The following is a 57,671-nucleotide window of genomic DNA, read 5'->3' as shown; positions in this document are numbered from 1 at the left end:
TTTAGCGTTCAATTAGATACGCGCATCAAGCCAGGCAATAGCCGTCGCAATGGCCTCGTGCTGTGCCGGCTCGTTGAAGGTCTCGTGGAACTGGCCTTCGAACTCGATCAGCTGCTTGTCGGTGGACGAGATGCCGTTGTACCAGTCGCGCGAGAAGAACGGCGGCACAATCTCATCCTGGCCGCCCATCATGACCAGGGTCGGCTCAACAAAGTCGACGGAGTTGGTGCCGTTGTAGGTGGCGGCAAAAGCCATCTGCTGAGCCATGCCGAGCGAGAGCTTGGAGTTGTTGTACGGATCAGTTTCGTACTCATCACGCACTGCCTGCGAAGAAGAGGTCTTCGAACCCAGCGGGTTGCCAAGCTGAATCAAGTCGCTGCCGGGTAGTGATGGCACGCGCATCTCGGTGCGGTTCGGCACTTCCTTGAGCATGCGAGTGTTGAATGTGGTCATGTCCTGGAATGGCAGGCGCTGGTAAATCGTCGGCTGCGCCTCGCGCTGGACATCGGTCATGGCCTCTGGGGTGATGGTTTCGCCCTCGTCCGTGCCACCGTAGGGGTTGAAAAGAGCGCCACCACCGTTGGCGACAATGCCATCGACACTGCCCGGGTACTTGATGCCGTGGAAGTCCACGGCAAGGCCGCCCATGGAGTGGCCGAGCAGGAAGGTCTTCGTGCTCGGGTTCTCCGCCTTGGCCTTTTCGACGAGCATGTGCAGGTCATCGACAAGCGAGTGGAAATCATCAATATGGCCACGGGCAACTGGGGTTCCTTCGACCTGGCCCGAGTGGCCGTGCCCACGGTGGTCAATGCGGTAAACGTTGTAGCCGGCGTTCAGCAGCTTGCCGGTTACCCACTCGTAGCGACCCAGGTGTTCTGCAGCGCCATGCACGACGACGACAGTGGCTTTGGCATTCGGGATGGTGTTGGACTTCCAGTAAATCTGGGTGCCCTTGCCATCCTGTGAGGTCATGTAGCCGTCGGTGACCGTAACGTGGCGTCCGTCAACCGTAGTGGTTGGTGCCGGGGTGGTGGGCAGCTCGACCATTGCAGTGGACTGCGGGTCGGGAGTTGGTTCCAGCGGGTTCTTGATGAAGTCCGTTGGGGCTGCTGATGCTGCCGGGGTGGCCAGGGCCAAAGTCAGGGCGGTGGTCACACTCGCAGTGAAAATTGATGCGCGACGCATGATTGCTCTTTTCTGTTTTCAATCGAGGAGTGGATGATAGTTATAATAATTTTATTATAACAAACAAGCCCTGAATTTATAATAAAAATAGCCCGGAAAACCGAATAGGTTTTCCGGGCTATTTTTCGGCTCTTACGAGGACTTATTCAGGCTTCGGTGCCTCCTCAGCATCCGTATCCTCGACCCAACCATAGGTGCGCTCAACGGCACGGTTCCACTGGTGGAACAGGCGATCGCGCTCTTCGGCCTCCATCTTCGGACGCCACTTCTTGTCAATCGTGATGTGAGCCTTGACCTCATCCAGGTTCGACCAGAAGCCAATGCCAAGGCCCGCAGCGTATGCCGCACCAAGGGCCGTGGTTTCAATGTTGTTCGGGCGTGTGACAGCGACATTCAGGATGTCGGACTGGAACTGCATGAGGAACTCGTTCATGGTCATGCCACCATCAACGCTCAGCGTTGTGATGTCCGTGTCGGATTCTGCGACCATGGCGTCGAGGACCTCGCGGGTCTGGTACGCAGCAGCCTCCAGCACAGCACGGGCAATGTGGTTTCGGTTGACGAAACGGGTCAAACCGACGATGACGCCACGAGCGTCCGGCTGCCAACGAGGAGCAAAAAGACCGGAGAAGGCCGGCACGATGTACACGCCGCCGTTATCCTTGACGCTCTTTGCCTTGTTCTCAATGGATGCCGCATTCGGAATCATCTGCAGCTCGTCACGCAGCCACTGAACAAGTGCGCCGCCCATGGAGACGGAGCCCTCGAGCGCGTAGACCGGCTTCTCTCCCTCGACCTGGTAGCAGACGGTGGAGATGAGTCCGTGGTCAGACCACTTCGGCTTCTCACCAGTATTCATTAGCATGAACAGCCCAGTGCCGTAGGTGTTCTTGGTGTCGCCCTCGCCGAAGCAGCCCTGGCCGAACATGGCGGCCTGCTGGTCGCCGAGGATGCCAGTAATCGGTCGCTCCGCAAGAGAACCGCGGGCGCGGATACGGCCGAAGTCGCCTACCGACGGTCGGATGTCAGGCAGCATCGACATCGGAATGCCAATTTCACGGCAAATGTCCTCATCCCACTCGAGGGTCTTGAGGTCCATCAGGAGAGTACGGGAGGCGTTGGTGACGTCGGTTGCGTGAACTGCGTCTTCGCCGTTGTCGCCCTCTGCACCACCGGTGAGATTCCACAGCAGCCAAGTATCGATGGTGCCGAAGAGTAGATCGCCAGCCTCAGCCTTTTCGCGAGCTCCCTCGACGTTGTCGAGAATCCAGCGCACCTTCGGGCCAGCTGGGTAGGAGTTGATACGTAGGCCCGTGGTCTCACGCCAGCGGTCAGCGCCTTCATCCCCCATGAGTTCCTTGCAGATCTCATTCGTGCGGGTGTCCTGCCAGACGATGGCATTGTAGACCGGTTCACCAGTGTTCTTGTCCCAGACGACAGTGGTTTCACGCTGGTTGGTGATACCGATGGCATCAATATCCTGGGAAGCAATGTCGACATCGGCGAGAGCTTCGCTGACTACTCGACGAGTGTTGGTCCAAATCTCCTGAGCGTCGTGCTCGACCCAGCCCTCTTCCGGGAAAATCTGCTTGTGTTCCATCTGTGCAACAGTGACGATTTCTGCGTCATGGTTGAAGATGATGCAGCGGGTGGAAGTAGTTCCCTGGTCAATGGCGAGGACGTATTTGCTGTGCGTCATGGGGGATACTCCTAGCGAAATTGTGTGTAAATGTGAGTGTTCAGGCTTGCGATATTTTATTGTGCGATATCTCTCATATTCCCGTTATCCGATGGCAAAGGCAAGAGCGCCTGCAGCCACGGCTGCCAGCATCGGTGCGACAATCGGAACCCATGCATAGGCCCAGTTCGCATCGCCCTTGCCCTTAATCGGGAGCACGAAAGCGTAGGCCAAACGCGGGCCGAGGTCACGAACAGGGTTGATGGCGTATCCGGTCGGGGAACCAAGGGAAAGACCAATCGACACAATGATGAACGAGACACCGAAGTAGGTCAGCGGGCCAAGTTCGCCGCCGGCTGGGCCGAACAGGATGAATGCGAGCAGAACGAAGGTCGCGATGAACTCGGTGACGGCATTCCAAAAGTTATTTGGGTGAACCGGCGCGGTGAAGAAGTTGCCGCCAGTTTCGGCATTCGCATTGGTTGGGTTGCCGTTTTCGTCGACACCATTGGCGTCGAACAGCTGCTTAAAAGCGGCCCATGCCAGGATTGCACCTACGAATGCGCCCAACAGCTGACCTGCGACATAGTAAGGGACCAGGCTCCAGGCCAGGCTGCCCTTGATTGCTAGGGCAACGGTTACCGCTGGGTTCAAGTGGCCACCGGATACGTCGGCAATCGATGCGCCAGCGAAAACTGCCATACCCCAACCGAAGGCGATGCCCATCCAGCCAGCGTTTGCTGCGCGAGTAGTCCGGAGGTTGATAGAGGCACAGACTCCGTTACCGAGCAGAATTAGAATGGCGGTTCCGAAAAACTCCCAGAGGAATGCCTGGGATCCTGTGATTGTCTCCATGAGATGTGAAACTCTCTGTGCGTCGTGACCGGGAAAGGCCACGAGGAATCGTGCAACGTAAACTTTTAGGTATAAGAAATGCCGGCGAGAACTGATTCTTTTCGCCGGCACTTTTATTTCGAGCCCATTAGCCCCTTGAAGTGCAAAGCCGTTTTCCCAAGAGGGAAAGCTATTTCGTTGTGGCTACAGCGCTGGTGGCCATTCAAGAGCTAACTCGTATGGCCACCTAGGGGAGGGTGGGAAATGAACTAGCGGTCGAGGCTGACGTCGACATCCGCGCGAGTCTCCACTGCGTGAGCAGCAATCTCGTTAGCGGCCTTGTCGGTCAGTTCATGCTCAGCTGCCAGGGTTGCTTCGACGCGTTCGATGAAGACCTTGATTTCCTTCTCCATCGTCTCCTTGTCCCAACCCAGAGCTGGGGCAACCAGTTCCGCGGTGGCCCGGGCACTGTCGACGCCACGGTGTGCGTACTCCATGGAGACACGCAGGCGGCGCTCCAGAATATCGTCGAGGTGCATTGCGCCCTCGTGGGTCACTGCGTAGAGGACCTCAGCGCGCATGTACTGCTCAGCGGCCTCCAGCGGCTCGAGCAGGGACTTGTCCTCGGCTGCCGGAGCCAGAACCTCGTAGATGAGGGAGCCGTAGCGGTTGAGCAGGTGCTCGACCTGCTTTTCGGTGATACCGAACTGCTTGGCCAGCTCTGCCTTCTGGTTGTTCAGTGCGTGGTAACCATCAGCACCGAGTAGCGGGACATCAGCGGTGACGGACTCCGGTACCTTACGTGGGACATCCTGGACTGCAGCGTCAATGGTATCGGCACCGATGACGCGGTAGGTGGTGTACTTACCGCCTGCGACGGAGACCATGCCCGGAGCAACGTGGGCAACAGCGTGGTTACGGGAGAGGTTGGTGGTGGAGTCGGAGTCGCCTTCCACCAGTGGACGCAGACCCGAGTAGACACCGACGATGTCGTCGTAAGTAATCGGACGACGAACCTTGGCGTTGACGTGATCGAGGATGTAGTCGATGTCAGCGCGGGTAGCTGCCGGGTTTGCCAGGTTCATGGTCCAGTCGGTGTCGGTGGTACCGATAATCCAGTACTCACCCCACGGGATAACGAACAGGACGGACTTCTCAGTCACGAAGGTCATTGCCACCGAGCCCTCAAGAGCGGACTTCGGAATAACAATGTGGACACCCTTGGAGGTGTGGACGCGGAACTTGCCGGTGACGCCAGCCAGCTTCTCAATCTCATCGGACCAAATGCCGGTGGCGTTGACGAAAACGTTGCCGCGGATAGTGGTGGTCGCGCCAGTGTCGGTGTCAAGGAGCTTCGCGCCGACGATGCGCTCGCCTTCCTTCACGAAGTCGACAACCTGGGTGGAGGTGCGGACGTCAGCGCCGAAGTGAGCAGCGGTGCGCAGGACAGTCATGGTGTGACGGGCATCGTCAACCAGAGTGTCGTAGTAGCGAACGCCGCCGACCACGGCATCTTCCTTCAGGCCCGGAGCCTGCTTCAGGGTTCCCTTGCGGGAGTAGTGCTTCTGCATCGGAACCTGCTTGGCGCCACCCATGACGTCGTAAAGGAAGAAGCCCGATGCCATGAACGGACGCTCCCATACGCGGTGAGTCAGAGGGAAGACGAAGCGCAGTGGCTTAACCAGGTGCGGTGCCAGATGCGACATGGACAGTTCGCGCTCGCGCAGGGATTCAGCTACCAGGCGGAAGTCCAACATCTGCAGGTAGCGCAGACCGCCGTGGAACATCTTTGAGGAGCGGCTAGAGGTGCCGCCTGCGAAGTCACGAGTTTCAATGACCGCAGTCTTCAAACCACGGGTTGCGGCATCGAGCGCAGCGCCAGCGCCTACAGAACCGCCGCCGATAATGACGACGTCGTATTGCTCGGTACCGAATTTCTCCCAGGTCTTTTCATGCTGTTCCTTGTTCAGAACTGCAGATGGGGCGAGAGATGAAGAGGACGACATTTTCCAATCCTTCCCGGTGGGGGCGTTGATTTTTTCGTCGAAGAGAATTTCTCGGCTCACGGCTCAGGTTACCAAAACTCGGCTTACTTGTGAGCGCCAACCTACGGTTACGTAGATATAAATAATGGGGCAAAAAGTCACGAAAATCGCGCCAGTAATGTTGTCCGATTTTCCGCAGGTAGATGGCTATGTTAATAGAGGTTTTCCACTTTTAGACTGAAAGTCGGCTGGCAATGAACCCCCCATAATGGGGGTATCAAAGATGGCTGATGGGTGGGCAATGGGTGCACGGCGGGCGTGTGGCGTATTTGAGAGGCGATGACTGGAACTGCGCTCGCATTTACACATGAATATGAGCCTGTAACGACATTTATTCATGGGTCTCAGATACCAGTACATATCGCCCCGCTAAGGGGTGCGAAAGATTGTAGAGTAAAGGCCATGTTCAAGGATCCTGTGTACTTAACGATTATCGGATTGGCGCGCACCGTCTTCTTTGCCCAAGGTTTGAAGTTCACCGTTAAGGGCTGGGAAAACGTGCCGAAAGACTCTGGCGCCGTTCTCGTTACTAACCACACCGGATACATGGACTTCACCTATGTCGGTCTTCCATTCCGCAAGCACCGCCGTTTTGTCCGTTTTATGGCGAAGAAAGAAGTGTTCGACCACTCGGTCGCCGGACCAATCATGCGTGCTTGTAAGCACATTCCGGTCGACCGCACTGACGGCTCCAAGTCTTTCGAAGAGGCCTGCGCGAAGCTGGAAAACGACGAGTTGGTAGGTATCTTCCCGGAGTCGACTATCTCGCGCAGTTTCGAGGTCAAGAATTTGAAGTCCGGCGCAGTGCGTATGGCGCAGCGCACCGGCAAGCCCATCATCCCCGTGCTGATTGTGGGATCCCAGCGCGTGTGGACGAAGGGGCACCCCAAGCATCTCGGCCGCAGCAATACTCCGATTCACATTACGGTTTTGCCACCGTGGACACCGGAGGGGGATCCGGCAGAAGCCACCGAGAAGCTGCACGAAATCATGGATCAGGGCGTTCGTCAGCTCTGGGACGAGTACGCAGCTGAAGAAGGTCCCCTGCCGAAGGGCGCCTACTGGGTGCCGGCTCGTCTTGGCGGTGGCGCACCGACTTTCGAAGAGGCACAGGCAGAGGACCTGAAAGTCGAAGAAGAGCGCCAGCGTATCCGTCATTTGCGCGGTGACCTGGCTGCATTCAAGGAAAAGCTAGCCGAGTCGGCGCGTGAATTCGGCGATCAGACCAGGCAGCAGTTCCTCGATGCCTCGCACACGATGAGCGCGGAGTCTGCTCGTCGAAGGGAACAGACGACCGCGCTGTTGGCGCAGTTCCGTCAGTCTGTGGAACAGATGGCTGATGATGTCGTCGCCGGCGCCAAGGAGAGCAAGGAGTCCGTGCGTACTGCCACGGATTCGATGCGCGTGACGTTCCGCGAAGCGTACGTGCAGCTCGAGAAGGCCTCCGCCTCTGGTGTTGAACAGACGCAGCAGACCGTTTACCGTCTTATCGGCCAGTCGATGATGATTCGCGACAAGCTTCCACAGCGCTTGAACAAGCTCATCACCGCTCAGCCGGAGACGTTTATCTTCGATTACCCCGCATCGCTTGCCGACGACGCGGGCACAATTAGCGAAGAAACTATCAAGGCCTTGCAGCAGCTCGGTGATGTCGGAGCCACAATCGTTGTTCTGCACGAGTCGGGAGATAAGCCGAATCTATCGGCTTTGGAATCGGTTGACCTGCAGGTCGTGGAACTTCCGGAGGGCGCCAGCAAGCTGGACGTCACAAATGCGGTGGTTAGCACGCTGCGCAAGCAGGCTCGCAAGGAAGAAACCGCGATTCTTTTCGCCGGTCGCTCGAACTTTGAGGAAGCTACACAGCGTGTCGGCATGCCGGTAGTTATGGCCGATGCGGACTGGGCCTTGCTGAAGAACGCGGACTGGGTAATTGACACTGTCGAGCATGGGGGAGTAGCTGCAACGCTGCAGCTGTTGCACGATCGGTTCTGCGATGACGGTGAAGATGACAACAGTGAGGACGGCAAGTAGTTCGAAGTGACCGAGAGACTACATCCACTACTCGTAGCTTCGGATATTGACGGGACGTTCATCGACTCGCGGGAGCGGGTAACTCCCCGCCTGCGACAGGCCGTCACGCGAATGCTACGCCGCGGCACCCCGTTGGTGCTGGCCACGGGAAGGCCGGCCCGGTGGTTGCAGCCAGTGCTCGAGCAGCTGCCGGTTCAGCCGTTGTGCGTGTGCGCCAATGGCGCCGTGATTTACGACTCCGGCCGTGATGAAGTAGTTGCCGCCAACACACTGAAGCCAGAGACGCTGCGATACGTCGTTAAGCATGCGCGCGAAGCGACGCGATCCATCGGTGGAATCGGCATTGCGGCAGAGCGCGCTGGGACATCGGCGAATGATGCCATCGATGAGCTTTTTGTGGTGGCACCGTCCTATGACCATGCGTGGGAATCGGATGAGCACGGTGAGCTTGCTGAAGAGGCCGTGTTGTCAGAACCCGCGACGAAACTCTTGCTGCGAAACTCAGATGTGAACAGTGCCCAGCTATATGAACTGGTCGCCCCCGCAATTGACGCGAGCCTGGCGCACGTGACCTACTCCATGCCGGACGGGCTTTTGGAGGTGTCCGCGCCGGGCGTGACTAAGCGCGCCGGGCTTGAATACGTATCTGAACTGGTCGGAGCGACCGCGAAAGATGTGGTCTGCTTCGGTGACATGCCGAACGATATCGAGATGCTGTCGTGGGCGGGCACGGGTGTGGCCATGGGCAATGCGGCTGACAACGTCAAGGAGATTGCAGACGAAATCACCGCCACCAATGATGATGACGGTGTTGCTCGTGTGCTGGAGCGCTGGTTCTAGCTAGCCTCGAGGTTTTTCCCCGCGCCAGCTGGCTGACCAGTGCTCGACAGCGTCTGCTTCGGGTTTACTGCAGCGTTTACTTCAGCTCGGTCTTGACTTCGCCGGTGGTGCGGTCGAAGGTGATTGAACCGTTCTGGAACTCAGCGCGCTCGATGTTTCCATCGACCACCTGGGTCTTCGTCGGAGCGCCCAGCTTGCCGACCTCGAAGCCTTGGCGGGCCCACTCATCAGCAATCTTGCCCCAGATAGCGTGAGCGCCGGTGGTGTCGGAGTCGGTGATTACGCCGTTGGAAAACTTCACGTAGCGCAGGGCATCGGCCTGGCCAGCATTGTTCGCCACGGTAGAACCGCTCTGGATACCGGACATTGCGTAGCCGAGAACCGAGCCCATTTCCTCGGAAACTTGGCGCCATTCGGCAGCCAGGTCGTTCTGCTCATTGATAGTGATGATCTGGTCAATCAGAACCGGCAGGTCAGCAATCGACGGTCCGTTTTCAATCGAGCGTCCAACCGCACCCAGAATGGCATCGGCGGTCTGCCCCAGACCCGGTGCGCCGAGCATGCCCAGCGCCGAGGCCAGCATCGAACGTGCACCCGAGACTGTCTCCAGAGCCTGTGCCTTCTGCTGCTCGTCGGATGCGCTCGGCGAGGAGGAGTTGCTCTGCTCGCTTGCCGACGGTGCGGAGGAGTCAGCCGTAGCAGTGTCACTGGTGTTCGTGGCGTCGGTTGGCTCCGAGGTATTCGAAGTACCCGAGGTGGTCGAGTCGGAGCTCGACGTTGTCGACGAAGTAGTGCTCGATGCGCTCGAGGACTTCTCGGAGGACGAGGTGGCGGACGTGCCCGTGGATGCCGAAGTGGTCGAAGTGGTCGAGGTAGTAGAGCTAGTCGATCCCGACTCGGTTGACTCGGTCGATTCGGTCGACTGCGAATCTGCGTCTTCGGCGGTCTTATCGCCCTTTTCATCCTGCGGAACGAGGAGGTCAATCAAGCCATCTGGGCCCTCATTGTCAATCTTTCCGCTGGTCAGACTGTTGTACTTCTTTTCGGCAATCGAGCGGATCTTGCCCATCTGGGCGTAGCCAGCATCACCTGGGCAGGTGGTGTTACCAACATCGCGGTGCGCGAAGATGGTCGGCAGAGTGACCTGCTTGCCGTATCCATACTTGGAGTAGCTGGTGCCACCCGAAGTCATCTGGATCTGGCCGGTCGGCTTGACGCCGGCGACCTTCAGACGCCAACCAATCATGTTGCCCACCGAGTTCAGTGCAGCCTCACTGGGAGCAACCGATGTGTAGTTACCCATCATGGAGATGCCGAAAGTACCGGTGTTGAAGCCACCTGCGTGAGCGCCCTGGACATTCTTATCCAGGCCACCGTAGCGGCCCTCGAAGATGTTGCCGTACTTGTCGACCAGGGCGTTGTATCCGATGTCGCACCAGCCCAGAGTCTGTGCGTGGTACTGGTAAATACCGCGGACGATACCAGCGGACTGGCTCTCGGTGTAGTTGTTTGAGCCAGCGGTGTGGTGCACGGTGGCACCGACAAGCTTGCTGTCGTAGTCCGCGCCCTTACAGCGGTTATTCTCGTTGGCACCCCAGCCGGCACGGGTAATGACCTTCGGCATGCCCGTGACATTCTTGGCGTCCACAATTGGGTCGATGCCGGATGCGGCAGCCTGGCCGTCAATAAGCACTGCGTCGACCTGGTCGATTGGCAGTTCATCGGCGACTGGCTCGATATCCGTCCACTTCACTGGGAGGTTCGGCGAGTCCAGACCTGCAGCGTCGTTAGCGCTCGGAGCGGTCGGGTCATCGAGTGCGTCCTCAGGAGCTGCATCCGGAGTCTGCTGGTAGTCGGAAGCGGCATCGTCAACGGCCTTGGCGACATCCTTGGCTGCATCCGTAGCGGATTCCTTTGCATCCTCCACAGCCTTCTTGGCGCCCTCAGCATTAATCTCGTCGAGGTTGAGCTTGGACAGATCCAACTTCTCGGCGCCCTTGATGTCCTTCAGATCCACGCCGGAACCCGGGCCGAAGATGTTGAGCCCGTGGGTGGAAACCTGAACACGCTTGGTTGGCTCGATGTAGATGAGCTCCGTTCCGTTCAGGCCGTTGCCATTGCCTTCAGCGGGGTAGTCTGGGTCGACGCTGAACCAGTCGGACCAGGAGCCATCGGCGCGCTCGGCGCGGACGAAGCTGGCGATATCAGGGTCACCGGCCCACGTCAGCGCAAACTGGGAAAACTCGGTATCGGAGGTAATTTCCTTGACGACACCGCGGTTGGGATGAGCCTCGTCGGCAAGCGACTGCGTTGCGATTGCCGCGTCTTCGACGAGGACAGAGGCGCTGTCTGCAAGCGACTTGCTCTGGACAACCGCGTCGATGGGGCTGGTGCCGTTTTCCTCGATGAGGTCATAAGCGGCACCTGCGCCGACAACGGCAACGGGTGTCAGGGCAAGGGTCGCCACGGCAGCGAGTACCAAGGATTGCTTGGCACCTGCGCGGCGATTGATGCGGCGGCGACTAAACACGGTAATAACTCCTGGGTGATTGCGAAGATCTGGTGCTACACCACAAATGTGATGTGGTTATGCCTGTTGTGGATAAGCGGGAGACTTAGTTCTGAGGTGCGAACCAGGCCTGCGTAGCTTCGGCAGGGTTGGCTGGCAGGGAATCAGTTAGAAACTCACCGAGAACCTCGCCTGGTGTGGGCGTTTCCACGTTTCCGAGGGAACCGCCGTTGTCGCCCGACTCGCCGGTGCCCGGAATCGACGGAATGCTGGCGGCCTCTCCGTCCTGGTTGTTCGGATCCGTCGAGCGGCCGGCGATACCCGCTCCGCCGGCGCCATCAAACTTGGCTTTGGCTGCAGCGCGGATGGCATCCATCTGCTGGTAGCCGAAGGTGCCCGGGCATGAGGTGTAGCCGGTGTCGCGGTGGCCGAAGATGGCCGGGAGGTTCACGGTCTGGCCGGAGCTGTAGCGTGCCTTCGAGTAGCCGGCGCTGGTCAGTGCGGCGGTGGACATCGGATCGACGCCACCGACCTTCATGCGCCAGCCGACCATCTCGCCGAGTGCAGTGACGGCCGCATCCGGAATCTCCAGCTGGTCGTGATTGCCCATCACCGAAATACCGAAGGTGCCGTTGTTGAAGCCACCTGCGTGCGCGCCTTCGATGTTCTTGTCCAGGCCGCCGTAGCGCCCCTCGTAGATGTTGCCGTACTTATCGACCAACGCGTTGTAGCCAACATCGCCCCAGCCCAGCGTCTTTGCGTGGTAGGCGTAAATGCCTCGGACAATGGCTGGTCCCTGCGACTCTGAGTAGTTATTGGAACCCGCGGTGTGGTGGATGCACGTGCCCTTGAAAGTGCTGTAGGAGCTCGAACCGCTGCGGATGGACTCATCTGCGCCCCATGCTGCACGGCTGATTACATTTGGCGCACCGGAAATCGACGACTCGTACGCAACTGGCTGAATAACCTCGCCGACCTGCTCTACGCCGTCGATGAAAACTGCCTGGACGGCGTTGAGGGACAACGCGGCCGTAGCGCTGACGAGATCCTGCAGGGCACCGCCGATGGTTGCGGGGTCAAGGTTGTCGATACCAATGATGTTGCGGGGATCCAGGCCTTCGAGGAGGTTCAGGCCGACAGTCGACACCTGCACGCGACGGGTGGGCTCAACGAACAGCAGCTCGGTGCCGGACTGCCCGGAGTTATTCATCGGACCGTGTGAATCAGCGTGGAACCACGGGCCAAAGCTGCCGTCTTCGCGCTCGGCGCGAACGTAGAGCTGCAGATTGTCATCGCCCGGCCAGGTCAGGGCGAACTGGGAGAACGGTTCGTCGCGGGTGATGTCCTTTACGAATCCGCGAAGCGGGTGCAGGGCATCGGTAATGGCATGCGTGCCGACGGCTGCGTCGTCAATCATCATCGTGACAGCGTCAACCAGCGGCGATGTCGAAATCTTGGCTGCGATGGGGCCTACGCCTGGGCTTCCAACCAGGGTAGGGGCCTGGCGAATACCCCATGTTGCTAGCGGAGCTGCGGCAGTAGTTGCTGCCAGTCCATAGAGGAAGGTGCGACGGCCCATCGACGGGGCATTGATGCGACGGCGAGTTGGCACGGTAAAAGCTCCAAAAAAATGGGGTACAGGGTTATCGACCCGAGGTCTACCCGGGGTCGAAGGGAAGGAAAGTTGCAAAGCAACAGAAAATTCTGAGGAGGATGTTACCAGTGTGACTAAAAAAATCTAGTGAGACATCTGTGTTTCCTCGTTAATTTTGGGAAAATTATCAAATAATGTGACCAAACGAACGTTGGGCTGGGCTCACGTGGACGTCGTAAAGCCCGCGTGTACACCCGCAAACCGGATGGAAATGCAATAGGTTTTAAGGCGTGAGTAGCGAAAAGAACACCACTGCCAATGAATTTGCTCCGAAGTCCCTACAGGACATCAAGGACAACACCTACGACCTCATCGTGGTCGGTTCGGGTTTCTTCGGTTTGACCGTTGCTGAGCGGACCGCCACTGAGCTGGGTAAGCGCGTGCTCGTTGTCGAACGCCGCAACCACATCGGCGGCAACGCCTACTCGGAGGCAGAGCCGGAGACTGGCATCGAGGTGCACAAGTACGGTGCGCACCTGTTCCATACCTCTAATAAGAGGGTGTGGGACTACGTCAACCAGTTCACTGACTTCACCGACTACCAGCACCGCGTGTTCGCTATGTACAAGGGCACCGCATACCAGTTCCCGATGGGGCTGGGGCTGATCAACCAGTTCTTCGGCAAGTACTACAGCCCGGACGAGGCTCGTCAGCTGATTAAGGACCAGACCGATGGCCTGGATCCACGTGACGCGAAGAACCTTGAGGAAAAGGCCATCTCCCTGATTGGTCGCCCGCTGTACGAGGCATTTGTCAAGCACTACACCGCCAAGCAGTGGCAGACCGACCCGAAGAACCTGCCGGCTGGCAACATCACCCGCCTGCCAGTTCGCTACACCTTTAATAACCGCTACTTCAACGACACCTACGAAGGTCTGCCTGTCGACGGCTACACCGCCTGGCTGGAAAACATGGTGACCTCCGACAAGATTGACGTCGTTGTCGATGCCGACTGGTTCGAGGTGCGCGACGAACTGCGCGCTGTATCCCCGGACGCCCCGGTCGTCTACACCGGCCCGCTGGACCGCTACTTCGACTACGCAGAGGGCAAGCTGGGTTGGCGCACGCTGGACTTCGAGATGGAGGTTGTCAACACCGGCGATTTCCAGGGCACTCCAGTGATGAACTACAACGACGCGGATGTGCCGTACACCCGTATCCACGAGTTCCGCCACTTCCACCCGGAGCGCGATTACGTCAAGGACAAGACAGTAATTGTTAAGGAATACTCCCGCTTCGCCGACGATGACGACGAGGTGTACTACCCGATCAACACCCCGGAAGACCGCGAGATGCTGGAGGCCTACCGCAAGCTCGCTGCAGCAGAAGCGCAGGAGAACAAGGTTCTCTTCGGTGGTCGTCTGGGCACCTACCAGTACCTGGATATGCACATGGCAATCGGTTCCGCACTGTCGATGTTCGACAACAAGATTGCGCCGTTCTTCAACGACGGCGAAGCAATCGAGCAGGAGCGCGGGCACTAATTTGCCGCTTGCGGCTCCCGCGCTAGTATTGCGCGAGTGTCGCGTGAGAAAAGCCAAACCGAAGTTCCCCACCAGGGGGCTGGGCGGGTTCCCCAGCAGGGGCCATTGCTGCAGCGTGTGAACAAGTTTCTCACCCTGCCAGTGGCACCTGTCATTCTGGTTCTTATCGGTTCTCTTGGTACCCAGGCTGCAGCCGTGCTGGTCACTGGCATGCTTTCCACGGTCGGCGCGCCGGGCATATCGGGCCTGCGCATGACCGCCGCCGCCATCATTATGGTGGTTCTGTTCCGACCAAAACTGTCCGGAATGACCCGCGTTCGCGCCATCAACATCGTGGTCTACGGCATCGCCATGGGCATGATGAGCATGATGATTTACGCCGCCATCGCGCGCCTCCCGCAGGGCGTCGCCGTCACCATCGACTTCCTCGGCCCCTGCGTCGTGTCCTTCCTGGGGCTGAAAATGTGGCGCTCCCGCCTATGGGCCATCGTCGCTTTCATCGGCGTTGCCCTGATTGCCCAGCCCTCCAATGACCTTGACATTATCGGCATTGGTTACGCCGCAATCGGTGCAATCTTCTTCGGCGCTTACACGCTCTTCTCCGCCCGAATGGGCAGCACCGAGGGCGGCGGCATGCCCGACCTGGCGCTGTCAGTGGTCGTCGCAGCAATCGTGCTCGCGCCGTTTTCTGTTTCCGCCGCACCGCTTGTCGACGGTTCGATGTGGGTCACCATCGTTGTTTCTGGGTTCATTGGTGCTGTTATTCCCTACATGATGGACACCATCGCTGCGGGGATTGTCTCAGCGGCGGTCGTCGGCACGCTCTTCGCGCTGGACCCGGTCATCGGTGCAATCCTGGGCTGGGCGTTTTCCGGTGACCGAGTGACTTGGTCCATGGCGCTGGGCATCGTGCTAATCGCGGCGGCTGGCGCGATTATTACCTGGCGCGGGGCGCGGGAGTCGCGCGAGCTGCGGGGGCTTGCGCAGTAAAAATGCGGATACCAGAACCCGCCGAAAAGTGGGGTCTCGACGTGTTCTGCTGGAAAACGACAGTGAATGCGGGTAAGTTTGTCGAAGATTTACTGTTTCTTAAGGTAATTCCCTGAAGCGGAAACACGCCTGATAGTTCCCACCGGCCGTGGGGAATCGCACATTGTGAGGAGAATGCACACGTGAAAATCACCTCTACTTTCCGTGGTTGGCGCCGAAAGGTTGCAGCCGTTGCGTCCGTAGTAGCTGTGGCTGCGTCTGCATTGACCATGGCGCCGGCCGCGAGCGCGGCGGGTGACCGAGGCTCGCTGCGCCCGGGTTGTGAGTGGGATTCGTACCAGTACTTCACCCAGAAGTGCCAGGTTTATTCGCCGGCCATGGACCGTAATATTCCGGTTCAGATTGTGGCCTCTGCCAATGGTGGTAACAAGGCTCTCTACCTGCTAGATGGTCTGCGTAGCCCGGCTGATGCCTCTGACTGGGTGGAGCACGGTAACGCCCCACGTACTTTTGAAGGATCCAACGTCAACCTGGTTATTCCAGGTGGTGGCGGCGGTAGCTTCTACACCGACTGGAAGCGTCCGTCGGTTAGTGTGCACGGTCCGTTTGTAAACATGTGGGAGACTTTCCTGACTCAGGAATTGCCGGTTTACCTTGAGCGTGAGTTCGGCATTTCTCGCACTGGTAACTCCATTGCAGGTCTGTCCATGGGTGCATCTGCTGCACTGTCGCTGGCATACAACCACCGAGACCAGTTCGGTCAGGCTCTTGCCTTCTCCGGTTACCTGCACACCACTGCGCCGGGTATGACTACTGCAATTGAGGCTGCTCAGCTGTCGGCTGGCTACAGCTCCTTCGACATGTGGGGTGCGCCTATGTCAGCGGAGCGTGTCCGTAATGATCCGTACCTGAATGTCGAGAAGATGAAGGGGCTGGATCTGGTTATTACCTCGGCAAATGGTGTTCCGGATGAGGTTCGTGACCCGAAGAATCTCTACCGGGTCGTCCCGAAGGCCGGCGGCGTTGCGCTGGAGTCGCTGTCCCGCTTGTCCACCCGCGAGTTTGAGTTGCGTGCTCGTACCTCCGGTCTGGATGCCACGTTTGAATACGAGCAGACCGGTATCCACGATTGGCCAACCTGGGATCGCAACCTCCAGAACTCCAAGGCCCGCATCGAAGGTTTCCTCGGAGCTTAAAACTAGAGCCTGAACGAAAAAGCCCCTATGCGCAGCAGATAGTCCGCAGCGCGTAGGGGCTTTCACATTCTGGGCTGTCGCTAGCGTGGCAACAAGAGGCAATCCGCCACGGGCACTAGGATGCTATGAGATAGAAACGTCGGTAACTTATCGGCGGCAACATCCCCGGTAGACCTTTCGGAAAGTGGTTGATACGTCTCATGGCATCACAGCCTGAACAAAAGCGGACACATACCCCGACAACGTCGTCAAGCCTTGCCGTTGAACGCCTGCAGCGGATTTTGCTGCCAAAGTTGGGTGAGCCCCGTGATGTCCGCTCGCTCTACTTGGTTGAGCCGGAGACTAATGCCGGTCGTGTGCAAGCGCATTCGCGCACGTCAGCCACCATTCCGGCGGGTGATGAAGTTAGTTTTGAAACCTACTTCAATGCTTTTCCGGCCAGCTACTGGCGCCGGTGGACGAATCTGGACAATGTTGTCCTGCGCCTGGAACTGTCCGGTACTGCGCGCGTGGACATCTACCGTTCGAAGATTGACGGTGCGCGTATCGCCGTGACCGGCGAAGTTGTCGGTGATCTGGGTGCGGCGGCTGAAGGTGCAGAAGCCAAGGTGGACGGCAAGGATGTGCACGTCTGCGAAATCCCAGTACCGCTGACGCAATTTGAAGACGGCGGCTGGATTTGGTTTGACCTCACCTGTGAGACGGACGTGGTAATCCACTCCGCAGGTTGGTACTCCGATATCGAGGCGCCGAGCCAGACGTACCCGGACGGCACGGAGCATCCGGCGCCGGAGGGGCGCGTCACTATCGGTATCCCGACGTTCAATCGCCCGACCGACGCAGTTGCTGCTCTTGAGGCGCTGTCCTCGGATCCTGAGGTCGATGCCATCATCGATGCTGTTTTGATGCCTGACCAGGGCACCAAGCACCCGGCAGACGAGCCGGGCTTTGATGCTGTCGCCGAGCACTTTGGTGACCGCCTGCGTATTTTCCCGCAGGGAAATCTCGGTGGTTCTGGCGGGTACTCCCGCATTATGTATGAGGCCCTGGGCGGTCCGGATTCGGATTCGAAGCGTGCGACCGATAGCCCGTTCATTCTCTACATGGATGACGACATCGCCATCGAACCGGATTCCATTCTGCGTGCGGTCGCTGTCGGCCGGTTCGCGAAGTCCCCGATGCTGGTCGGCGGTCAGATGCTGAACCTGCAGGAGCGCAGCCACTTGCACTCGATGGGTGAAGTCATCGGCCGCCATGACTTCATGTGGACTTCCGCTCCGCACGTCCACTATGACCACGACTTTTATGCGCACCCACTGCGCGATCGCGGGGAGCACGGCACTAACGCAACCGGTGAGGTTGTCGATTCGAAGGATCTTCACCGTCGCATCGATGTTGAGTTCAACGGCTGGTGGATGTGCCTGATTCCGCGCGTCGCCGCTGAGGCAATCGGTCAGCCGCTGCCACTGTTTATTAAGTGGGACGATGCCGAATACGGTTTGCGCGCAGGCAAGGCAGGCTTTCCGACGGCTACGTGGCCGGGCGTCGCAATTTGGCATATGGCCTGGTCGGACAAGGATGATGCGATTGATTGGCAGGCGTACTTCCACCTGCGCAACCGCTTGATTGTCGCGGCCCTTCAGCACGAGGGCGATGCTGCCGGTATCGTGCGTTCCATGCGCAAGGCCACTTTCAAGCACCTTCTGTGCCTGGAGTACTCCACTGTTGCCATCCAGAACGAAGCCATGAAGGACTTCCTGGCAGGTCCCGAGCGTTTATTCGACATTCTCGAGTCCTCGCTGCCGCGCATCAATGCCCTGCGCAAGAGCTTCCCCGACGCGGTTGTGCTGCCGAGTGCAGGCGATCTGCCAAAGCCCTCCGGTATTCCGGGGATTCCGACAAAGGATGTCGGTGGTCGTCTGGGCAAGCTGAAGAAGGTCGGTTGGCTGGCCAAGGGCTTGCTTCACAGCGTGCGCCCGGAAAACTCCGAGCACCATGCGGTGCCGCAGGCAAACCTGGCGCCGCTGGAGGCTCGTTGGTTCTCCCTGTCGCGTCTGGATGGCGCAACGGTCACCACCGCTGACGGCCGTGGCGTGGTGTATCGCCAACGTGACCGCGACAAGGCCAAGGCTCTGCTGGAAGAATCCTGGGAGCTGCAAAAGCAGGTTGAGGAGCGGTTCGAGCAAATGCAGGCACGCTACCGCGCAGCCTATGACGATCTGACCAGTAGGAAGGCCTGGGCGAATGTCTTCGAAAATTAAAGGCGATCCGTTCGGCGAGTCCGACGTTCTCGTTAATATTCAGCACACGCTTAACGACGTCCCGGGTGTGCTGCCCACCGCGCGTGCCATGAGCTATTTCGGTGAGCACGCCCTTGGGTGGATGGGGCTCGCTGCCCTCGGGGCGGCGGTGGATAAGGAGCGACGCATTAGCTGGGCAAAGGTCGGTGTGGCCGCCTTTACCTCGCATGCGGCATCGGTGGTGCTTAAGCGCATTGTCCGTCGCCCGCGTCCCCATGACCGTCGTATAGCAATCGGCGTTGGTACACCGAGCAAGCTGAGTTTCCCGTCCTCGCACGCGACGTCGACGACGGCGGCGCTGGTGGGGATTGCCAAGTTGGGTTACCCGGCAGCACCGGCCGTGGGGGTGCCGGCGATTATGCTCTCTCGCCTGGTGTTGGGAGTGCATTACCCGACGGATGTTGCTCTCGGAGCGGCGCTGGGTACAGCCACTGCTCTTGCGGTGGACAAGATAGGTGATAAGGTCATCGAGCCGAAAAACGCGCAGCATAACCAGGGTGGACAGCCCTCCATTGCGGAAAGGAATGCACAGTGACACAGGCGGAGAACGACAACTTGGCCAATGTGTCGGCCAACCAGCGGCAAGCTTCTCAATCAAGGATTGGGTCCGAGCCGCACACTTCCGGTATCGATGAGCCTGCGCACCCGCAGGGGCATCCGCCGAAGAATCTGCTGGACGGCATGATCAAGGCACTTCGTCCGAAGCAGTGGGTGAAGAACGTCCTGGTTATCGCGGCTCCGCTGGCGGCCGGCAATGAGATTATGGACTCGGGACGTTCGATCGGCACCCTGACCGTCGACATCCTGGTGGCGTTTGTGGCCTTCTGTTTGGCAGCATCGTCGATTTACTTGATTAATGATGCCCGCGATGTCGAAGCCGACCGCGCGCACCCGACCAAGCGTTTCCGTCCTATTGCCGCTGGTGTGCTGCCAGTGAGCATGGCGTACATCATGGCGGTTGCTCTGATTATCGGTTCGATTGCCGTGTCCTGGATTGCCTCTGAGGGGCCGGGGCTGGCAATTGTCGTGGCTGTATATATTGCGCTGCAGCTCGGCTACTGCTTTGGTTTGAAGCACCAGCCGGTGATTGATATCGCGCTGGTGTCCTCGGGATTCATGCTGCGTGCAATGGCCGGTGGTGTGGCCGCCAACATCAACCTGTCCCAGTGGTTCCTACTGGTTGCCGCCTTCGGTTCGCTGTTCATGGCAGCAGGCAAGCGTTACGCGGAGCTGCTGCTGGCAGAGCGCACGGGCAAGAAGATTCGAAAGTCGTTGCAGGGCTACACCGCGACTTACCTGCGCTTTGTGTGGACCCTTGCCGCGACTGCGGTGGTGCTCAGCTATGCGCTGTGGGGCTTCGAGATGGGCCGCGCGCCGGGCACTTCCTCCACTTCGGCCATTTGGTACGAGATCTCGATGGTTCCATTCACTGTGGCCATCCTGCGCTTCGCAGCTGATGTTGACCGCGGTGATGCGGGAAGCCCGGATGAGATTGCGCTTAAGGATCGCCCGCTGCAGGCGCTGGCTGTGCTGTGGCTGCTGTCCATTGCCATCGCTGTCTACGCTGTTCCGGCTCTGGGGTAGTTCCTTGTTCTTTTCCCATTAAGCGAACTGCGGTTTCTCGTCGGTTTCTCGTCGGGTTCGGTTGGTAGCTGAAAGCCCATGCATCGAGGGGTGCATGGGCTTTTCTGTACCTCGTTAGTACTTAGGTTGTGTTTTGGGTTCTTGTAGGCGTGTTTTAGATGTCTCAGTCAGTCCTACGGGTCGGTCGGGGGCAAAATTACAATTCTGTAATTCCTCGCTGGTAAACAGTGTTTCTCCTTGTGGTAGATAGTTTTGTCGGGAAATGTGAGAAATATTACGGAATGGTTACGATTTTAACTTGGTTGTAGGGAAACGATTGAGTATCGTTACATACTCGAGATTCTTTTGTGGAGTCTCCAGTTGTCGCGTCACAACTGGAAGCAGAAAAGCGAAAGCTCGCGCAAGCGACTGCCTCCGAGAAGTCTGGCGCGGAGGTAAGTCCGAAAGTAAAGAGGAGAACGATGAGCTTTACTGCAGTGAGTCGTAACTTCACGGTGAAGGTCGTAGCTGCCCTCGTAGCGGTTGCAATGGTCTTTGGCGGCATCATGCTCGCATCCGCGAAGGATGCGAGTGCTGATCCAAACCGTGATCGACTGCGCCCAGGCTGTAATTGGGACCCATACAACTGGTGGGTTCAGTACTGCCAGGTTTTCTCGCCGGCTATGAACCGCAATATTCCGGTTCAGATCAAGGCGGCTACTGGTGGCGGCGATGCCTCCCTGTACATGCTCGACGGTCTGTGGGGCTTTAATAAGGGTGCGTCCGGTTGGATTTGGTCGGGCCATATTGCTCAGACTTTTGCCAATGACAACATCACTCTGGTTGCGCCGGCTGCTGGCGATGGCTCCTTCTATACTGACTGGAACGCTCCGGCAGTGACCGCTGAAGGGGTCAAGATCCAGAAGTGGGAAACCTTCTTGACTCAGGAACTGCCGGTTTATTTGCAGCGTGAGTTTGGTGTTAATCCAAACCGCAACGCGATTGCTGGTTTGTCCATGGGTGCGGCTGCGGCGGTTTCTTTGGCAGCCCGCCACCGTGACCAGTTCAAGCATGTTACTTCGCTGTCCGGTTACTACCAGATGTCGAACGAGGTAGTTGCTACGGGTACCACTGCAATGGTGGCTAGCACTGGTGTAGTGAATCCGACTGGCATGTGGGGTCTTCCGGTTCCGGCTTCGGCGGAACGCCAGGCCCATGACCCTTCGATGCTGCTCGACCAGCTCAAGGGGCTGCCGATGTATGTTTCCTCCGCCCAGGGTGTTCAGAGCCTGTGGAGTGATCCGGAGGTTTTGAACCGTCCGGTGCCGCAGCTCCCTGACACCGTCTGGCGTGCCGTGATGGAGTCCGTATCCCGCGCTTCGACGCAGCGCTTTGAGCAGGATGCTCGCGCTGCCGGCCTCAATGCGCAGTTTGTCTACAGCCCGAACGGTATCCACTCGTGGGAGCTGTGGGGCCGTGATGCCGCGCTTGCTCGCCCGCACATTCTTCGGGCGCTGGGCCTTTAGGTCGATAGTTATTTCAGGGCGCTCTGGCGCGCTGACCTAGCGCTGGTGCTGGATGACTTCTTAAAGGGGCTAGCTTCTTAAGAAGTCTCAATTTTGAAGAAAGACCAATCCTTTTGTTGGGATTGGTCTTTTTTCTGTGTCGAGTCCGGGTTTGGATGCTGAGCGGAAGGTGTGGGTAACGGCCTACAGAGGGGCGCAAAGAGTTGCGCTGTCAAAGCTTGAATTCAGTTCCTTTTGCGTGTGTCTCCACGGTTTTTACCCGTAAGAGGGTAAACATGAGAGTCGAACCTTAAAGTAAAGGGTGAAGCTATTCAGGTAGCTATACCGTTTGTTTCGCAGAACGTGTGTGAGATTCTTCGTGCAGCGGCACGCCGGAGGAGGGGAACCTTCGGATACGTTGCTGGTCACCACGTAATTCTGCGAAGCCGAACGGTAAACGCATAGCTCTAGCGCCGCGTGATGCTATCTGCAGGTGCCTAACCGGCGCCGGTGCAACACTCAACGTCTCAAATAATTTCAACCAGCGACTTTGTAAAGGGAAGCCCTCTTATGCGCGTAACCGCTAGATTCCTCCGTGGTGGCCTCGGCAACAGCCGGAAGTCATCGCGGGCGTTGACCGCACTTTTGGCACTACCGTTGACTCTCGCTCTCGGTGCCCCTGCTGCAGTGGCGGCTCCCGAGCCAGCTCAGCCAGGTCTGCCTAGCTACGAGGAACTTCAGGCCGTTCAGGGGCAGTTGGCTCAATCTGAAGACCTGGGAGACCTTGCTAAGGCCGCTGAAGCAGCGCAAGCTGCTGGTGCGCAGCTACCTGGCCTGGGTATGCCGAAGCCGATGCCAGGGCCGGAGCGTACGCCATTTAAAGTCGATACTCCCGCAGTGGCGAACCTCCCCAGTGGAGTCAGCGTAGACAAGGTCGAGTGGTACACAGATCACCACGTCATTGCGCACATTCGCTCGGCTGCCATGCCGGAGAAGCCAATTCAGGTTGAGATTTTGCTGCCGCGCGATTGGTACCGCGACAAGGAGCGCACATTCCCGAGCGTCTACCACCTTGACGGTATGGCATCGTTTGATGACTACTCCGGTTGGATTCGCGCTACCAATATCGAACGCTTCTACGAGGACAAGAATGTCCTGGTGGTTATGCCTGCCGGCGGTACATCGTCCTTCTACTCTGACTGGGATCAGCCGGATAACGGTCAGAACTACAAGTGGGAGAGCTTCATCACTAAGGAGCTCGTGCCGGTTATCACCAACGGCTTCCGCGGCAACGATGAACGCGGCATTATCGGTATCTCCATGGGAGCTACCGGTGCTTACAACGTTGCAGCACACTCTCCGGAGCTGTGGAAGTTTGCCGGTAGCCTCTCTGGTTACCTGGATATGACTTCGCCGGGCATGCCGCAGGCAATCTCTCTGGCGATGAAGAACACCGGTGGCTATGACGCGACGAAGATGTGGGGCCCGCTCGGTTCGCAGCGTTGGAAGGACAATGATCCGAAGCTGAACATCGACAAGCTCAAGGGCATGTCGCTGTACATCTCGGCGGGTAACGGCAACACCGGTGAGTGGGACGTGCCGTCGCAGATCGATCCGACGAAGCCGGACAATCCGACCGGTTACGCATTGGAAGTGCTTTCCCGCATGACCAGTGAGACCTTCATCCGAAATGCTCGCGAAAAGGGCGTCGAGCCGGTTGTGAACTTCCGGAGCTCGGGTACTCACACCTGGCCGTACTGGCAATTCGAGGTCAGTCAGGCCTGGCCAACGCTGGCCGATGCACTGCAGTTGCCGGAGTCCGATCGTGGCGCTGTCTGCCGCGTAGGTGGCGAGATTGAAAAGGCCGTCGCATCGCTGCCGGGAATCGGCACCTGCCTGTCGGATGAGTATGGTGTCGCCAAGAATGGCGTGGCTCAGGACTTCACCGGCGGTACCGCCTACTGGCACCCGGATTCCGGGGCACATGTGGTCTGGGGACGCATCGGTTCGCGTTACAACGAGCTCGGTGGTCCGTCCTCGCCGCTCGGCTACCCAGTGACCAACGAACTGGCTACGCCGGATGGCTCGGGACGCTTCGTTCACTTCGAAAAGGGCTCGATTTACTGGACTCCGGAAGGCGGAGCCCACGAAGTCACCGGCGACATTATGAACGTCTGGGGCAAGGCCGGCTTCGAGACCGGTCCGCTGGGCTACCCAGTCGCCAACCACCGCGATATTCCGGGCGGTGTCGCCCAGGACTTCCAGGGTGGCACCATCGTCAAGATCGGCGGCGAAGAACCTCGCATCGTGCGTGGTGAAATCGGCCGTGTCTACAAGGAGCTCGGTGGCGCTGAGTCCGATCTGGGTCTGCCTGTCGACGGCGACGAGGTCAAGCTCGCCCGCGGCGCTTTCCAGCGCTTCGAACACGGTGCCATTTACTGGACTCCGGAAACTGGTGCACAGCCGGTGCGCTCCAACGACATCACTGACCACTGGGGCAGCACTGGCTACGAAAATGGCCCGTTTGGCTACCCGGTCGGCCCACTGCAGCCAGTCAAGGCCGGCGGTCTTGAGCAGCAGTTCGAGGGTGGCTGGATTCGTCAGCTCAACGGCAAGATTGTCGAAGAGCGCAATAAGCCAGAAGCACCGGCCCCAGCCGCCGACAACGCTGATGACAAGTAAATCAACCAAAGCAGGGCACTGAGTAGGGGATAGACAAATGTCCATGAACAAGTCCTTCCGGACACTGGCTACAACCACAGCTGTTGCGCTGCTGACCTTCGGAGTGGTCGCCTGTGGCAGTTCCACAGTGGAGTCCTCGGAGGTCACCTCGTCGACGACGACGAACAAGACCTCCACGACGTCGTCAAGCACGAAGACTTCTGCGCCGAAGTCGAGCGAAAAGTCTGCGCCGGAGATCACAGATCCCCAAGCTAAGCGCGTGGACGAAGCGCCCGATGGGCAGATGAAGCTCAGCGAGGCGGACGATTCATACCTCGGAGCGCTGGAAAAAGCGGGAATCGATGTTGATGGGGTGGAGGATCAGCTCATCGGCACAGGTCGCGCGGCATGCGCGGACGCACCGGAGGAGGAGCGTGAAGTCATCGCGCTGGCGATTGCCGGGCAGCTGGTCGCCCAGGGGCGCTCACAGGAAAGCGCCGAAGAAGTGGCGAAGACTATTGCAAGCTCCGCTAAAAAGGCGTATTGCTAGCACTCATGCGTAAAGTGCTGACAATTCTGGCGGTCATTGTGCTGGTGGCCGCTATTGGCTTCGGCGTAGTGCAATGGCTTAACGACGACCAAGGCGGTCAAACCCCACCGACCCCCGGTGACGATGGCGGGGTTCTGGCCGAACAACCCGAGTGGTGCCCGGCGGTAGAAGTTATCGCCGTGCCCGGAACTGCGGAATCGCGTGCTGACGATGATCCGATGGCCCCGACCGCGAACCCGCATTCGCTGCTGCTTGGCCTGACGAACTCGATCTCAGGGTCCTACTCGGAGGGTGATGTCAAGGTCTGGACTACGCCGTACCCGGCACAGATCAAGACGCATCAGCTGCCCGACCAACTCACTTACGATGATTCGCAGGCAGTCGGGCGCGATGTCACCGCTAAGGAAATGGCTGACTTGCACGGGCAGTGTCCACTGACGGACTTCGTCCTGATGGGCTTCTCCCAGGGTGCCGCTATTGCAGGTGATTTGGCCTCTGACATCGGCAATGGCCGCGGTGTCGTTCCGGCCGAGCGCATTGCGGGCGTGGCTCTGTTGGGCGACCCGCGGCGTGACCCCAATCAGGGCGTGAACCAGGGCGTTCCGCTGGCTGGTGTGGGCGTCGAGCTGTCATTGCAGCCGCTTGGCGGCATTGTGCAGGCTGTGGTTCCGGGCGCAACGATGCGCGGTCCACGAGACGGCTTTGGGCCTCTTAATGACAAGGTCCAGAATGTCTGCGTGCCATCGGACTCCTTCTGTGATGTGCCTCCGGGAGTGGCCGATGCGATTGCACGAGCGCAGGAGATGATTACCGGCGCGGGTGCGCACGCGACCTACGCCACGAATGATGCGGCAATTCCGGGGACGACTCCGCTGGCCTGGACTGAGGGTTGGGCTCGCGAACTGATTGAGCAATCGCTGGCGCGGTAGTCGAGGCAGCTCACAATGTGCGAGACGCCCCCGACGGGGACTTGCTGTTAGAATCTTGCTCAAGAACTGGTGTTTAATATTCCAAAACAACAGTTTCACTAAAATTTCGAAAGAAATTGACAAAGTTGCAGGAAGCAGTCTGACGGAACCGGTTATTATCGCCCAAGGAACTGCTGTTCATGACCGGGGAAATCTAGGCGAAAAGGTAGGGTGCAATGACGAATCCGACAAACCCATATGGAGATTTCGACGAAGACGGTATGCCGAGGTCCAAGGGGAAGTTCGCTAACAGCTCAGGTGCTTACAGCTCCGGTATGCCGTACTCGGATCCATACCCACCGCAGCAGCCGAACGTGGGGCAGGGCTATCAGGACCCGAGCCAGCACAATTTCCACAACGGGTACTCGAACCCGTATCAGAGTGGTTACCCAAACCAGCAGGTGCCGGCGTATTCCGCTGGCTTCAGCGGCCCGAACCCGCACCAGGGCTACGGGGTCGCAGGTTCCCCTGTCTCGGATAAGTCCAAGATTGCAGCGGCTCTGCTTGCTTTCTTCCTGGGCACCCTGGGTGTTCACAATTTCTACCTGGGGCACAACTCGCGTGGTGCTATTCAGCTAGCACTGACGGTATTCGGCTGGATTACCGCCATCTTCCTGGTTGGCTTCTTCCTCATTATCGGCGTCAGCATTTGGGCATTTATCGAGTTCATTTTGATTCTCGTCGGTAGCGGCTCCTACGCCTATGACGCAAATGGGCGCCGCCTGCAATCGTAGGAGCCTCGTCCGAAGCCGCTAGTTCCTGAACCCGTGCACCGGGGCGGGGATGTAGCCGCCACGGGCAATGAACTCGGCATTGCCCTTGGCATTGACATCAATGACCGGCGCATATCCGAGCAGACCACCGAAGTTCACCTCATCGCCCGGCTTGGTACCCGGCACCGGAATGAGGCGGGCGGCGGTGGTTTTGTGGTTCATCACACCGATGGCGGCCTCGTCGGCAATCATGCCGGAAATCGTGGTCGCAGGCGTGTCACCAGGAATTGCAATCATGTCGAAGCCCACCGAACAAATAGAGGTCATCGCCTCCAGCTTGTCCATGCTGATCGACCCCGCACGGACAGCATCAATCATGCCCTTGTCCTCAGAGACCGGGATGAACGACCCGGACAGTCCACCGACGCGTGAACAAGCCATCAGGCCGCCTTTCTTGACGGCGTCGTTAAGCAGCGCGAGCGCGGCAGTGGTGCCGTGCGTGCCGACCTGCTCCAATCCCATGTGTTCGAGGATGTGAGCGACGGAGTCACCCATCTCAGCGGTCGGCGCGAGCGAGAGATCCACGATGCCAAAAGGCACGCCCAGGCGCTCCGACGCCATCGTGCCGACCAGCTGACCCGTGCGCGTGATCTTGAACGCCGCCTTCTTAATCTCCTCGGCGACTTCGTTAAAGCTGGCGCCCTGCAGATCGCCGAGCGCGCGATCGACCACGCCCGGACCCGAAACGCCGACGGACACGACACAATCTGGCTCCCCAACGCCGTGGAACGCGCCGGCCATGAAAGGATTGTCGCCCACCGCATTGGCGAAAACCACCAGCTTGGCACAGGCAATCGAGCTGCGGTCAGCGGTTTGCGCCGCAGCTTCCTTCACTACCTCGCCCATGCGGCGCACCGCATCCATGTTGATGCCCGCGCGTGACGACGCAACGTTGACCGAACTGCACACCAATTCGGTCTCGCTAAGAGCGTGGGGAATGGAGTCGATGAGCCGCTTCTCGCTGGTCGTCGCGCCCTTTTCGACGAGCGCCGAGTAGCCGCCGAGGAAGTTCACCCCAGAATCGCGGGCGGCGCGGTCGAGCGCCTTGGCAACCACTGTGGGATCGCCTTCGCAACCGGCCGTGATGAGGGAAACTGGTGTGACGGAGATGCGCTTATTGACGATCGGAATGCCCAGCTCCGCCTCGATACCCTCGCAGACCTCCACGAGGCGAGCGGCCTGCCTGGTTACGCGGTCATACACGGCCTGTGCGGTGGCTTCCATTTCAGAGCGAGAGCACTCGAGCAGGGAAATCCCCATGGTGACCGTCCGGATATCCAGACGGTACTTCTCGATCATGTCAATAGTGTCGAGGAACTTAGATTGCGCGAAGTTGAAATCCATCCTGGTCGCGCCCTTTAAATCTCGTTGACGGCGTTGAACAGCGCCTCAGACTGGATTCGAATGACAAGCCCCTCCCGCTTGCCGACGGAATCCATGTAACCCTGCAGCGTGCTGATAGGGGTGGCCTTCTCGTTGAACTCCACCCGCAGGATCATGGTGAACCATTTATCCATGAGGGTCTGGGAAACATCGACGATGTTGACGTCCTGCTCCGCCAGAGCAGTGGTGACGGCGGCGATGATGCCGGTGTGATCCTCGCCGGTGACGGTAATGATGGCAAACATGGCCTCAATTTTAGCCGGTGGGGAGGCGGGGAAAATCTGTGGATGGCGGTTGTGCTGGTGGCGAGTTTGTGGCGAAGCATGTTCAGAGCCACCCAAAAAACACTTCACGACACCTATGTCACCTCGTGCCATCTGTGGAGGCGGCATGAGGTGACATAGGTGTCGTGAAGTGGGGAGGAGGGGGAGGGGCGTGGGCGTGAGCGTGGGCTGTGCCAGAGCGAGGGGCAGCCCTACGGAGCCAGCCCTATCGGACGTCGACGAACTCCTTGACAATCCACTTGCGCAGGGCGAGCAGAATCAAGCCCAGGACAACCGAGGCGATACCCAGGGTGATGAAGAAGGTGTTCTCAGCAGCGGCATCCTCATAGTTGTAGAAGCCGGCCAGGGTGCCTGCCAGCGAAGTACCCATAGCGACTGCCATCAGCCAGACGGCCATCATGCGCGACGGGAATGCTGCCGGAGCGACCTTGGTAGCAAGGGCGTTGCCGACCGGGCTCAGCATGAGCTCACCCATGGTGAACAGGAAGAGAATCCAGATAATCGCATACAGCGGAGTGGAGTTCTCACCGCCACCGGAGAATGGGATGAAGAAGAACAGCGAGATACCGATGATGATGTTGGCGACACCGAACTTCACTGGGGTGGACCACTGGCGGTCACCAAGCTTGGACCAGGCGGCTGCAAAGACCATCGAGAAGGCGATGATGAAGATCGGGTTGATCGAGTTAATCCAGGCCGGGGACATTTCCCAACCGAAGATCTCGCGGTCGAGGCGGATGTCCGAGTAGATGGCCAGCACCGTGAACTGCTGCTGGAAGATACCGAAGAACAGCACGCCTGAGACGAACATCGGGATGAAACCGACCAGGCGAGTCTTCTCCGATTTCGTCGTAAGTGGCGAGGAGTACATCTGCCACCACAGCACCACAGCGGCGATCAGTGCAATCACTGTGACCACAGTGGAAAGAGTCGTGACCGGAACAATTCCGGTGGAAACCAGCGTAACCGAGACAACAGTGATGACCACTGCAATGCCAATCCATACCGGGTACTGCTTCTTCGGCAGTGGGTTCGGAATCTCATGGCCGGCCTCGGCGATGGTGGACTTGCGCATCAGGATGTACTGAATCAGACCGGCAGCCATACCGATAGCGGCCAGGCCGAAGCCCCAGTGGAAGCCCTTCATTCCCCAGATCCAGCCGGTGAGCAGTGGGCCGAACAGGGCACCGATATTGACGCCCATGTAGAAGATGGAGAAGCCGGCGTCACGACGCGGGTCGTCCTTGGCGTAGAGCTGACCCAGCACGACCTGTGCGTTGGTCTTCACGCCGCCGGAGCCGATTGCGATGGAGACAAGGCCAATAGCCAGGCCAATCACGCCGGGGATGAATGCCAAGGAGATGTGGCCAAACATGACCAGGATGGCGGAGTAGAACAGTGTCCGCTCCGAGCCAAGGATACGGTCGGCAACCAGAGAGGCAACGAGTGCGGCCATGTAGACAAGACCGCCGTAAGCACCGACGATGGAGGTAGCAGCACCCTTGTCCAGGCCGAGACCGCCCTGAGTGGTCTCGTAGTACATGTAGAAAGCCAGGATGGCCTGCATGCCGTAGAAGCTGAAGCGCTCCCACATTTCGATGCCGAAGAGGTTGGCGAGACCCCACGGTTGGCCCATGAACGTGCGTTCTTCGCTGGACCCTGCGGGGTTGTGAGTTCGTTGGGTCTCAGCAGTTGGTTGATTGCCGAGAGCCTCGTCTGAAGATTTGTCCATTCTTCAATTATCGAGGCGGAGTGCAAAAATTAAAAACCAGATTTAGTCAGTGAACTAAACCGAAGGGTTAGGGACGGGTCCGAAGGCTTAGTCCAGAGACTTACGAGCAACCGCATTCGACGCTGCTCGCCAACCCAGCAGCAGCAAGGCGCTCATGACTGAGGCAACCAGAATGAAGGACCAGTGCGGGACTGCCGAATTGCGGGTGGCCCACACAGCTAGGCCGACGACGACAGTGCCGAGCCACACAATTGCGCCTGAACTCACTGCACGCGGGTTCGGCTCGTTCTTAATCAGCGCGGTGCCCAGGAGGACACCGAATGCGAACGGCCACCAGGTATCGAGGATATTGATGAAGGTAAAAGGATCCTCGGGAGTGTTGTGAGCCAGACGTGCCAACACGGCGAAAATAAAGATGGCGAGGATGTCAATCAAGAACGTCGATACGCGTGTGTTCATGCTTCTTAGTCTAGCGACCCCTCAGATTGGTGGGTGACCAGCGACCAGCGGCGAGGAAGCCATTAGCGGTCAGCGACTGGCTGATGCTCGGGCTGATCCTTGTGGTCGAAGCCGAGGGCGTAGATAATCCAGCCCACAATTGCCACCAGGACGAAGGAAACGATGCGGTAGACCAGCACCGCTGCAAAGGCCTCGGCGCCGGTGGTGCCGCCTGCGATGAGAGCCGCGGTCAAAGCGGCCTCGACAGTGCCGATGCCGCCCGGTGTGGCCTGGATGAAACCTGCGAGCTTGCCGGTTACGAAAGCCAGCAGCACCTTCGTAGCGGAGATGTCATCGACACCAACGGCACGGATGGCGGCGTAGAGACAGACAATTTCCGCGACCCAGTTGATAAAGGACCAGGTGAAGGAAAGAGCCAAAGTTTGCACGGGCAACTTCACGCTGGTCAGCTGTTTGACGGACTCTTCAAGTCGGTCGACATCGGTGTCCGCGGGCTTCTTTCGAATCTTGTTAAAGACACGCAGACACCACGCGCCTGTCTTGTTGAGAAAAGCCGGGTTCTGCGAAATCCGCCACAGCAAAATGGTGGCTAGTAAAACCGCAATTGCCATAGCGATGAGCACTGCGGTCGTGCCACCCTGTCCGACGAAGAAGAGGCTGCCAAGCCCCAGAAATGCCAGACCTAAAAACGACAACGCGCCCGAAAAAAGCACGAACCAGCTGACAAGGACCGCGGATGCGCCCCACTGCATCATGCGCTTAATCTGCAGCGCCGTGGAGAATGCGGCACCACCGGGAACGGTGACCGCCCACGCGTTGGATGCGAGGGTTAGCGCATTGGTGCTACGGCGAGTGGCTGCTTTTACGCCTCCAGCTCGCAACAGCAGACGCATCACTTCCGCCATCGCGTAGAGCGAAAAAGCCACGGAAAAAATGGCGATGAACAGCCACTTAGCATCGACATCCGCAAGGATTTGGAGCCCCTGGACGACGCTGTCCCAGTTTCTTACCGTCAGGACGATACCGGCAATCACGAGGGCCACGAGGATTATCGATCGTAGCCAGCTCGAATTGCCGGTTTTGAGGACTTTTTTAAGTCGTGACATAAATAAGAAGCCTGTTCGTCTTCCTGTTCGTCTCCCTAGACGTCGCCGCGGTGGTCTCCCTAGTCGTCGTTCTTACCGTCGCGCTCCTTGAGCAACGACGTGAGCGGACGGAACGGCTGCAGCCACGCACCGCCATCTGGCAGGCGGTCGAGGTCGATACGCGGTAGCGGCTCGCGGAAGACGCCCTTGATTTCCTCCAGGTCAACGAAGCGAATCGCATCGGAGGTCAGCGCCCAGGAAGCATGCTCGTGAAAACCGATGACGGTTACCGGAATCCCTTCGGAGGCGAGCTTTTCCAGCAGCTCCTGGAAGTTCTGGCCATCGGCGGACGCAACGACGACGCTGCGCAACACGCCCTCGTCGTAACGCCGTTGGATGTGCGCAATCATGTCGGGGTCAACGTCGGTGTCCTCTTCGATCTTCGGCTTTGCGAAGACCGCGAAACCGACATTGCGCAGGGCCTCGACCCAGGGGCGGACAATCTCCGCAGAGCCCGGGTTGACGTTGGTGAAGACCGTGGCTTCGGGGAGGACATCGGAGCCGATTTTCTTGGATACGCGCTCGGCTTCGTCGATAAGCCATTTACCCACGGCGTCGAAGCGCGGGCGGTGCGCGGCGGTCGGGCGGGAGCCAAGGATAGCGCCGAGCCCCATGTCCAAGTTCGGGGCGTCCCATACGAGCAGTGCGGTGGGGTGCGTCTCGGTGGTGTTGTAGCTGGCAGAGGTGTTCTGGGTAGTGCTCATGTTCCTATGCCTCTTTCTTGCGCCAGATGAACTCGTGGATGTCGTGGTCGAGGTTCAGGCCGCGGGCTTCGAACTTGGTCGTCGGTCGGTCGAGAAGCATGGGGGATTCCGGCCACGGCCAGGCGATGGGCTCGAGCGTCGGCTCGACCTCGCGGAGTTCCTCAATCCATTCCGCGTAGTCCGCGTGGTCGGTGGCGGCGTGGAAAATGCCGCCGGGCTTCAGACGCGAAGAGATCAGGCGCAACGTGCCGGACTGCACAATGCGGCGCTTGTGGTGGCGTGCCTTCGGCCACGGGTCCGGGAAGAACAGGCGCACGCCGGCCAGCGACTCCGGCTCGATCATGCGCTGCAAAACCTCGACGCCGTCGCCGCGGACCATGCGGATGTTCGACACCTCATTGCGCACGGTGGCAGAGAGCAGTTTCGCGAGGCCAGGGCGGTAAAGCTCAACTGCGATGATGTTGTGGTCCGGTTCTTGCGGAGCCATAGCCACGGTGGACGTGCCGGTGCCGCAGCCAATCTCGACGATGGTCGGGCCCTTGCGGCCAAACCATTCCTCCACGTCAATGACTTCGTCGGAGAGGACCTTGCCGTAAGTGTCCCAGTTGTCTTCCCAGATTTTTTCCTGGTTGGGGGTCAAAGTGCCGCGGCGGAAGGACAGATTGCCGATGCGCGGGTAGTCAAGACCGTCGTCGAATTGGGTCTTTTCCGGACGACCTGCAGGCAATTCGCCCTTCTTCGGCTGGCGCTCATGCGGCTGTTCCGCCTGCTCGTCTCCGCGAGTTGGCAATGGTTCAGATTCCTGCGAAACCGCAGGCTGTTCGATATTTTCAGAAAAATCAGAAGTAGTCACGTTCCCTATTGTCCACGACATCGGCCAACTATCCAATCATTGCCCCTAGGATTTTTGTTGTTGTCCTGGCGGTTTCACTTCGGTTGACGATGCCGCGTCGTCCCGAACTGGCGGCATGGCGGGGAAAGTTGTTTTGTCGACTTGCCGAATCCGCGGTCCGCTGTAGGCTGAACGCGAAGCCGCGCTTATTTGTTGGTTGAAGCGGCGCTTGGGGTCTGCCTAGCGCAGCGTTTCAGGGCGCGGAATCTGGCTCACGGGCCGTATGGGGGTTACGCAGGTTTTAACTAAACCACGCAGGGGCTTTATGGGAGGGGACTAGGCCGAATGGACCTTATTTCCGCAACTGATGTCACGGAAACAACACAGCCGTCAACGGGATCTACATCGTCGTCGTTGCGCGCTGCCGTGGTGGACTGGCTGTCATCACGGCAGGCCGCGCACTCGGACACCGCTAACACGAGCGGCGCGGAGGTGTGCGTCGCCAAGGCGCTTGAGCGCGAGAAACGGCCACCGATAATCTGCGCGCGATTGCGCAGGGGCGTGCGCGAAACCGCTGTGCGCGAGGCATTTTCGCAATGTCACGCGGAGCTGGCCGACAAGCTGCCCGCCCCTGTCGCGCTGGTCATCGAGCAACAACCGATTCGCCATTCGCTTGCCGACGAGTATTGCGACATCTCCACAAACGAGACAGCTGAACACACTTTTTTGTTCAGCTCCGCGTTGCGGAAGATTGCTGAACGCTACGGTGCGGAAGACGAATCACGCGATGATGACGGGCTACTCGCAGTGCAGTTGACTGAGATCGCGGCAGCCTTTCCCGCGGCTAGAGACAGCCTGGAGGAGTTGCTATGGCAACACCGGACGTAGTTGAGCCACGCCCGGTCTCGGCGGAGGGGTCTGAGCAGCCACCGCTCCTTGTCACCAAAGCTGGGGATGCAGCGGACCGCGCGGACCTCTCGCAGATCGTTGACACTGCGATGCCGCCACGTCGGCTGGAGTTTGTGGATAAACGCAGCGCCGTCGTGCTCTATGTTGCAGACAGCGAGGTGCAGCCCACGCGGGAGTGTGTCAGCACGGTTGCAGCAATTAGCCAGGCCACCGGTCGCGTTGCAGTTGGCCTGATTGGCAATGGTGAGTATGTCGAGGCCTGGCGTCAGGAAATCGACAGCACAATCCCGATGGGAGCGCTGGACGAGAGGATGGCCAGAACCCTGGTTCTGCTGGCAGAAGGCCCGCCCAGAAACTCGGGGGAAACACTGAGTGCGCGCTGGGCTCGAAATGTGCGAGCTCAGCTGGCGCAGGAGCGATCGCGCGGAGCCGGGGCGGCGGCGCGATTGCAGCGGAAGATGCAGTTGGCAGCTGAGAGTGCAGTGCGGGATGCGCTCCAGGAAGTGGCTGACGGCCCCGCGGGTGACCAAGCGGAACTTCAGGGCCGTGCCGAAATTGCAGCGACGCGGCTGCAGCAGCGGTGTGGCGACGAATTGGGCCTTCATGTGGAAATCCCGGTGCCCGCTCCAGAAAGTCCGGCTCGCCCCAGTTATGCCATGGACGCGCTGGTGGCGGTGGCCTCGCTTGGCGCGGCGGTCGGCGCAGTGCGGATCGTCCACGGGGTGCTGATGTGGGTTGGGGTGCCGACGCTTGTGGCGCAGCTGGTCGCACTTGCAATAGGCCTCGGCGTTGCGGTGGTGGCGGTGGGCGCAACGATTCGTCGTAACGCACGCCAACGCACCGCGCAGTGGCGGGCAAATTATCTTGCCCATCTGCGGCGAAAATGGACACAGTCCGTGGAGATGACGGTGCGCGAAGCCATTGGTGCGCGGGGTCCGGGATGGCGAATAGAGCAGCTGGCGGAGTACACCGGAACGCCTGCACGATAGCTGTGACAGCGAAGAGAAATAGGGGGATATCACGATGGATGAGTTTTCTTTACTGCAGTACTTTTCCGATCAACCCGCGTCCGATGGCGGGGTGGAGGCGCGTTCGCCCGCTACGCCGTGTGGTTTGGAGGCAGCGACACCGATTGATGGGCAGTCGGTGGACGTTGGTGGCGCCGGGCTGGTTGTGGAGGTCGATGGGCAGCTCTACGACCTCGGCGACGACGAGGGGTCAATTACGCTTGCCGACGATTCCGGGTTGTCAATCTATTCAGATCTGGACGGTGACGGCACGGTGGATCACGTTACGACGGTCCGTTTTGACGGCACTTGGGAGTCTTGGAGCAGTGATGATGTGAGGGCTGCTGACGCGATGGGCGAAGCAGCAGTGAAACCGGCATCAGCCGCGGGGAAGTGGGATGCGTACTCATGGGAGCAATCCGCTCGGGGCAGCTGGGACTAACGACTTTGGAACCACGGTGCGCGGGGGTACCCGTGTCTCGGTTGCTTACAAATGGGGGTAACTGCACCCGAAGGGTTAATGGTTGTAAATTTATGTGGTGAGGCTGGCCTTATTCACTGGTTATGGCCGTAAATGAACAGGTCGCAAGAATGGGGCGGGGAAAATTATTTGTTGTAAAGCTGTGATGTAACGGCTTACAAATGCGGGAACAAGCCGATTGTCGATGTGGGGCCCGGCAACTTTCGGTATCCCCCGGTAGCCTTAAATTAAGACGCGAATCAATGAGTCAGGAGAACTGATGTCCGCACCTTCTATTCCTGGTCTCGAGGGCCAGGCCCCGACCGAGAACGCCGAACTGCTGCGCTGGATTGCTGAGGTCGTAGAACTGACCCAGCCAGACAAGGTTGTCTTTGCTGATGGCTCGGAAGAAGAGTGGAACCGCCTTACCCAGGACCTGGTTGATAAGGGAACTCTTATCAAGCTGAATGAGGAAAAGCGCCCGAACTCTTTCCTTGCCCGCTCTAACCCGAAGGACGTTGCTCGTGTGGAGTCCCGCACGTTCATCGCTTCTGAAAAGGAAGAGGACGCTGGCCCGACCAACAACTGGGCGGATCCGGTCGAGCTGAAGAAGGAAATGACCGAGCACTACCGCGGTTCCATGAAGGGCCGCACCATGTTCGTCGTTCCGTTCTGCATGGGTCCGATCACCGACCCGGAGCCGAAGCTGGGTGTTCAGCTGACCGACTCGGAGTACGTGGTTCTCTCTATGCGAATCATGACCCGCATGGGTCAGGATGCCCTGGACAAGATTGGCCCGGACGGAGACTTCGTCCACGCTCTGCACTCCGTTGGCGCTCCGCTGGAGGAGGGCCAGGAGGACGTTGCATGGCCGTGCAACGATGAGAAGTACATCACCCAGTTCCCGGAGACCAAGGAGATTTGGTCCTACGGTTCCGGCTACGGCGGAAACGCCATCCTGGCCAAGAAGTGCTACGCACTGCGTATCGCTTCGGTCATGGCCAAGGAAGAGAGCTGGATGGCTGAGCACATGCTCATCCTGAAGCTCACTAATCCGGAGGGCAAGGCCTACCACATCGCCGCTGCATTCCCGTCTGCATGTGGTAAGACCAACCTGGCTATGCTGACTCCGACCATCGAGGGCTGGAAGGCCGAGGTCGTCGGCGACGACATTGCATGGCTGAAGTTCGGTGAGGACGGTCGCCTGTACGCTGTTAACCCGGAGAACGGCTTCTTCGGTGTTGCACCGGGCACCAACTACTCCTCCAACCCGAACGCCATGAAGACCATGGAGGCCGGTAACACCCTGTTCACCAACGTCGCGCTGACCGACGATGGTGACGTCTGGTGGGAAGGCATGGAAGGCAAGCCGGAGCACCTCATTGACTGGAAGGGCAATGACTGGACTCCGGATTCCGACGAGCTGTCCTCGCACCCGAACTCCCGTTACTGCACCCCGATTTCGCAGTGCCCGGTCGCCGCACCGGAGTACGACGATCCGCAGGGTGTCCCGATCGACGCCATCCTGTTCGGTGGTCGCCGCCCGGACACTGTGCCGCTGGTGACCCAGGCACTGTCCTGGAACCACGCAACCTTCATCGGTGCAACCCTGGCTTCCGGCCAGACCGCTGCTTCCGCTGAGGCCAAGGTCGGTTCCCTGCGCCATGACCCGATGGCAATGCTGCCGTTCATTGGCTACAACGTCGGTGACTACCTGCAGCACTGGATTGACATGGGTGTCAAGGGCGGCGACAAGATGCCAGAGGTCTTCCTGGTCAACTGGTTCCGCCGCGGCGAAGACGGCCGCTTCCTGTGGCCGGGCTTCGGTGACAACTCTCGCGTTCTCAAGTGGATCATCGACCGCATTGAGGGCCGTGTTGGCGCCAAGGAGACCGTTGTTGGTCACACCGCTAAGGCAGAGGACCTGGACCTGACTGGCCTGGACATCGACTTTGAAGATGTCAAGGAAGCCCTGAAGGCACCGGCTGCTAAGTGGCAGGGTGACCTGCCGGACAACGAGGAGTGGCTGAAGTTCCTCGGCGACCGCGTTCCGCAGGAAGTCTGGGACGAGTTCGAGGCTCTGAAGGCTCGTATCGAGAAGAGCCTGCAGGACTAAGATCTTGCTAGCTAGCCTTGCTAAAAGCTAGAACATAGAACCACCCCCTTGTTGCCCGAAGTGGCTGGCAAGGGGGTGGTTTGTGCAGTACAACGATGAAGGGTGACACGCAATGCAATTAACGCTTTTCTCTGATTTGAGCCTGCGTGTCATCACTTTGATGGCGATGGGGGAGCCGGGACGGAAGTACACCGCTGCTGAGGTGGCGGAGTCTCTCAATGCGTCTCGCGCGCATGTTTCCAAGGTCGTCTCGCGACTTGTGGAGCTCGGCTTCTTGGAAGCGGTCAAGGGGCGCAATGGTGGCATCTATCTGCGCGAGTCGGCTACGGAAAAATCCGTCGGCAAGCTGCTGCGCACTCTGGAAAACAACGAGGTCGTCGATTGTGTCGGCACTGACTGCCCATTACTGCCGACGTGCCTGTTGCGTGGCAAGTTAGCGGCTGCGCAGGAGGCGTTCTTCGCCGCACTGGATCCGGTGTTGATTGCTGATCTCATTCCGCCCAAATCGGCTAATGGTGTGGATGTCAATCGCCCCGAGGGAGACGGTCCGCAGGGGAGTACCCAGCTCAATGTTCGTCCGGTTTAGGTGCAGAGCTGAAGGTCTGACCGCGGGTTGAAAAAGCTAAAAATGGTGCTGTCGAAATTTTCTGGTGAAGTTTTCGACATTGCCATTTGTGCAGTTCAAGACGGGTAAAACTCAACCACAAAGAGTAGTTATGGACCCCATTGGGCAATAATACGCAAACAGAATGCGCAATATGGTGTTATTGTGAAGTCATGCCAAACCTGAATGTCAACAAGAACGGCCTGACCCCAGAGCAGGCTGAAGTCATCACTCAAACCCTGCCCGTCGTCGGTGCCAACATCGAGAAGATCACGCCGAACTTCTACAATCGGATGTTCGCTGCTCACCCAGAGCTCATTGCCGATACCTTCAACCGCGGCAACCAGAAGCAGGGTGCTCAGCAGAAGGCGCTGGCGGCATCCGTCGCTACCTTCGCAGCTACCCTGGTCGACCCAGATGCTCCCGCCCCGGAAGAACTGCTTTCCCGCATCGGCCACAAGCACATCTCCGTTGGCATCAAGCCGGAGCAGTACCCAATCGTACACAAGCACCTCTTCGATGCCATCGAGGAAATCCTCACCCCAGAGGTCTTTCAGGGAGCTGTCCGCGACGCATGGGATGCCGTCTACCTGGAGATGCAGCGCGTTCTCATCAACTTCGAGAAGGGGCTCTATGACGACCTCGGTGTCGAAGCAGGAGATGTCTTCCGCGCCGCTCATGTCGTCTCCCGTGAAGAGCGCGGTGATGACGTCGCAGTGTTCTCCGTCAAGCTTGACGACGAAGCCCCCGTTTCCTACCTCCCGGGACAGTACATCTCTGTGCGTCAGACCATGCCGGACGGCGCCGGCCAGCTACGGCAATACTCTCTGGTCGGCGGCGAGGAAGGTGTTCTGACCTTCGCGGTTCGTCGTGTCGATGCCTCCGAGGACCTGCCGGCTGGCGAAGTTTCCACACAGCTGTGGGAAAAGGTGCAGCCGGGCGATGCCATCGAAATTTCTCTGCCTGCAGGTGACCTGGTGTTGGATACAAAGTCCGATGACCCGGTAGTGCTCATTTCCGCAGGTATTGGCGCCACCCCCATGATCGGCATGCTGGATGCCCTGGTGGCCGCCGACTCTAAGCGTGATGTTGTCGTCCTCCACGCGGACCGCGCCGAGAACACCGACGCACTGCGTGCAGAACGCAATAACGCAGTCTCTGCGCTAGCCAATGCCCGCCAGCAGGTGTGGTACGAGCCGGATTTGATGAATCTGGCTGATACGGAGCTGCCGGAGGGTGCTCAGTTCTACCTCTGTGGTGGCAATGGTTTCCTGCAGGCCATTCGCCAGCAGCTCGCCGATCGCGGTATTGACCGCAATAACGTTCACTTCGAGCTGTTCAGCCCGAACGATTGGCTGCTCGACGCCTAACGCCACAACTGCGCCGTCGGCATAAAAGCCATCGTCACAAATAAAGCCGAATGACCAGCGACGATGTATGCCCGGGGCTGGTCATTGTGCTGTTTGTAGCATCGGCGGCTTCGTATTACTCGGCCAAGCCGGAAAGCTCCGCAACAACCTCGCCCGCATATTGAACCTCGCACTGCGCAAACCCAATACCTGCCCATAAGTTGAGATATTCAGAATCGCCGGCCTTATTCGCCGCGCCTCGAATCGGCGTGGTCAAGTAGTGCAGTTGTGGGTAAAGTTCCGGCGCGATCCTAGAAAACTCCCGGGTAAACGTGTTCTCGATGGCACGCGCTGGCTTGCCGGAAAAAGCATGAGTCAAAACGGTGTCACGCCCCACCAAATCACGCAGTGCCCGTCGGTGCGTCTCCTTCGTACCCGCCTCCGCGGTGGTGAGGAACCGTGTGCCAGCTTGCACAGCCACCGCGCCGGCTTCCACAAGCTTGACGACGTCCTCTCGGTTACCCACCCCACCAGCGGCGATGATAGGTACATCGGTTACCGCACATGCTTCGGTGACTGCTTGGGCGAGCTCTTCTACAGAGGCCCCAATGCTGTCGGACGAATCCTTCCCCTTCACAAATGCGCGGTGCCCACCCGCAGCTAGTCCCTGCAGGACAATGCGATCAGCGCCAGCCTTCGCCGCCGCCTGTATACCCTCAATTGAGGTCGCATTCAAAATCACTTTGCGGCCTGATTCCTTTACCCGAGCAATGACCTCGTTATCTGGGTAGCCAAAGGTAAAGGAGACGAACTTCAGGGCATCGGGATTGGGCAGAAAGTCATCAGCGAGAATTGCCTCGACTTTCGCCGAGAAGTAGTCATCTGACCAGGTCGGAGTGTCAGGCAAGTCGATGTCGAAGTGGGCAGCGGCCGGCGCCAGACGATTACGAAAAGCGGTCCACTGAGCAAGTTCCTCCTCTGAGGTTCCGATACCGGCGTCAGCGGTGTTGGGGCAGAAGAGGTTGATGCCGAAACCTTTGCCGTCGTCAAGCAGTGTGCACGTCTGGTGTGCCTGTTCAGTGAGCTTTTCGACAGTGAGGTAGCCGGCGGCAAGGGTGCCAAGCCCGCCAGCATTGGAAACGGCAGCGACGAGTTCGGGCGTGGATGGGCCACCGGCCATCGGTGCCAAAATGATTGATGAGCGTCGGAGGTTTTCGAGTGTCTGCGAGGTTGTACTGCTCATAAGGGCGAGAGTAACACTAAGGCCGGATTCCCCCGCGTGGGAGAACCCGGCCGGTTCCGACGAGCGACGTTGCGCAATAGACGTCGCGCTACCGCCTCAAAAACTCAAGAACTACTTGGTGCTCTCCGGCGGATCCAGCGGCATACCCTGGCCAGCGCGGTAGAACGGAATGTCCTGCGGTGCCAGCGGGGTCTTGCCGGCGATGAGATCAGCGGCCTTTTCGGCAATCATCATGGTCGGTGCGTAGATATTGCCATTGGTGATGCCCGGCATGACCGAAGCGTCAACCACGTAGAGGCCCTCGGTGCCGTGAACCTGCATGGTTTCCGGATCGACCACGGCCATCTCGTCGGAGGCCGGCCCCATCTTGCAGGTGCAGGATGGGTGCAGTGCGGTCTCGGCGTCCTTGCGGACCCACTCGAGAATCTCCTCGTCGGTCTGCACATCTGCACCCGGGGAAATCTCGCCGTCGGTGTACTCCTTCATTGCCGGAGTGTCCAGCAGCTTACGGGAGACCTTCACAGCCTCGACCCATTCACGGCGGTCCTGATCAGTGGACAGGTAGTTGAACAGAATCGACGGCTTGACCTTGATGTCCGAGGAGGTGATGTGGACATGGCCACGGGCATCCGAGTACATCGGACCAACGTGGAACTGGAAACCGTGCGGGCTATCGATCTTCGTGCCGTCGTAACGCATGGCCAGCGGCAGGAAGTGGAACATCAGGTTCGGGTAGGGCTCGTTGTCGTTGGAGCGCGCGAAACCGCCACCCTCGAAGTGCGACGTTGCCACCGGGCCCTTGTGGGTGAGCAGCCACCACAGGCCAATGAACGGCCAACGCCACTTCTCCAGGTACGGCTGTGAAGACACCGGCTGGGTGGCGTTGTACTGAATGTAGACCTCCAGGTGGTCCTGCAGGTTTTCGCCGACACCAGGCAGGTGCTTGACGACGTTCACTCCGGCGGCATTCAAGACCTTCTCATCGCCAATGCCGGAGACCTCGAGCAGCTGCGGAGAGTTGAAAGCGCCACCGCAGAGGATGACCTTGTCTGCTCGCACCTGACGTGTGCGCCCCTTCCAGGCGTACTCCACGCCGACGGCCTTGGTGCCCTCGAAGAGAATGCGGGTGGCTTCTGCGCGGGTGCGAAGCTCCAGATTTGGACGCTGCAGAGCCGGGTGCAGGTATGCGCGGGCAGCGGAGAGGCGACGGCCCTTGTCGATGTTCGCGTCGAAGGGGCCGAAGCCCTCCTGGCGGTAGCCGTTGACGTCCGGGGTGTAGTTGTAGCCGGCCTGCTGGACAGACTTGAAGAAGGCCTTGAACAGCGGAGAATCGGCCGGACCGCGCTTCATGCGCAGTGGGCCGTCGTGGCCACGGCGCGGGTCGTCCTTGTCGGAGCCGAGTGCATTTTCCATGCGCTTGAAGTACGGCAGAACGTGGTTCCAGCCCCAGTTCTCCAGCCCCTTGGTGTCGCCCCACTTGTCGTAGTCCATGGGGTTACCGCGCTGGTAAATTTGGCCGTTGATGGAGGAGGAGCCGCCGACGACCTTGCCGCGGGCGTGGTAGATGCGGCGACCGTTCATCTCCGGTTCCGGCTCGGATTCGTACTTCCAGTCGTAGTACTTGTTACCGATTGGGAAGGAGAACGCCGAAGGCATGTGAATGTAGAGGTCCCAGAGGGAGTCCATGCGGCCGGCCTCGAGTACGAGCACCTGCTGAGTGTGGTCTGCGGACAGCCGGTTAGCCAGCACAGAGCCGGCAGAGCCCGCGCCAACGATGACGACGTCGCGGTGTTCGACTGTGGTGTTGCCATTCTTTTTACCGAAGTTGAAGACAGCCGGGAAAGCTCCCATGTTCTGGTGTACCTCCGTAGGTTGTTTGCCGATGCATATCGGAATGGTTTTCAAGGACTGTGATAAGCCCCGATAAGCCCCAAGTAATATTTAAAGGCGGGCCCTATATATTGATATTGGAATAAGTGGCCGGAGGCGTATCTCAAATCCCCTTCACCTATATAGAATGCCACACAATTGGTATTCAATTCCAGTTGGAATGATTTTAAACGTCTTGAAAACTGGGTAAATATGCAGGTGAAGGTGTTGATGTTGGTATTGGAGAATTCTTCTGAATCGATTCTTAAACTTGAGGGATTATTCAAACTAGGTATGCTGGGTTAGTTCCCGAATCTGAAGGATTTTCCTATGTCTGATACTCCGCCAACTGAGAAGGTAACGGAGGAAAAATCTGGATCGTCGCAAGGAATGCAGCGATCGCAGTCGGCCCCTCCACAACAAGCGCAAGCGAGTGTGACCTCCGAGCCTGAGGTCAACTGGCCTGTATTTATTATTTCAGGTGTTGGCATTCTTGCCATTGCCCTGTGGGCTATTTTTGCCCCGGACAATGCAGCGGACACCCTAGCTGGCATTGTCGCCTGGGTATCGAAGAACTTCGGCTGGTTCTATATTGTGACCGCGACGGTGGCAGTGCTCTTCATGCTCTACGTCGCTATCTCGCGAACGGGACAGATTAAGCTCGGCCCCGATCACGCCAAGCCTCAGTTTGGTCTGTTCTCCTGGGCCTCTATGCTCTTTGCGGCGGGTATCGGCATTGACCTGCTCTTCTTCTCGGTAGCGGAGCCGGTGGCACAGTTTTATGGCCCGCCGACCGGAGACGCGGAGACCATCGAAGCTGCACGTCAGGCAGTGGTGTTCACGCTCTTCCACTATGGCGTGACCGGTTGGGCACTCTACGCCCTGATGGGTATGGCATTCGGCTACTTCGCGTATCGCCTGAACATGCCGCTGACCATTCGTTCGGCGCTCTATCCGATTATCGGCAAGCGCATCCACGGCCCCGCTGGTGAAGCGGTCGAAATCGCGGCGATGCTGGGTACCGTTTTCGGTGTCGCAACCTCGCTGGGTATCGGCGTCGTCCAGCTGAATTACGGCCTGCGTGTGCTGTTCGGGGTGGATGAGAGTACGTCCTGGCAGATCGCTCTAATCGTCGTGGCCGTATCGGTGGCTATCGCCTCCGCAGTTTCCGGTGTCGACAAGGGAATTCGTCGTCTCTCGGAGCTCAACGTTGGCCTGGCTATCTGCTTGATGCTCTACATCCTGGTTACCGGCCGCACCGCGTTCCTGTTTGACGCACTGGTGATGAACGTCGGTGAGTACGTCTCGAAGTTCCCGTCCATGACTATGGATACCTACGCGTTCTCCGGAGCGCAGGAATGGTTGAACTCCTGGACCCTGTTCTTCTGGGCTTGGTGGGTGGCCTGGGCACCGTTCGTCGGTTTGTTCCTGGCTCGCATTTCCCGTGGCCGTAGTCTGCGTCAGTTTGTCGTCGGCACGCTGACCATTCCATTCCTCTTCGTTCTGATGTGGGTATCGGTGTTCGGTAACTCGGCTCTGGACCTGGTTATCGGTGGCGATTCGGAGTTTGGGCAGACTGCATTGGATTACCCGGAGCGCGCCTTCTACCTTCTGCTAGAGCAGTACCCGGCACCGATGTTGGTGGCGGCAGTCGCCTCCCTGATCGGTCTGCTGCTCTACATCACCTCGGCTGACTCGGCAGCACTGGTGATGAGTAACTTCACTTCGAAGATCACCGACACACAGCAGGACGGTAAGAAGTGGACCCGTATTTTCTGGGCTGTCGTGGTCGGTGTGCTGACCATCGCGATGCTCTACGTCGGCGGTATTCCGACACTGCAGTCCGCGACGATTGTGATGGGCCTGCCGTTCGCCTTTGTCATCTATCTGGTGATGTATGGCCTCTTTAAGTCGCTGCGACTGGAGCTGCTGCAACAGGATTCGACACGTCGAGCCCTCCATGGGGCGATGTCGGGCCGCGCCGTAGATGGCGAACAGGGCGACTGGCGTAAGCGACTTGCCCGCTCCATGTCCTTCCCGGGCAAGAAGCCAGTCATGCGCTACCTCGACCGAGTGGTACAGCCCGCGCTTGAACAGGTGGCAGAAGCTATCAGGGATCGTGGCGGCGAAGTGACGCTGCACCGTGAACCAGCAGAAGAAGTTGGCATCGACCAGATTGACCTGCAGGTCGGTTTCGGCGAGGAGATGAGCTTCCGCTACCAGGTCTATCCGGTTGAACACTTGACGCCGTCTTTCGCTGGCCTGGTACACCTGGACAGTGATGCTGATATTTACTACTACCGTCTCGAGGTCTTCACGCTTACCGGCTCGCTCGGCTACGACGTCTATGGCTACACCCAAGAGCAGCTGATTTCCGACGTCCTCGACCTCTACGAACGGCACTTGGAGTTCCTGCATATGCAGTCTGATCTCCCGGGCACCTCAGATCTGTCCGATAATGCCGAACCTGTCCGCGAATGGTCTGATGACTACGCCAAGGAGGATTCCTAAATGACCTTTAAGCCTTCCACTACTGATAAGGCTCTCGCAACCGAGACCGCCAAATCTCACGAAGGGGCCGCCACGCTGTTTATCAACGGCACCTGGTCCGCTGCAGCCGCTGGCAATACTCGCACCATCGAGTGCCCGGCCGACGGCTCTTTCATCGCCGAGGTCGCAGAAGCAGACGCAACCGACACCGAGCGCGCCATCGCCGCCGCCGACGCTGCTTTCCGACGTACCGGAGAAGGTTCCTGGGCATCCTGGAGCACAGCTGAGCGCAGCAAGTTGGTACTCGATATCGGAGCTGCCATCAGGCAGCGCAAGGACGAATTTGCCTGGGCAGAGGCTATGGATACCGGCAAGCGCCTGCCTGAGGCGGCAGCCGATATGGATGACATCATTGCCTGCTTTGAGTACTTCGGGAAGCTCGCGGGCAATGATGCCGGTCGTCTCGTGGATGCGGATGACCCGTCCGTCGTCGCGCGTATTGTGCGTGAACCTGTTGGTGTCTGTGGCCTGATTACGCCGTGGAACTACCCACTGCTGCAGACCGCATGGAAGGTTGCACCGGCGCTGGCCACGGGCAATACCTTTGTGCTCAAGCCGGCGGAGCTGACTCCGCACACAGCAATTCTGCTCATGCACGTCATCGATGATCTGGGTGTTCCGGCAGGCGTTGCCAACCTCATTACCGGAGCCGGTGCCGAAGCGGGCGCACCGCTGTCCTCGCATCCGAAGGTGGACATGGTCTCCTTCACTGGCGGTCTTGTCACTGGCAAGATTATTGCTGGTGAAGCGGCTAAGTCTGTGAAGAAGGTCGCGCTTGAGCTCGGCGGCAAGAACCCGAACATCATCTTCGCCGACGCCGATTACGAAGCCGCTTTGGACAATGCCCTCAATGCTGCGTTCCTGCACTCCGGTCAGGTGTGCTCGGCGGGCGCTCGCTTGATTGTGGAGGAGTCCATCGCCGAGAAGTTTGTCGACGATCTGGTCGAGCGCGCCGGACACATCCAGCTCGGCGGTCCGCTCGACGAGAAGGCCGAGACCGGTGCGCTGATTTCGAAGCAGCACCTGGATAAGGTCGCGGCATACGTCGATCGGGCCCGTGAACAGGGCGCTCGCGTGCGCGTTGGCGGCGAGATTGCCACCGGCGCCACCGCTGACGGTTCCGCCTCGCTTGCCGACGGCTACTTCTACCTCCCAACCGTGATTGACCAGGTCACCCGCGAAATGGACTGCGTTCACGACGAAGCCTTTGGCCCGGTGGTGACGGTGGAGACCTTCACCACGGTTGACGAGGCCATCGAGATTGGCAACGACACCGAATATGGCCTGGCCGGTGCGGTGTGGACATCCAACCGCGAGGTTTCTGAGCGCGTTTCCCGCGGGCTGCGTCACGGCACCGTCTGGATTAATGACTTTGGCCCCTACCTGCCACAGGCCGAATGGGGTGGCTTCGGCCAGTCCGGTATTGGCCGCGAGCTGGGCCCGACCGGCCTGGAAGAGTACACCGAAGCCAAGCTGGTCTACGAGAACACGGCGCCGGCTGTTACCGGTTGGTTCGAGGATCGTCGTTAAATAACTCGGCACAAGCCCGAGCAAAAATACGGGAAAACGACCCATCAGCCGTTATACTCACCGATTGAAAAAAATCGACTCTGCGCACAACTGCGATAAAGGTTTGCAGTTGTGCGCAATTTGTTCTCTAAAGGACATCTGCCGTGAACGCTTCTACTAGCTCTGACATTGCCAGTTCTGCTGCTCCCCAGACCTTCACGCGGAGGCAGCATGCTATCGCCTGGGCGGTTCACGGGTTCACGCTGACCGGTTTGGTGTGGGCAACGCTGGCGGTAGTGGCGCTTCTCGACGGCAAGCCGGAATGGATGTGGCTCTGGCTGGGTATCGCGCTTGTCGTCGACGGTGTCGATGGCAACATGGCGCGTAAGCACCACATCAAGGAAGTCGTGCCCTGGTTTAACGGTGCGGTGGTGGACAATATTGTCGACCACCTCACGTGGACGGCCATTCCTGCAGCGTTCATGGTTATGTACCTGCCGCTGGGGCCACGTCCGCTGGCGATTTTCCTGGCCATCGTAGTGTTGGTCTCCTCGATGTTCTGTTATGCCAACGAAGCCGCCAAGTCTGGGGACTACTACTTTGTGGGCTTCCCGGCGGCGTGGAATATTGTGGCAGTCCTGCTATGGGTGTGGAATGCGCCGATGGCAGTGTGTATCGCCGCAATCGTTATCTTCAGCACAATGACGCTGGTACCGCTGCACTACACGCACCCGTTCCGCGTGCAACGCGGCAAGGTGGGCAACATTGCTGCAACGTTTGTCTGGATTGTCACGACAGGCCTGCTTATCGCAATTGTGACGAAAGCGGCGTCGTTAAGCCTGACGGTGAGCCATGCGATGGTGGCCGTCAACGTTGCCGCCGGTGCGTGGCTGATTGTCGGTGGTGTGCGTCGCTCGTTTACCGGCCGGTAGCGGCGGGCAGTTGGTGCAGGATTGTGTGGATGAGGCGGTCGCGTAGCCAGCGGATGAATTCGACGGCGAAGGCGCCCACGATCATGGCGATGACGAATGCGGTGACCCACACGGGATAGTCGCGGCCGTTGAACCAGAAATAGACATACGGCGAGATAAAAGTCACCAGTGTGACCAGCAGTCCCAGCATTCGGCGCCAGAATGAGCTGCCGGTGAACATCTCCACAATTCCCCAGGTGTAGGGGATTGCCGTGATGATGTCGATAGTCCAGAGCACCCAGACATTGCCGTGGAAGCCGGGGACAAAAACTACTGGTAGCGCGCGCAGAGATGAGTAAATCAGCACCACCAGATACGCGAGCACCTTGGGGTTGTAGAGCAGCCGCCAGATCAGGTTGCGCTCAATGAGGTTCGCCCCGACTTTGCGCAGCGCATGCAGATTTTTGCTCTCCATCACCAATGTGTTGGTGCCTTCGAGCAGGTACGCCAGCATTTTTTGCTGCTCATGCGTGCCATGTGCCCACGCGTGCACTAGCGCAGTCGGCGAGAGTGCAATGGGAACAAGCGGTTCGCCACGGCGCTTCAGTGCGTCGGGAACCTCCAGGATGTCGTCGTTGAGCTTGTCGACGGCCAGTGCTGGGCCCACCACGTGCACCAAGTCATCACCGAGGATTGCGCGCACCTTGTCCACGTCGCTTTTGGGAAGCGAGCTGAGCCACAGTAGCTGCCTGGAAGACACTGCCATGCGAAGCGCGGTGCCCAGCGCCTCGGCGGCATCATCGATGGCGTAAAAGTCCTGTGTGTTGGTGTGGGCGAGTGAACGCAAGCTGTCGATTATTACGGCATTTTTGGCGTTGAGCTCGCTGAGTCGAGCGACGCCGGAGATTTCGACGACCTGCTCCGCGTCGATGGCGAATGTCCGGGTAAAAGGCAGATCGATTATGGAGCGCAGCACAAGGAATCGCTGTACCGGGGTCATCGCGAAACTTTTTGCACTCACAACTTTCCACACTGCCACAAAGTGGAACTCGGAGTGGTGAATCCTTCCTGGACGACAGTGTTATATACGGTTCGGTCTGTCTAGTGGGGGGTGCGGTTATCCTGCAAAAACGCAATAAACTTGGACTTTTCTCTGCGTATAAAGTAGTTTCCTAAACACCAGATAGACAGGTCTGTCCACAAAACTTAGGAGAACTACTTTCATGCTCATCTCAGGACTAGCGCTGGGCGCCGTGCTCGGCTTTGTTATGCAGCGAGGACGTTTCTGCGTCACCGGTTTCCTGCGCGATATCTTCACTCAGCGCAGCTGGCGCGGCTTCGTCGCCTTGCTGATTGTTATTTCCGTCCACGCCATCGGCCTGGCCGCACTGACCAGCGCCGGCGTGATTACTCCCGAATACAACGAACTGGCACCGGTGGCCGTTATCGTCGGTGGCGTTATCTTCGGGCTGGGTATCGTCCTGGCCGGTGGCTGTGCCTCGGGTACCTGGTACCGCTCCGGTGAGGGCCTGATCGGCTCTTGGATCGCACTGGTCTTTTACGCCCTATCCGCTGCTGCTATGAAGACTGGCTTCCTGGGCGGCCTGCAGAATTCCCTGAAGGACCGCACCGTCGGCCTGACCAGCATTCATGCCTCTCTCGGCATTAGCATTTGGCCACTGGTCATCGCGCTGAGCGCCGTCACGGCATACTTCGCCGTCCGCTTCCTGCGCGAAGAATTCTCCGGCCCGCGCCCGGTAACTCTGGCACCGCGTAAGTCCGGTCTCGCGCACATCCTGGCTGAGAAGCCCTGGCACGTGTACGCCACCGCCGCCATCGTCGGTGTACTTGGCGTTATCGCATGGCCGCTGTCCGCAGCTACCGGCCGCAACGATGGCCTCGGCATCACCACTCCGTCCTCCAACCTCGCTAACTACGTTGTCACTGGTGACACCGAGCGTTTCGACTGGGGCGTCCTCCTCGTCCTCGGCATCCTCGTCGGTTCCTTCATCGCGGCCAAGGCCTCCGGTGAATTCCGTCTCCGCGTCCCGGACGCTACGCAGGGCGCTCGCTCCGTCGTCGGCGGCATCTTCATGGGTGTCGGCGCTGCGTGGGCCGGCGGCTGCACCGTCGGCAACGGCATGGTCCAGACTTCGCTGTTCAGCTACCAGGGTTGGCTCGCGCTGGCGTCCATCGCCGCAGGTGTCGCTATCGCCGCCAAGCTTTGGCTGAAGCCGTCCGCGCCTTCGCTTAGCGACGTCCCGAGCACCCCTTCCACCACCAACGACACGGCGGTATCGGCAACTGCTCCGGTCGCTTCGGCTGCTACTTCTCCTGTGTCCCTGCCGGGTAGCGAAGGTGCCGGTGCCGCTGGCACCGAGGCCTCCCCGCTGGCGGGTGCCTTTGCGGTCGCGCCGGTGGCGTTGCTCGACCGGAGCGTCGTAAAGCAAGAAGACGGCAAGCTTAAGCCACTGGGCGATGGGCGTTACGAGCTCGACACCGTCGGCGCGGTGTGCCCATTCCCGCTGATCGAGGCCAAGGACGCGATCAACAAGATTGAGATCGGCGAGGAGCTGGTGATCCCATTCGACTGCACCCAGGCCACGGATGCGATTCCGCGCTGGGCTGCGAAGGATGGCCACGAGGTCACCAACTTTGAGCAGACCGGTGAAGCTGGCTGGACGATTTCCGTCCGCCGCGGGCGATAAGCCCTGGTGAAGCTGGGGGAGCGTTGTTAGGGTGAGGGCATAGATTGATTGACATCAACAACAAAGGAGCTCAACCATGGCAAAGAATATTCGACCACTAGATGCTCTCGTAGCCGCGGGTGCCGCCAGCGTCCTTGTGCTGGCCGGTTGCTCCTCCGATGATTCGGCTAGTACTGAGGCAAGCAGCACTGTTAGCGAAACCAGCTCTTCCGTGTCGGCCACCAGCTCTGAGGGGCATGACGACATGGATGATATGGACGATGCCGATGAGCATGGCGGTCATGGTGACCATGGTGATGACGCGATGGCCGGCCATGACCATCCGGCCGATGGTGGTCCGGCTCCAGAGGGAATGATTGCGGCGGACAACGCGAAGTTCCCGGTCGGCAGTGAAGTGCAGGTTCTCGCCGATCACATGCCGGGCATGAAGGGTGCAGAAGGCAAGGTTGTTGGTGTTTTCAACACCACTACCTACTCCGTTTCCTACACCCCGACCGATGGCAGTGAGCCGGTGAAGGACCACCGCTGGGTCGTTCATGAGGAGCTGGAGAACCCAGGCGAAGCACCGCTTGCCGACGGCTCCGAGATCACCATCAACGCCGAGCATATGGCGGGCATGAAGGGGGCCAAGGGCACTGTTGACTACTCCACCCAGGAGCCGGTGTACATGGTCGACATTGACGATGATGGTATGACCATGAAGAACCACAAGTGGGTTACTGAAAGCGAGCTTGCTCCGGAGGACTAGCAGGCTGTCTGGACGGTCTTTCCGGATAGCTTTCTCTCTTCTCCCGCTCAATCCGCTCCGACTCAAAATCGCCCAGCCACTTCACGACACCTATGTCACCTCATGCCGCCTCCACAGCTGGTACGAGGTGACGCCTGTGTCGTGAAGTGGCCCAGAGGGGGGGCGGAGCGAAGTGCCCTGGGGAAACAGGCCACTGCCCAGCTACAGATCCAAATCCAACGACGCACCTGGGATGGCGTCCAGCAGCCGCTGGGTGTATTCCTTCTCCGGGTGGTCGAAGAGATCGTCGGTCGGACGGTGTTCAACCATCTTGCCGTGCTCCATCACGATGACCTCATCAGCCACCTGCCGCACCACAGCGAGGTCGTGCGTAATAAAGAGGTAGGCCAAATCCATCTCTTCCTGCAGCTCAGCGAGTAGTTCGAGCACCTGAGCCTGCACCACCACGTCGAGGGCCGATACTGCCTCGTCACAGACCACAACCTCAGGGTTCAGGGCCAGCGCACGCGCAATCGCCACACGCTGACGCTGACCACCCGACAGCTCACCGGGGAAGCGGCGCCCCATCTCCGCGGGAAGTGCGACGCGGTCGAGAAGCTCGAATACGCGCTGCTCACGCTCCTTCTTGGTGCCAATCTTGTGAATCCGCAGCGGCTCCTCGATGGAGGAATGCACCGTGCGCATCGGGTCCAGCGTCGCATACGGGTTCTGGAAAATCGGCTGAATGCGACGCCGCAGCTCCAGCTCCTCTTTACGACTCCGGCCCTGGACGCGTTTGCCGTCGAAAAGCACTTCGCCTTCGGTCGGATCGAGCAGCCCCAGCGCCATGTTGGCGACAGTGGACTTGCCCGAACCGGATTCGCCCACGATTCCGATGGTGCGACCGCGACGCAGCGTAAAGCTGATGTCATCGACGGCGCGGAAGGAATCCTTGCGCCACGGACGGTCGCCGCGGATGGCAAAGTCGCGCACCAAGTTCTTCGCGACCAGAATCTCCTTCTGGTCCGCATCCGATGTCGTCGGCGCCGCCACCACGCGATCACCGCGCCGGGCAGCCAGCGATGGAGCCGCCGCGATTAGCTGCTTGGTGTATGGATGCTGCGGGCGGGTGAGAACTTGCAGGGCAGGGCCGGTCTCCACGACACGTCCTGCTTGCATAACGACGAGTCGGTCAGCGCGCTCGGCAGCCAAACCGAGATCATGAGTAATAAGCACCACGGACGTGCCGAGTTCGCTAGTGAGCTTGTCGAGGTGGTCGAGGATTTTCTTCGCCACGGTCACGTCGAGAGCGGACGTGGGCTCATCGGCAATCAGCAGCTTTGGGTGCGCGGCCAAGCCCATCGCGATAAGTGCGCGCTGGCGCATACCACCGGAGAACTCGTGCGGGTACTGGTCGATACGCTTTTTAGCGTTCGGCAGGCCAGCCTGTTCCAGCAGCTCAATCGCCTTTTTGTGGGCCTCGGAGCCAGTGGTGATGTTGTTGGCGCGCAGCGCCTCCTTAATCTGGGAACCGACGGTCCACACTGGATTGAGATTGGTCATCGGATCCTGGGGGACCAGGCCGATGCCGTTGCCGCGGATGCTAACAAACTCGCGGTCGGTCAGGTGTGTGATGTCACGGCCATCGAAGGTGATGGTGCCACCGGTGACTTCACCATCACCGGGCAACAGCCCCAGCGCGGCGTGGACAGTGGTGGACTTACCCGAGCCGGACTCGCCGACAATGGCGACCGTCTCACCGGGGAAAACCTCCAGGTCGACGTCATGCACCACATCGGTCAACGATTTACTGCGGCGGCCGGACGCTGTGGTCGTCGGAAAGCCAATGCAGACATCCTTCAAGGTGAGAATGGGCGCTGCGGAAGTATTGGTGTCGGTGCTCATCGACGACGCTCCTTCGGGTCGAGAGAATCCTTCAAAGCGTCACCCATGAGGATGAAGCCGAGAACGGTAATCGCCAGGGCGAGTGCTGGCCAGAACAGGTTGGACGGGGCCTGGCGGAGCACCTGCTGTGCGACAGAGATGTCGTTGCCCCAGGAAACGGTGGTCGTCGGCAAGCCAATGCCCAAGTAGGACAGCGTGGCCTCGGCGACGATGTAAATACCCAGTGAGGTCGTGGCCATGACGATGACAGGGGCGAGGCAGTTCGGCAGCACATGGCGGAAGAGAATGCCAGTGCTGGACAGACCGAGCGCCTTGGAGGCGGTGACGTATTCCTCGTTTTTCACTGAGATCACCGAGGAGCGCACCACGCGCGCCATCTGCGGCCAGCCGAAAGCGGCGAGCACGAAGACCACGGACCAGATGGTGCGTTCGGTAAACAGCTGCATCAGCACGATGCCGGCGAGAATCAGGGGGATGGCAAAGAACATGTCCGTGATGCGGGAGAGCACCGCGTCGACCCAACCGCCGAGATAGCCAGCGATGGCACCGAGGATGATGCCCACCACGGTCACGGCCAGGGTGACGCCGATGCCGACGATGACCGAGGCGCGGGCACCGTAGATGACACGGGCGTAGACGTCGTAGCCCTGCTGAGTGAAGCCCATCGGGTGGCCGTCGCGGGCTGGGGCCAGCGAGTCACGCAGGTTTGCCGCCGTCGGGTCCACAGAGGTGAACAGCGACGGGAATGCGGCCACTGCGATGGAGAGCAAAATAATGAATGCGGAAACCCAGAACAGTGGGCGGTAACGCAGGTTCTGCCAGGCCGAACCCCAGAGCCCCAGTGGCGGGGTATCCGGCAACTGCTTGTGGTCGGGGTTCGTCGCCGGGTTTGGTGCCTGCGCGGTGCCGGTATGCGCGGCGTTGGACTGCTTTTCTGGCTGAGTCGAATCTAACTGCGTCGAATCTGGCTTAGGCATAACGAATCCTCGGATCCAGGACTGCGTAGAGCAAGTCGATGAGCAAGTTGGCGAACATGTAAATAACCACCAGGATGGTCACGATGCTGACCACGGTGGGAGCTTCACCAATCTGGACGGCGTGGAAGATCAGGCCACCGATACCTGGCACGTTGAAGATGCCCTCGGTGACAATTGCGCCGCCCATCAGAGCCGCGAGATCAGCGCCGATGAAGGTCACAACGGGAATTAGCGAGTTGCGCAAGATGTGGCGGCGGGTGACTTCAGAGGTTGGCAAGCCCTTGGCGCGGGCAGTGCGTACGAAGTCAGCATGGCGTGCCGACGAGACCTCGGAACGCGTCAGTCGCAGAACATAAGCAACCGAGACGAGACCCAGCACGAATGCCGGCAGCAGCAGGGAGGTAAAGGAGGCATCGCTACCAACGGTGGGGGAGACAATCTCCCAGCGCACACCGAAGAGGTAGCGGGCCACGAAGCCGAGCACGAAGGTCGGAGTTGCGATAACCAGCAGGGACATCACCAGAACGGTGGAGTCGAAGAAGCCGCCCTTGCGCATACCGGCAATAACGCCGAGGCCGATACCGAAAATGGCCTCAATGGCAACGGCCATCAGAGCCAGGCGAATTGTAATAGGGAAGGCCAGCGCGATTTCCTCGCCGACCGAGCGACCGGAGAAGGTCTCGCCCATATCCAGGGTGAACAGGCCCTTGAGATACTCCCAGTACTGGACGAGGAAAGGCTCATCCAGGTGGTAGTGGGCGCGCAGTGCTGCGACCTGCTCCGGTGGCAGCTGCTTATCGCCAGCTAGTGCGGCGATGGGGTCGCCTGGCATGGCGAAGACCATTGCATAAATCAGCAGTGTGGCACCGAAGAATACCGGCACCATCTGCAGGAGTCTCTTTCCGATATACCAACCCATGGTGCTAGTCCTTCTCAATCATTGGGTAGTCCAAGATGCCGTCCCACATCACTACGGCATTGCGCAGCTTCGGGTTCCACGCCACCGAAGCATTGGGGTACCACAGCGGAATCGCTGGTAGGTCCTCCATCAGCACAGACTGAGCCTTGACATAAATCGGCTTGGCATCTTCTGCGCTCTTTGCCGAGGCCGCCTCCTGAATCAGCTTGTCGAACTCCGGGTTGGAGTAGTGGTTGTCATTCGAGGAGCCACCGGTGACGAACTGCGGAAGCATGTAATTGGCCACAGATGGGTAGTCAGCTGCCCAGCCAGTGCGGTAGCCGCTGGTGATGGTCTCGTTGGAGATTTCATCGCGCAGCTGCTTGAAGGTCGGGTAGGCCTTGCCGTGGGAATCGATGCCGAGGGTCTCGCCAATCATGTTGGTCACCGCTTCGACCCACTGCTGGTGTCCGCCGTCGGCGTTGTAGGCGATGTCGAACGAGCCGGTAAACGGCGCAATTTTGTTGGCTTCGGCCCACAGTTGGCGGGCCTTCTTCGGGTTGTATTCCAGCACCTCTTGGCCAGGTACGTTCGGGTCAAGGTCACCGAGCGTCAACGAGCTGAACTCGCGCGCCGGGGTGCGGGTGTCGAAGAAAATCTTCTCAGTGATTAGTTTCCGGTCAATCGCCATGGAAATCGCTTGACGACGAAGCTTGCCCTCTTCACCCGAAAAACCTGGCAGATTTCGCGGAATTGCGAAGTACTGCGAAGACGAGGTCGGGACGTTTGCGCTGGAGTCGGGGAAGTCCGTTTCGAAGCTGGCCAGGGCTGTTGGTGGAATTGTGCGTGGCAGCGTGTCCAGGCGGCCTGCCTGGAGGTCTGCATATGCGGTGTCCACGTCCGAGTAGAAGCGGTATACCAGGCCGTTGTTACGGGCCTTGTGCTCACCGGCGAAGTCATCATTGCGAACCACAGTTAGCTGGTTGTTGTGCAGCCAAGCGCGGCCTTCGGCCATCTTGTACGGTCCATTGCCGATTGGGTGTTCACCGAAAGCCTTCTTGTCTTCGAACGCGGCCTTCGGCAGCGGCATAAACGCGACATAGCCGAGGCTGAGCGGGAAGGAGGAATCTGGGTTGGTCAGATCCACGGTGAACCTCAGGTCATCGACCTTTTTCAGGCCGGAGAGGGTTTTCTCCGTGGCCTTTTCTCCCGAGACTGCATCAAAACCCTGCACGTTGGCGAAGAAGGACTGCTGCTTCTGCAGGTTCGGTCCGTAGGCAGCGTAATTCCAGGCATCGATGTAGCTCTGCGCGGTGACTGGTTCGCCGTTGTGGAAGGTCCAGCCCGGTTTCAGCGTGATGTCGAAATGAGTCGAGTCCTCGTTGGGCTTAATTTCTGCCGCATGGTCCAGGATCATCGAGCCGTCGGTGTCGTAGCGCACCAGACCTGAGTAGAGCATGCGGAGGATATCGCCACCACCGGTTTCATTGGTGTCAGTGGTGTACAGCGGCGACTGTGGTTCGGAGTTCTGGACCACAATGAACCCCGCGCCGACCTGTTGCTGGTCAGTGCTGCAGGCAGCGAGCGCGCTTCCTGGCAAGGCGATTACCAGCAAAGCCGCCAGGATCTGGCGGACATGCAGCGTGAACTTTCCTTTTCCGCTGAGCGTTGTTGCGTGCAGTTTTGTGGCACGGGACTTCTCTCGCTGTCGGAGCTTCCGCCGGAGTTTCTGCCGGGTGTGGAAGGGGCCGGAGGCAACGGGTCTATGCATCGCGAGCCTTTCTAGATTCTGCCAGATAGGCGATATGAATTTGGTGATCGGCTCACTCCAAATGACTTAGATACCCACCTCCCACCTGCATAGGCAATGGTGGTGGTGACAACTTGGGTGTGGTGGGCTCTAAGGTTTGGATACGACCGTTCAATACAGTCTCTAACCATACAAGTCCAAAAAACATATGAGTATTAATCAGGCGAACCATCCCTTATTTGACGGTGTCTTTTACCCTCGATTGGGGAGTTAATCCTGTGCAGTGGTGCAACGTTGTAACATCCTGGCACCCCCGCAGGGGTTGCCCTTTGGTTCTCCGCGCCGCTGGCACTCAGTCAGGGCCCTACCCGCGTTGGGCCCGTCCGCGGGGCCCATCCGCGACTTCACGACAGCTATGTCACCTCATGCCACCTCCACAGCTGGCACGAGGTGACACCTGTGTCGTGAAGTGGGCTTTGGAAGAGGAAGTGGACTTTGGAGGAGGCGGAGAGGCAGCGCATTAAGTCCCACAGTACGAGTGGAAAGCACCCAACTCCCGCGGTGCCGGCTCCGTGAACCCCGCAGGGACGTCTTGCGACTCAAAGGGGTTGGTTACCGCCTCCAGCAGGTGCCGGTAGTCGGTCAGATCCCCCGCCCCTGCCGCCGCTAACGCTTCCGTGACCAGGTAGTTTCGCGGAATATACAGCGGATTCGTTTCCTCCATAAGTGCCAGGGCCGTCGCCTGGTCGATTCCCAGCTCCTCCCGCGTCCGCTGCCACAACTGCTCCCACTCAGTCGCGGCAGCGGGGAACGCAGGATCATCAGACAGCCTGGTCAGCGCGGTCAGCGCAGTGAAATCCTGCCCATCACCATC

45 protein-coding genes (1 of these 45 running past the window's edge) are annotated in these 57,671 nt (G+C 59.1%); 24 read left to right on the top strand and 21 right to left on the bottom strand.

All coding sequences use genetic code 11. The features are described from left to right. Positions 1 to 12: 12 nt before the first annotated feature. The 4 genes from HMPREF2920_RS07540 to HMPREF2920_RS07525 all read right to left on the bottom strand — a co-directional run bounded on the left by HMPREF2920_RS07540 (position 13) and on the right by HMPREF2920_RS07525 (position 5,703). Positions 13 to 1,185, bottom strand: coding sequence for an alpha/beta hydrolase (locus HMPREF2920_RS07540; RefSeq protein ID WP_048732793.1), 1,173 nt, complete (start codon positions 1,183 to 1,185; stop codon positions 13 to 15). Between the two features lie 142 nt (positions 1,186 to 1,327). Beyond that, positions 1,328 to 2,884 carry a glycerol kinase GlpK gene (gene glpK / locus HMPREF2920_RS07535; protein ID WP_048732791.1) on the bottom strand — a complete coding sequence of 519 codons (1,557 nt, stop codon included), beginning with the start codon at positions 2,882 to 2,884 and terminating at the stop codon, positions 1,328 to 1,330. Positions 2,885 to 2,968: 84 nt separating this feature from the next. Continuing rightward, positions 2,969 to 3,718 carry an MIP/aquaporin family protein gene (locus tag HMPREF2920_RS07530; RefSeq protein ID WP_172954626.1) on the bottom strand — a complete coding sequence of 250 codons (750 nt, stop codon included), beginning with the start codon at positions 3,716 to 3,718 and terminating at the stop codon, positions 2,969 to 2,971. Between the two features lie 248 nt (positions 3,719 to 3,966). Continuing rightward, positions 3,967 to 5,703: a glycerol-3-phosphate dehydrogenase/oxidase gene (locus HMPREF2920_RS07525; protein ID WP_070652834.1), complete on the bottom strand. Its 1,737-nt coding sequence runs from the start codon at positions 5,701 to 5,703 to the stop codon at positions 3,967 to 3,969. A 441-nt stretch (positions 5,704 to 6,144) separates the two neighbouring features. Here HMPREF2920_RS07525 and HMPREF2920_RS07520 point away from each other — a divergent pair, with 441 nt between their 5' ends. Further along, complete coding sequence (locus HMPREF2920_RS07520; protein WP_070854129.1) at positions 6,145 to 7,773, top strand: lysophospholipid acyltransferase family protein; 1,629 nt, start codon at positions 6,145 to 6,147, stop codon at positions 7,771 to 7,773. Positions 7,774 to 7,779: 6 nt separating this feature from the next. After that, on the top strand, positions 7,780 to 8,613 hold the full coding sequence (locus HMPREF2920_RS07515) for a Cof-type HAD-IIB family hydrolase (RefSeq protein WP_070437289.1): 834 nt from the start codon (positions 7,780 to 7,782) through the stop codon (positions 8,611 to 8,613). Between the two features lie 76 nt (positions 8,614 to 8,689). On the opposite strand, the gene HMPREF2920_RS07510 is transcribed toward HMPREF2920_RS07515, so the two are convergent. Both HMPREF2920_RS07510 and HMPREF2920_RS07505 read right to left on the bottom strand, forming a co-directional pair. Further along, complete coding sequence (locus HMPREF2920_RS07510) at positions 8,690 to 11,143, bottom strand: N-acetylmuramoyl-L-alanine amidase (protein ID WP_070854128.1); 2,454 nt, start codon at positions 11,141 to 11,143, stop codon at positions 8,690 to 8,692. 85 nt (positions 11,144 to 11,228) lie between these two features. Continuing rightward, complete coding sequence (locus tag HMPREF2920_RS07505) at positions 11,229 to 12,734, bottom strand: N-acetylmuramoyl-L-alanine amidase (protein ID WP_070854127.1); 1,506 nt, start codon at positions 12,732 to 12,734, stop codon at positions 11,229 to 11,231. A gap of 329 nt (positions 12,735 to 13,063) precedes the next feature. Here HMPREF2920_RS07505 and glf point away from each other — a divergent pair, with 329 nt between their 5' ends. The 11 genes from glf (at position 13,064) to HMPREF2920_RS07450 (ending at position 26,727) form a co-directional block, all read left to right on the top strand. Beyond that, a complete protein-coding gene (glf, locus tag HMPREF2920_RS07500; protein WP_049171857.1) occupies positions 13,064 to 14,260 on the top strand; it encodes a UDP-galactopyranose mutase in 1,197 nt (398 codons plus the stop codon). A gap of 117 nt (positions 14,261 to 14,377) precedes the next feature. Then, positions 14,378 to 15,250, top strand: coding sequence for an EamA family transporter (locus tag HMPREF2920_RS07495; protein ID WP_069359746.1), 873 nt, complete (start codon positions 14,378 to 14,380; stop codon positions 15,248 to 15,250). A 182-nt stretch (positions 15,251 to 15,432) separates the two neighbouring features. Then, on the top strand, positions 15,433 to 16,446 hold the full coding sequence (locus HMPREF2920_RS07490; protein WP_049193148.1) for an alpha/beta hydrolase: 1,014 nt from the start codon (positions 15,433 to 15,435) through the stop codon (positions 16,444 to 16,446). A gap of 200 nt (positions 16,447 to 16,646) precedes the next feature. Continuing rightward, the gene (locus HMPREF2920_RS07485) at positions 16,647 to 18,707 is read left to right on the top strand and encodes a glycosyltransferase (protein ID WP_069359735.1); all 2,061 of its coding nucleotides are present in this window, start codon (positions 16,647 to 16,649) and stop codon (positions 18,705 to 18,707) included. Next, entirely contained in the window at positions 18,691 to 19,281 is a 591-nt protein-coding gene (locus tag HMPREF2920_RS07480; protein WP_070854126.1) for a phosphatase PAP2 family protein, read from the top strand. Before HMPREF2920_RS07485 ends, HMPREF2920_RS07480 begins: the two co-directional genes overlap by 17 nt. A gap of 29 nt (positions 19,282 to 19,310) precedes the next feature. Then, the gene (locus HMPREF2920_RS07475) at positions 19,311 to 20,330 is read left to right on the top strand and encodes a decaprenyl-phosphate phosphoribosyltransferase (RefSeq protein WP_070854132.1); all 1,020 of its coding nucleotides are present in this window, start codon (positions 19,311 to 19,313) and stop codon (positions 20,328 to 20,330) included. 461 nt (positions 20,331 to 20,791) lie between these two features. Further along, positions 20,792 to 21,835 carry an alpha/beta hydrolase gene (locus HMPREF2920_RS07470; RefSeq protein ID WP_049190964.1) on the top strand — a complete coding sequence of 348 codons (1,044 nt, stop codon included), beginning with the start codon at positions 20,792 to 20,794 and terminating at the stop codon, positions 21,833 to 21,835. Positions 21,836 to 22,384: 549 nt separating this feature from the next. Further along, positions 22,385 to 24,496 carry an alpha/beta hydrolase-fold protein gene (locus tag HMPREF2920_RS07465; protein WP_070854125.1) on the top strand — a complete coding sequence of 704 codons (2,112 nt, stop codon included), beginning with the start codon at positions 22,385 to 22,387 and terminating at the stop codon, positions 24,494 to 24,496. A 37-nt stretch (positions 24,497 to 24,533) separates the two neighbouring features. Then, complete coding sequence (locus tag HMPREF2920_RS07460; RefSeq protein WP_070566670.1) at positions 24,534 to 25,025, top strand: DUF732 domain-containing protein; 492 nt, start codon at positions 24,534 to 24,536, stop codon at positions 25,023 to 25,025. Positions 25,026 to 25,030: 5 nt separating this feature from the next. Then, the gene (locus HMPREF2920_RS07455; protein ID WP_070854124.1) at positions 25,031 to 25,954 is read left to right on the top strand and encodes a cutinase family protein; all 924 of its coding nucleotides are present in this window, start codon (positions 25,031 to 25,033) and stop codon (positions 25,952 to 25,954) included. Between the two features lie 215 nt (positions 25,955 to 26,169). After that, positions 26,170 to 26,727: a TM2 domain-containing protein gene (locus HMPREF2920_RS07450; RefSeq protein ID WP_070602329.1), complete on the top strand. Its 558-nt coding sequence runs from the start codon at positions 26,170 to 26,172 to the stop codon at positions 26,725 to 26,727. An 18-nt stretch (positions 26,728 to 26,745) separates the two neighbouring features. On the opposite strand, the gene HMPREF2920_RS07445 is transcribed toward HMPREF2920_RS07450, so the two are convergent. The 7 genes from HMPREF2920_RS07445 to trmB all read right to left on the bottom strand — a co-directional run bounded on the left by HMPREF2920_RS07445 (position 26,746) and on the right by trmB (position 33,326). Then, entirely contained in the window at positions 26,746 to 28,110 is a 1,365-nt protein-coding gene (locus HMPREF2920_RS07445) for a PFL family protein (protein ID WP_069359737.1), read from the bottom strand. Positions 28,111 to 28,124: 14 nt separating this feature from the next. After that, positions 28,125 to 28,394, bottom strand: a complete 270-nt coding sequence (locus HMPREF2920_RS07440) for an ACT domain-containing protein (protein WP_016421638.1) — start codon at positions 28,392 to 28,394, stop codon at positions 28,125 to 28,127. A 244-nt stretch (positions 28,395 to 28,638) separates the two neighbouring features. Continuing rightward, a complete protein-coding gene (locus tag HMPREF2920_RS07435; RefSeq protein ID WP_070549948.1) occupies positions 28,639 to 30,165 on the bottom strand; it encodes a peptide MFS transporter in 1,527 nt (508 codons plus the stop codon). 87 nt (positions 30,166 to 30,252) lie between these two features. Beyond that, positions 30,253 to 30,624, bottom strand: a complete 372-nt coding sequence (locus tag HMPREF2920_RS07430; RefSeq protein ID WP_016421636.1) for a DUF3054 domain-containing protein — start codon at positions 30,622 to 30,624, stop codon at positions 30,253 to 30,255. 62 nt (positions 30,625 to 30,686) lie between these two features. Then, positions 30,687 to 31,667: a lysylphosphatidylglycerol synthase transmembrane domain-containing protein gene (locus tag HMPREF2920_RS07425; protein ID WP_242458653.1), complete on the bottom strand. Its 981-nt coding sequence runs from the start codon at positions 31,665 to 31,667 to the stop codon at positions 30,687 to 30,689. Positions 31,668 to 31,789: 122 nt separating this feature from the next. Then, entirely contained in the window at positions 31,790 to 32,473 is a 684-nt protein-coding gene (locus HMPREF2920_RS07420) for an NYN domain-containing protein (protein WP_070566676.1), read from the bottom strand. 4 nt (positions 32,474 to 32,477) lie between these two features. Next, a complete protein-coding gene (trmB, locus tag HMPREF2920_RS07415; RefSeq protein WP_224784017.1) occupies positions 32,478 to 33,326 on the bottom strand; it encodes a tRNA (guanosine(46)-N7)-methyltransferase TrmB in 849 nt (282 codons plus the stop codon). Positions 33,327 to 33,650: 324 nt separating this feature from the next. Here trmB and HMPREF2920_RS07410 point away from each other — a divergent pair, with 324 nt between their 5' ends. The 6 genes from HMPREF2920_RS07410 (at position 33,651) to HMPREF2920_RS07385 (ending at position 39,771) form a co-directional block, all read left to right on the top strand. Further along, positions 33,651 to 34,193 (top strand): hypothetical protein, encoded by a 543-nt coding sequence (locus HMPREF2920_RS07410; RefSeq protein WP_049193159.1) that lies wholly within the window; start codon positions 33,651 to 33,653, stop codon positions 34,191 to 34,193. Continuing rightward, positions 34,175 to 35,203, top strand: a complete 1,029-nt coding sequence (locus tag HMPREF2920_RS07405; RefSeq protein WP_070854123.1) for a hypothetical protein — start codon at positions 34,175 to 34,177, stop codon at positions 35,201 to 35,203. Before HMPREF2920_RS07410 ends, HMPREF2920_RS07405 begins: the two co-directional genes overlap by 19 nt. A 34-nt stretch (positions 35,204 to 35,237) precedes the next feature. Further along, positions 35,238 to 35,663 (top strand): DUF6802 family protein, encoded by a 426-nt coding sequence (locus HMPREF2920_RS07400; protein WP_016421630.1) that lies wholly within the window; start codon positions 35,238 to 35,240, stop codon positions 35,661 to 35,663. Positions 35,664 to 35,961: 298 nt separating this feature from the next. Then, positions 35,962 to 37,797 (top strand): phosphoenolpyruvate carboxykinase (GTP), encoded by a 1,836-nt coding sequence (locus HMPREF2920_RS07395; protein WP_070600983.1) that lies wholly within the window; start codon positions 35,962 to 35,964, stop codon positions 37,795 to 37,797. Between the two features lie 112 nt (positions 37,798 to 37,909). Continuing rightward, on the top strand, positions 37,910 to 38,383 hold the full coding sequence (locus HMPREF2920_RS07390) for an RrF2 family transcriptional regulator (RefSeq protein WP_070600984.1): 474 nt from the start codon (positions 37,910 to 37,912) through the stop codon (positions 38,381 to 38,383). Between the two features lie 191 nt (positions 38,384 to 38,574). Beyond that, positions 38,575 to 39,771, top strand: coding sequence for a globin domain-containing protein (locus HMPREF2920_RS07385; protein ID WP_070600985.1), 1,197 nt, complete (start codon positions 38,575 to 38,577; stop codon positions 39,769 to 39,771). A gap of 115 nt (positions 39,772 to 39,886) precedes the next feature. Here the strand turns inward: HMPREF2920_RS07385 and HMPREF2920_RS07380 are convergent, their stop codons facing one another. After that, complete coding sequence (locus tag HMPREF2920_RS07380; protein ID WP_070437257.1) at positions 39,887 to 40,993, bottom strand: NAD(P)H-dependent flavin oxidoreductase; 1,107 nt, start codon at positions 40,991 to 40,993, stop codon at positions 39,887 to 39,889. Positions 40,994 to 41,104: 111 nt separating this feature from the next. Beyond that, the gene (gene betA, locus HMPREF2920_RS07375) at positions 41,105 to 42,844 is read right to left on the bottom strand and encodes a choline dehydrogenase (RefSeq protein WP_049193170.1); all 1,740 of its coding nucleotides are present in this window, start codon (positions 42,842 to 42,844) and stop codon (positions 41,105 to 41,107) included. Positions 42,845 to 43,192: 348 nt separating this feature from the next. On the opposite strand from betA, the gene betT reads away from it, so the two are divergent. From betT to HMPREF2920_RS07360, 3 genes are all read left to right on the top strand, one after another. Further along, positions 43,193 to 45,373, top strand: a complete 2,181-nt coding sequence (gene betT / locus HMPREF2920_RS07370; RefSeq protein WP_049190998.1) for a choline BCCT transporter BetT — start codon at positions 43,193 to 43,195, stop codon at positions 45,371 to 45,373. Then, positions 45,374 to 46,942 carry an aldehyde dehydrogenase family protein gene (locus tag HMPREF2920_RS07365; protein WP_049191000.1) on the top strand — a complete coding sequence of 523 codons (1,569 nt, stop codon included), beginning with the start codon at positions 45,374 to 45,376 and terminating at the stop codon, positions 46,940 to 46,942. It begins immediately after the preceding gene. A 143-nt stretch (positions 46,943 to 47,085) separates the two neighbouring features. Beyond that, the gene (locus HMPREF2920_RS07360; protein ID WP_053087292.1) at positions 47,086 to 47,853 is read left to right on the top strand and encodes a CDP-alcohol phosphatidyltransferase family protein; all 768 of its coding nucleotides are present in this window, start codon (positions 47,086 to 47,088) and stop codon (positions 47,851 to 47,853) included. Here HMPREF2920_RS07360 and HMPREF2920_RS07355 read toward each other — a convergent pair. Continuing rightward, positions 47,840 to 48,853 carry a hypothetical protein gene (locus tag HMPREF2920_RS07355; RefSeq protein WP_224784016.1) on the bottom strand — a complete coding sequence of 338 codons (1,014 nt, stop codon included), beginning with the start codon at positions 48,851 to 48,853 and terminating at the stop codon, positions 47,840 to 47,842. The two genes, HMPREF2920_RS07360 and HMPREF2920_RS07355, sit on opposite strands and share 14 nt — an antisense overlap. A gap of 202 nt (positions 48,854 to 49,055) precedes the next feature. Between HMPREF2920_RS07355 and HMPREF2920_RS07350 the strand changes: the two genes are divergently transcribed. Both HMPREF2920_RS07350 and HMPREF2920_RS07345 read left to right on the top strand, forming a co-directional pair. Then, positions 49,056 to 50,540 (top strand): YeeE/YedE thiosulfate transporter family protein, encoded by a 1,485-nt coding sequence (locus HMPREF2920_RS07350; protein WP_049191002.1) that lies wholly within the window; start codon positions 49,056 to 49,058, stop codon positions 50,538 to 50,540. Positions 50,541 to 50,616: 76 nt separating this feature from the next. Beyond that, the gene (locus tag HMPREF2920_RS07345; RefSeq protein ID WP_172954625.1) at positions 50,617 to 51,288 is read left to right on the top strand and encodes a YdhK family protein; all 672 of its coding nucleotides are present in this window, start codon (positions 50,617 to 50,619) and stop codon (positions 51,286 to 51,288) included. A 201-nt stretch (positions 51,289 to 51,489) separates the two neighbouring features. Here HMPREF2920_RS07345 and HMPREF2920_RS07340 read toward each other — a convergent pair whose 3' ends face one another. The 5 genes from HMPREF2920_RS07340 to HMPREF2920_RS07320 all read right to left on the bottom strand — a co-directional run. Beyond that, positions 51,490 to 53,172 (bottom strand): dipeptide ABC transporter ATP-binding protein, encoded by a 1,683-nt coding sequence (locus tag HMPREF2920_RS07340; RefSeq protein WP_070854122.1) that lies wholly within the window; start codon positions 53,170 to 53,172, stop codon positions 51,490 to 51,492. Continuing rightward, positions 53,169 to 54,149 carry an ABC transporter permease gene (locus HMPREF2920_RS07335; protein ID WP_049191009.1) on the bottom strand — a complete coding sequence of 327 codons (981 nt, stop codon included), beginning with the start codon at positions 54,147 to 54,149 and terminating at the stop codon, positions 53,169 to 53,171. The genes HMPREF2920_RS07340 and HMPREF2920_RS07335 overlap by 4 nt, the downstream gene beginning before the upstream one ends. Further along, positions 54,142 to 55,068, bottom strand: coding sequence for an ABC transporter permease (locus HMPREF2920_RS07330; protein WP_016421610.1), 927 nt, complete (start codon positions 55,066 to 55,068; stop codon positions 54,142 to 54,144). The genes HMPREF2920_RS07335 and HMPREF2920_RS07330 overlap by 8 nt, the downstream gene beginning before the upstream one ends. A gap of 4 nt (positions 55,069 to 55,072) precedes the next feature. Further along, positions 55,073 to 56,818: a peptide ABC transporter substrate-binding protein gene (locus HMPREF2920_RS07325; protein WP_070854121.1), complete on the bottom strand. Its 1,746-nt coding sequence runs from the start codon at positions 56,816 to 56,818 to the stop codon at positions 55,073 to 55,075. Between the two features lie 499 nt (positions 56,819 to 57,317). Continuing rightward, a protein-coding gene (locus tag HMPREF2920_RS07320; protein WP_070854120.1) for a protein adenylyltransferase SelO family protein crosses the window boundary here: on the bottom strand, positions 57,318 to 57,671 show its 3' portion. Its footprint extends 1,275 nt past the window's final position; the window shows 354 of its 1,629 coding nt (coding positions 1,276-1,629); its start codon lies beyond the right edge, outside the window — the gene reads right to left on this strand; its stop codon occupies positions 57,318 to 57,320.

Origin of the sequence: Corynebacterium sp. HMSC075F02 (assembly GCF_001838335.1) — a bacterium.
Classification (GTDB): domain Bacteria; phylum Actinomycetota; class Actinomycetes; order Mycobacteriales; family Mycobacteriaceae; genus Corynebacterium; species Corynebacterium jeikeium_D.
This window is presented reverse-complemented; position numbering and strand designations above follow the sequence as displayed.

Excerpts from the sequence above, each read along its gene's own strand:
- HMPREF2920_RS07540 (WP_048732793.1), bottom strand. The coding sequence starts at position 1,185 with ATGCGTCGCGCATCAATTTTCACTGCGAGTGTGACCACCGCCCTGACT.
- glpK (WP_048732791.1), bottom strand. The coding sequence starts at position 2,884 with ATGACGCACAGCAAATACGTCCTCGCCATTGACCAGGGAACTACTTCC.
- HMPREF2920_RS07530 (WP_172954626.1), bottom strand. The coding sequence starts at position 3,718 with ATGGAGACAATCACAGGATCCCAGGCATTCCTCTGGGAGTTTTTCGGA.
- HMPREF2920_RS07525 (WP_070652834.1), bottom strand. The coding sequence starts at position 5,703 with ATGTCGTCCTCTTCATCTCTCGCCCCATCTGCAGTTCTGAACAAGGAA.
- HMPREF2920_RS07520 (WP_070854129.1), top strand. The coding sequence starts at position 6,145 with ATGTTCAAGGATCCTGTGTACTTAACGATTATCGGATTGGCGCGCACC.
- HMPREF2920_RS07485 (WP_069359735.1), top strand. The coding sequence starts at position 16,647 with ATGGCATCACAGCCTGAACAAAAGCGGACACATACCCCGACAACGTCG.
- HMPREF2920_RS07480 (WP_070854126.1), top strand. The coding sequence starts at position 18,691 with ATGTCTTCGAAAATTAAAGGCGATCCGTTCGGCGAGTCCGACGTTCTC.
- HMPREF2920_RS07470 (WP_049190964.1), top strand. The coding sequence starts at position 20,792 with ATGAGCTTTACTGCAGTGAGTCGTAACTTCACGGTGAAGGTCGTAGCT.
- HMPREF2920_RS07465 (WP_070854125.1), top strand. The coding sequence starts at position 22,385 with ATGCGCGTAACCGCTAGATTCCTCCGTGGTGGCCTCGGCAACAGCCGG.
- HMPREF2920_RS07460 (WP_070566670.1), top strand. The coding sequence starts at position 24,534 with ATGTCCATGAACAAGTCCTTCCGGACACTGGCTACAACCACAGCTGTT.
- HMPREF2920_RS07455 (WP_070854124.1), top strand. The coding sequence starts at position 25,031 with ATGCGTAAAGTGCTGACAATTCTGGCGGTCATTGTGCTGGTGGCCGCT.
- HMPREF2920_RS07450 (WP_070602329.1), top strand. The coding sequence starts at position 26,170 with ATGACGAATCCGACAAACCCATATGGAGATTTCGACGAAGACGGTATG.
- HMPREF2920_RS07445 (WP_069359737.1), bottom strand. The coding sequence starts at position 28,110 with ATGGATTTCAACTTCGCGCAATCTAAGTTCCTCGACACTATTGACATG.
- HMPREF2920_RS07440 (WP_016421638.1), bottom strand. The coding sequence starts at position 28,394 with ATGTTTGCCATCATTACCGTCACCGGCGAGGATCACACCGGCATCATC.
- HMPREF2920_RS07435 (WP_070549948.1), bottom strand. The coding sequence starts at position 30,165 with ATGGACAAATCTTCAGACGAGGCTCTCGGCAATCAACCAACTGCTGAG.
- HMPREF2920_RS07430 (WP_016421636.1), bottom strand. The coding sequence starts at position 30,624 with ATGAACACACGCGTATCGACGTTCTTGATTGACATCCTCGCCATCTTT.
- HMPREF2920_RS07420 (WP_070566676.1), bottom strand. The coding sequence starts at position 32,473 with ATGAGCACTACCCAGAACACCTCTGCCAGCTACAACACCACCGAGACG.
- HMPREF2920_RS07410 (WP_049193159.1), top strand. The coding sequence starts at position 33,651 with ATGGACCTTATTTCCGCAACTGATGTCACGGAAACAACACAGCCGTCA.
- HMPREF2920_RS07405 (WP_070854123.1), top strand. The coding sequence starts at position 34,175 with ATGGCAACACCGGACGTAGTTGAGCCACGCCCGGTCTCGGCGGAGGGG.
- HMPREF2920_RS07400 (WP_016421630.1), top strand. The coding sequence starts at position 35,238 with ATGGATGAGTTTTCTTTACTGCAGTACTTTTCCGATCAACCCGCGTCC.
- HMPREF2920_RS07395 (WP_070600983.1), top strand. The coding sequence starts at position 35,962 with ATGTCCGCACCTTCTATTCCTGGTCTCGAGGGCCAGGCCCCGACCGAG.
- HMPREF2920_RS07390 (WP_070600984.1), top strand. The coding sequence starts at position 37,910 with ATGCAATTAACGCTTTTCTCTGATTTGAGCCTGCGTGTCATCACTTTG.
- HMPREF2920_RS07385 (WP_070600985.1), top strand. The coding sequence starts at position 38,575 with ATGCCAAACCTGAATGTCAACAAGAACGGCCTGACCCCAGAGCAGGCT.
- HMPREF2920_RS07380 (WP_070437257.1), bottom strand. The coding sequence starts at position 40,993 with ATGAGCAGTACAACCTCGCAGACACTCGAAAACCTCCGACGCTCATCA.
- betA (WP_049193170.1), bottom strand. The coding sequence starts at position 42,844 with ATGGGAGCTTTCCCGGCTGTCTTCAACTTCGGTAAAAAGAATGGCAAC.
- betT (WP_049190998.1), top strand. The coding sequence starts at position 43,193 with ATGTCTGATACTCCGCCAACTGAGAAGGTAACGGAGGAAAAATCTGGA.
- HMPREF2920_RS07365 (WP_049191000.1), top strand. The coding sequence starts at position 45,374 with ATGACCTTTAAGCCTTCCACTACTGATAAGGCTCTCGCAACCGAGACC.
- HMPREF2920_RS07350 (WP_049191002.1), top strand. The coding sequence starts at position 49,056 with ATGCTCATCTCAGGACTAGCGCTGGGCGCCGTGCTCGGCTTTGTTATG.
- HMPREF2920_RS07345 (WP_172954625.1), top strand. The coding sequence starts at position 50,617 with ATGGCAAAGAATATTCGACCACTAGATGCTCTCGTAGCCGCGGGTGCC.
- HMPREF2920_RS07340 (WP_070854122.1), bottom strand. The coding sequence starts at position 53,172 with ATGAGCACCGACACCAATACTTCCGCAGCGCCCATTCTCACCTTGAAG.
- HMPREF2920_RS07335 (WP_049191009.1), bottom strand. The coding sequence starts at position 54,149 with ATGCCTAAGCCAGATTCGACGCAGTTAGATTCGACTCAGCCAGAAAAG.
- HMPREF2920_RS07330 (WP_016421610.1), bottom strand. The coding sequence starts at position 55,068 with ATGGGTTGGTATATCGGAAAGAGACTCCTGCAGATGGTGCCGGTATTC.
- HMPREF2920_RS07325 (WP_070854121.1), bottom strand. The coding sequence starts at position 56,818 with ATGCATAGACCCGTTGCCTCCGGCCCCTTCCACACCCGGCAGAAACTC.